This is a genomic window from Nodularia spumigena CCY9414, assembly GCF_000340565.2.
Classification (GTDB): domain Bacteria; phylum Cyanobacteriota; class Cyanobacteriia; order Cyanobacteriales; family Nostocaceae; genus Nodularia; species Nodularia spumigena.
The window spans coordinates 3,262,626-3,320,296 of the sequence record NZ_CP007203.1 but is presented as its reverse complement, the minus strand read 5'-3'; the positions used below and the strand labels follow the sequence as shown (position 1 = coordinate 3,320,296).

Sequence of the window (57,671 nt, the reverse complement as noted above, 5' to 3'; positions counted from 1 at the left end):
TTCTAAGAGTGATCAATTACAAATTAAATCTAAATTGTAAATCTTTATAGAGAATTTTGATTTATAATTGATAAGTGATATATAGGACTCCTATTTGATTTCTGTTGGCGTAGCCTGCGCTTTGCGCTTACAACTCAAAAAGCTGTTTCCCACTCCCCACTCCCCACTCCCTACCTACGCAAGTAAGTATGGCTACGCCACGCAAGCTATCAAAAATCAAAGCAGATTACTATATATTCATTATTTACAGGCACTACAGTTCCGAGACGGAACTAATCACACCTAATTACCCACTTGAATATGAGACAAGAACCTGTAATTGCCATAAAAAATCTCAACCACTACTATGGCAAAGGCGCACTAAAAAAACAGATTTTATTTGACATTAACCTAGAGGTTTATCCTGGGGAAATTGTGATTATGACTGGGCCTTCAGGTTCAGGTAAAACAACATTACTCAGCTTAATTGGTGGGTTGCGGTCTGTACAAGAGGGAAGTCTCCAATTTTTAGGTGTAGAAATGTTTGGCGCTAGTCAAAATAAACTAGTGCAAATTCGGCGTAATATTGGTTATATTTTTCAAGCTCACAATTTGTTGGGTTTCTTAAGTGCCACCCAAAATGTGCAGATGGCAGTAGAATTGAATGAGCATATCACCCAAAATGAAGCAATTTCTAAGTCACAAGCCATGTTGGGGGCGGTTGGTTTACAGGACAAAGTGACTTATTACCCAGACAGCCTTTCTGGGGGACAAAAACAAAGAATAGCGATCGCGCGCGCCCTAGTCAATAGTCCTCCACTGGTCTTAGCAGACGAACCAACGGCAGCTTTGGATAAACAATCAGGACGGGATGTTGTGGAAATCATGCAAGGTCTTGCGAAGGAACAAGGAACTTCGATCTTGCTAGTAACTCATGATAACCGCATCTTAGACATAGCTGATCGCATCGTTGAAATGGAAGATGGTCTTTTAACCCGTGATTCCTCTAGTACGGTGATCGGGGAAAAACCATAGCCATATTGCAGCACCCTGAAGTCAAAACCATTATTTAGCAGCACCGGATCTGTTCACTCCAGGATAATTATCCTGTGCGGAAATATTTTGTTGGCGACTTGTGCGAAAAGTTACATTTACGCCTTCATTAGTTTGTTCTATCACCAGTAGGGGTGTAGGTTTAGCCTTTTGATCCCAATGCATATAGATAATCCGTCCTTGAATTGTCGGTTGCCAATTATCCTCACCTTCAACGGGGCTGAGATAAGTTTCAATACAGTCAATAATTTGGCTAATGGTGGCAGAAGTTGCTTGGGTTGGTAACTTGATTAACCGCATTTGCACCCTAAACAGCACTCGTTTAGACAGTTTGGGACCAATACCAGTCTCATATTCCACATCAAAAGTTTCATCTACCTGCCTTCCACTGCTAGCAACGCCCACAATTCCTTGCTGGGCTTGATTTGGACGCAGTGCTTGAGATATTTTATCTTTGACCTGGACTTTAATTTGATTCAAGATCGCAAAGTGAAACACCTCTTCTGACATCCGCATTCGCAGATAATCTAAGTTAAAATCCCGTGAATTCACTAAGTCGGGATTAGTTTCCATTTTGCGAATGGTTTCCAGCGCTAGTTTAAACTTCTTTTCTAGTTCTCGCGCCCGAAATTTCTGAAATTTGATTTTTTTCTCCAACTTTTCTACCTGAATTTTGCCATAGACGAGCAAAGCAATCACTGCTAAACCCAGTCCAGCAGAGGTCATAGCTAAAAGTGGTGGTAGTTGCGGTTGAGTTGCTAGCACTTGTTGGGAGACCTTTGTCGTGTTTATTAGAGAAGATTGGGCAGTAAACATTGAATTTAGCATGATTTGTAAGTATTCAAACATCCTCTGAGATATTATTTTTATGATGCCCAAATTATGACCCATTTAGCTGTATGATGGTAAATTTTTCCAAATGATTTCAAAACCTATATGTAATCATATGTACAATAACCCAAACTTCTCTGTGGGAAATCCGCCAACTCTGCAACCACTGTCTGAGGCTTCATTAAGCAATATTCGCCTAATTGCCACAGATATGGATGGTACGCTCACTCAAAGAGGGAAATTTTCGGCGACAGTGCTGCAAGCTTTAGAAGATTTAGCTGCTGGTGGAATCAAAGTATTAATTGTCACTGGGCGTTCGGCTGGCTGGATAAGTGGATTGAGTCAGTTGATGCCTGTTGTTGGTGCGATCGCCGAAAACGGTGGTCTGTTCTATCCATCTGGGTATGATCAACCAGTAACTTTAACACCCATTCCTGACTTAGAAGCCCACCGACAGAGTTTAGGTGTGGCTTTTGCCGAATTAAAAACCAAATTTCCCCAAATCCAAGAATCAGCCGACAATCGTTTTCGTGTCACCGATTGGACATTTGATGTAGCGGCTTTAACTCTAAGTGAATTACAAATATTGAGTAATCTTTGTCAAGAAATGGGTTGGGGATTTACTTATAGTAACGTGCAGTGTCACATTAAACCCCAAGGGCAAGATAAAGCTGTAGGATTATTGCAAGTATTGCGAGAATACTTACCGGAATTTTCATCAGAACAAGTGCTGACTGTTGGTGATAGTCCCAATGATGAAAGTTTATTTGATCAACAGCATTTCTCTGTCTCTGTCGGTGTGGCGAATGTACTCAAATATGCAAATCAGTTGGAACATCAACCGACTTACATGACTAAGGCTGCTGAAGGTGAAGGATTTTGCGAGTTATGTAGTTATATTTTGCCAAGGGGGGAAATATAGCAAAAGTCAAAAGTCAAAAGTGAGCCAGCGCGGTCTTCTCCCAAAGGGAGAGGCTAACGCCAAGGGGGTTTCCCCCATGAGCGACTGGCGAAAGTGGTAATATCGGCTCTAGTAAGCGGATGGAATTTACGGCAATTGGTGATGGTGTTAACCTTGGTTCCCGATTAGAAAGCATTAGTAAACAGTACCGTTGTGACATTATTATCAGTGATAATACTTTTAAACCTTGCCAAGACAATGTAAACGCTATAAATTATATATTCTCCAAGAAACTTCATATTACTTATAAATTAATTTAAAAATTAAGAATCATTACTTTTTGAAGTTATACGTCTATTTGTAAAAAATAATTGTTATATGTTGTAAAGTATACGGTTTTCCCACTTCAATAGCTACTACAAGAATTATTCGACCACAGATGAACACAGATCATATAGTCGAAGTTCAGCCTAGTAAACGCTATAAATCAAATATTCCCAACTAAACTTAATATTACTTATAAATTAATTTAAAAATTAACAATCATTACTTTTTGAAGTTATACGTCTATTTGTAAAAGATAATTGTTATGTGTTTTGAAAGCTACTCTTTCAGTTAGACTCAAAACATAGAACACAAGCAATTATTTTTTTATGAATACTATTTCTACAGTTGAATTCAAGCGGCCAACTTGGCAAACAGCGATTATGTTGGCTTTGGGCTTTTGGTTGAGTGCTAGCCTAGTTTTAGATTGGGTAATTATGCCTAGTCTTTACCTTTCTGGCATGATGAGTCAAACAGATTTTACTACAGCAGGCTATGTGATTTTTTGGAATTTTAATCGCCTGGAATTGTTGTCTGCGGCTGTAGTCTTGACTGGTGTACTGGCTTTGAGCAAAACCAAATCTAGCTGGAATCCTCAAGTTATTCTGTTTGCAGTTATGCTGCTGGCTATTACTCTGTTGGATACCTTTTTCCTGACTCCGCAAATGTGCGCTGTCGGAACTCATCTGAACTTGTTTGAAATAGCATCTGCAATTCCAGCGCCGATGAATTTACTACACGGTAGTTACTTTGTACTGGAAGCAGTCAAACTATTAGCAGGTGGAACACTTTTAAGTTGGTGCTGGCGACAACAAGTTTAGTTATAATTTTCCTAGTCTTCAATTTCATCAAAAAACACAAGGAGGCCAAGTATGTTTGAGCTTTTTTGTGTTTTTTAGATTAATTATTCCGCGTCGGGTGAGCTATCCTAAGTTGACAATTAAATAGACATACTTATACACTTATAGACAAATATCTAAGTGTATTTATGTTTAAACCACATGAATTTGCCGAGAAAATTGGAGTTTCTGTTAAAACACTACAAAGATGGGACAATTCTGGAAAATTACCAGCAAAAAGAACACCATCGGGGCATCGGTTTTATACAGAGAACGACTTATTGATTATTCAGGGATTAAAACCCACAGAGCAACATCGTAAAAATATCGTTTATTGTCGCGTTTCTTCTAATGGACAGAAACCGGAATTGAGGAATCAAATCACCGCTATGGAAACATTTTGTTTAAATAGGGGTTTAGCTGTTGACGAATGGGTATCGGAAATTGGCGGAGGCTTGAACTTTAAAAGAAAGAAGTTCTTATCAATTATGATGTCTATGCTTCAAGGCGAAATCGCAATTATTGTCATAGCTCATAAGGATAGAATGTGTCGTTTTGCTTACGAAGGTTTACCGCATACCACTTGTAAATCAATCACTATATCTCGTACTGCTGACAGTTGGTTTATCGCCTTTGCTTATGAACAAGAGCATGAACCAACCCTTAAAAAGTATGAAGTTGTAGGTGTGGATATTGGGGTAAAAGAATTAGCTACTCTTTCTACAGGTGTAGTATTTCCTAACCCCAAACACTACAAAACTAACCTGAGAAAACTTAAAAGACTTTCTAGGAAACTCGCCAGAAAGATCAAGGGTTCCAACAATAGGTATAAAGCTAAAATTACATTAGCTAGACACCATGCCAAGATAGCTAACTTGAGAAAGAATACCCTTCACAAAATCACTACTTACTTATGCAAAAACCACGCAAAGATAGTCGTAGAGAATTTGAATGTTTCAGGGATGCTATCTAATCATAAATTAGCTCAAGTAATTGCTGATTGCGGATTTTATGAATTCAAGCGTCAGCTAGAATACAAAGCTAAGAAGTTTGGTTGTGAAATAATCATTGCTGACCGTTGGTTTCCATCGACCAAAACCTGTTCCAATTGTGGACATATTCAAGATATGCCACTTTCAGAAAGAGTTTACAATTGCCAAAATTGTGGGCATTCAATGGACAGAGATTTAAACGCAGCAATAGTTTTATCGAGGTTGGCTAAACCTTGAACGCTTACCGAGGGATAACCGCTCCCATGCTCCCTTTGACGTAAGAAGTAAATGTCTAGCTTTGTCTAGTATTTATCTAGCAGTGTATTAATCGGTCATCTGTTGAAGTGGGAATATCAACCAGAACAACGCTCTCGCAGTTGCTTTTTAACAATTCGAGAACAGCGTCGCGCTATCCATAGGCATTTGCGACAGAACCCCTGCTTAAAGTCTCCCATAGAAGCAGCCTTGTTAAATGGCTTTGAAGCGGGAGTTGATTTAGCACTCCGAGAAACTAACTTACCATTACGCACTTTTCCAGAGCGTTGTCTGTATTTATTTGATGATGTTATGGCAGAGAATTTTCTTTGTGATACTCGTCAGGACTGGGAAGGATAGAGAGCAAAGGATTAAGTTAAGGAACCAAACTTTTCAAAGTCAATTTTTTTAAGGAACCGCAGAGGCGCAGAGGACACAGAGAGAAGGAAGAAATACTTCAGTGAATGTATTAGACATCTGATGACAAAAAATGTAGAGACGTTGTATGCAATGTCTCTGCAAGGGTTAGGTCAGACGCATTTTTAAATTCGGTCGATGTCCATGAGGATAGTATAGAATTTGTACCATTTCTGTTGATTAATCTATAACATGGGAATTGCTAAAGGTACTTAGGGCAATTTCCAATTCAAAATGGCAGCAGCGACACCTGAAAGTCTGAATAAGTTTGTGAGTTTTTGTCAGATGAAAGATAGTAAATATTCCCTGCTAAAAAATCAAGAGGATTTAAATGAAGAGCAGATGAATAAACTTAATCAAGTACAAAATGTATCTCCGACCCTAAAAGCAATGTATGAACTAAAAGAAAAGATTAGAAATATTTTTAACCGGACTAAGGATTGGTATCCAGGAGGTTTTAAACTAGGCATTTGGTTATCAAAAGCTAAAAATCATTTCCCCACAAGCTACAATACTATTATTCGTTGGTTTGATAAAATTATTGCTTATTTTGATCATGGAACTAATAGTGGTATTGTAGAAGGAATTAACAACAAAATCAAACTAATTAAACGTTCTGCTTTTGGCTTTATAAATTTTGATATTTCCACATTAGATGTTTATTAAATTTGCATTTCAATTCTTAGCTTGGCATACTAACTACTAAAAAACCTGAATTTTTTTCAGGATAACTAAAACAAACAAAAACAAACAGCCCTGAGAATTGCCTGTTTATGATACTTCAATTTACCACTAAATTACCAATGATTAAATCATATTTCACAACATAATATTTTATAAGATAAATTTATGTTAATTTTCGTAACTTATATTCAAGATGAAATAAGTGGTAATAGTAGTATCTAAAAAACAAAAAGTCAGTTATTGACTTCATTATTTATCTAGTGCATATAACCGCCATGATTAATTCATTCCCATGCCTCCTGACCCAGAAAGGAAACGGATCACAAATTGAGGGTACATTGTCAAATGCAACCTTGGACAATGAAGGACCAGGGGGGAACACAGCAGTACACATTAACGGTTCAGACAATTCATTTGTTTCCTTTGGTACCCAAATCGGTCAATTTGGTACCAGCGATTTTACCCTAGCTTTTTGGTTGCAAACAAAAGAGTCCTATCGTTACTTTGACATAGCTGGAAACCGTGCCGCAGGGTCTCATGGCAACTTTTTCTGCATTCGCATGACCGGCAAACACGAATCTAGACCTGGTGGTATCATTGCATCTGAAGTAGATCAAGATCAGAATGGTACTAACTATATAGGTGTAGAAAGTAAAACAGCCGGATTCAATGATGGAAAATGGCATCACCTAGCAGTAGTACGCCAAGGGAAATCCCTGAAATTATATATTGACGGCGTAATCTTAGGAAATGCCACTGGAAATGGGGTAGCCAATATTGCGAATGGTCAAGCCTTTAAGCTAGGTCGCTCTCTTGTAGGGGTTGACAACAAATTCGCCCCCGATGCTCGTTATAGCGGACTGCGTGTTTACGACACAGCCTTGAATGACAGTGAGATATCCAGTTTATTTTCCACCGCCACCGCCACTAAACTACCAACAAATAGTAAAATCAAACTCAAGTCGTGGAAAGGAGATTATTTACATCGTCCTGACACAGCACAAGGTGTAACAACCTGGAATACTGGTATTGGTAATGAGTGGATAGTTGAATCAATCGGTGACAACAAAATCAAACTCAAGTCGTGGAAAGGAGATTATTTACATCGTCCTGACACAGCACAAGGTGTAACAACCTGGAATACTGGTATTGGTAATGAGTGGATAGTTGAATCAATAGGTGACAACAAAATCAAACTCAAGTCGTGGAAAGGAGATTATTTACATCGTCCTGACACAGCACAAGGTGTAACAACCTGGAATACTGGTATTGGTAACGAGTGGATAGTTGAATTGATTTCTACAGTTGAGCAAACAGTGGTAAACACTAAGAATATCCTAGTGGGTATTGGCATGAACAATCAACTATTTACTAGAAAAACCCTCACCAGTAATTGGGAGTATATCCCCAACAGTGGTTCGGTTTTAGGTATTACCGTCATGGCAGATGGTACCATTGTTGGTATTGGCATGAACAATCAACTATTTACTAGAAAAACCCTCACCAGTAATTGGGAGCATATCCCCAACAGTGGTTCGGTTTTAGGTATTACCGTCATGGCAGATGGTACCATTGTTGGTATTGGCATGAACAATCAACTATATACTAGAAAAACCCTCACCAGTAATTGGCAACATATCCCCAACAGTGGTTCAGTTTTAGGTATTACCGTCATGGCAGACGGTACCATTGTTGGTATTGGCATGAACAATCAACTATTTACTAGAAAAACCCTCACCAGTAATTGGGAGTATATCCCCAACAGTGGTTCGGTTTTAGGTATTACCGTCATGGCAGACGGTACCATTGTTGGTATTGGCATGAACAATCAACTATTTACTAGAAAAACCCTCACCAGTAATTGGGAGTATATCCCCAACAGTGGTTCGGTTTTAGGTGTTGCATCTGCTCAGGAATCTTCGACAGTAACCAACCCTCCCGCGCCCAAGTCAACAGTGGTAAACACTAAGAATATCCTAGTGGGTATTGGCATGAACAATCAACTATTTACTAGAAAAACCCTCACCAGTAATTGGGAGTATATCCCCAACAGTGGTTCGGTTTTAGGTATTACCGTCATGGCAGATGGTACCATTGTTGGTATTGGCATGAACAATCAACTATTTACTAGAAAAACCCTCACCAGTAATTGGGAGCATATCCCCAACAGTGGTTCGGTTTTAGGTATTACCGTCATGGCAGACGGTACCATTGTTGGTATTGGCATGAACAATCAACTATTTACTAGAAAAACCCTCACCAGTAATTGGGAGTATATCCCCAACAGTGGTTCAGTTTTAGGTATTACCGTCATGGCAGATGGTACCATTGTTGGTATTGGCATGAACAATCAACTATTTACTAGAAAAACCCTCACCAGTAATTGGGAGTATATCCCCAACAGTGGTTCGGTTTTAGGTATTACCGTCATGGCAGATGGTACCATTGTTGGTATTGGCATGAACAATCAACTATTTACTAGAAAAACCCTCACCAGTAATTGGGAGTATATCCCCAACAGTGGTTCGGTTTTAGGTGTTGCATCTGCTCAGGAATCTTCGACAGTAACCAACCCTCCCGCGCCCAAGTCATTGAATGGTCAAATTGTCATTAATGCAGACGAATGGACTTTAAGTGATCAAGGAATCAAAGCCGCTCCAGATGGGGCCACCTTTGCTCTCAATGTTGCTAAATACTTTGTAGGGGATAATAAAGGCAAATTTCATGTACTTTCCAACAATTTCGGTTTAACTGGAGCGTCCCTGGCTAACACTATGGCTAATGCTGGTCATACTTGGACTAAGGGGATAAATATCACGGTTAACTTAACAACTTTGCAACAATATGACGGGATTTTTATCGGTGGTGATCCTGTAGATAACCAAGTTTTAATTGAATATGTGAAGAATGGTGGTAAGGTTTACCTCTGTGCGGGTACTGGTCAAGGAGGAGCGCAGGTAGAGGCTAATAATTGGAATACTTTCCTAGCTGCTTTTGGTCTGCAATATCAAGGAATATACAACGGTATTAGCGCTAATGTGCCTGTTAATAACCCAAATCATCCTCTATTTACCGGAGTCAAAACCCTGTACCAGAATAATGGTAACTCCATTACTGATTTACAACCTAATTCACCACTTAATCATATCATCCTCGCTCATAGTAGTGGACAAGGGTTGATTGCTACTGCTGAATTTATTAAACCATCAGCAGAATCGGTAGCAGAAGTTACACCAGAACCATCAGCAGAATCGGTAGCAGAAGTTACACCAGAACCATCAGCAGAATCGGTAGCAGAAGTTACACCAGAACCATCAGCAGAATCGGTAGCAGAAGTTACACCAGAACCATCAGCAGAATCGGTAGCAGAAGTTACACCAGAACCATCAGCAGAATCGGTAGCAGAAGTTACACCAGAACCATCACCAGAATCGGTAGCAGAAACTTTAGTTAGTGACGCAGAAGAATTTACCATTACCGTGACTAAAGATGTCACTATTTCTAGACTGGTTTATAAAGGTGAAGTCAAACGCACTCAAGCTGATGAGTATATAGAGATTAGCAACCTGGGTAACAGTACAGCTGATATCTCTGGGTGGAAAATCACCTCGGCGGGTAGTGCTAAACAAGTATTCACTTTCCCTCAAGGAACTATTTTAGAAGGTGGTAAGAATTTCCGGGTTTATACAAATCAAGAACATTCGGAAACTGGTGGTTTTTCTTTTGGTAGTAAAACTGCTATTTGGAATGATGCTGGGGATGAAGCTAAACTCTTTGATGCAGAGGGAAGCAATGTTTCTACTTTGGCCTATGGAAAAAACACCATTGGAGGTATCAAAAAAGAATTAAAAGTTCCCCAGTTGCAGTTTATTGCTACTCATGCTGCAATTAACAAACAAATGTCTTTAGGTGGAAAGGTAACATTTACTCAAGCTTTATCCTCAGCGATTAAGAGTTTTATTGAGGATGACAGTGATGTTAACAGTCCTTTAGCACAGATTCTTAATCAACCTCATGCTTTTGGATTTGCTGATGGTGTTACTCAAGCAATAGCTGGGGAAAAAGTCCGTTCTCTTCTGAATGAAGGCGGAGTCTTGAGTTTATATCCTACTGCTGAAAATACTGCCCCAGCAAATGGAGAAACTGTAGACAAATATTGGATTTTTGCTCTATCACTAGGGCTGATGGGTGAAACCACCTTCTGGGCTATTGTACCCCGTTCTGGTGAGCAAGTCCTAGGTTGACAATTTCATAGACAAAACTATACTTATATTGACAAAAATCAATATATATTTTAGGAAAAAATCAACTACTTGATATATAATACGGTGATATCAAGTATTGAATTGAGACTATTGCCGACGCGAAAACCAAGCAATGATGGTGGTAGTCTTTTTCAGAAACTTAATTGGAACACAATCGCGTCTGGCTAAGGCGTGAAAGTCTACTGAGGGATAACTGCTCCCATGCTCCCGTTGAAGTAGAAAGTAAAGTCTAGTTTTGTCTAGGTTTTATATAGCAGCCGACAGCTTATAACTACAGTTTGCACAAATAGCGCCGCAGTCCCTATCCCGCTTCCCTGGGGATAGACTGCGGCGCTCAAAGCGTTGAGTGCTGAATGTGCAAGTCCGTTACCTTTTAAGCAACTTTGTCCAGAATATGGGATAAAATTGAGGATTAATCAAAGACGGAGCATTGCAAGTTAGAATCCCTTTGCTTCTAGCAAAGGGAGATGTCAAGAATCCCTACCCCGCTTTGCTGAGGGTAGGAACTTCCCCAGGTTTAGCCGTAGAACAAATAGCTGAAGCTGGAGACTTAAGTGGATAAGGTTGAGTTAATTATTGTTAATATTGAAAGCAGTGTTAGTACTTCGTCCTTAACTACCCATACCCTACCTGAGAGAAACTTGATGCTGCGACTAGAACATATCAGTAAAATTTATCCCACAGGCGAGGTTCTCAAAGATATCAACTGGGAAGTCAAACCAGGGGAGCGCATTGGCTTAGTCGGTGTCAACGGTGCGGGAAAATCCACCCAGCTAAAAATTATCACCGGGGAAATTGAACCCACCGCCGGCGAAATCATTCGTCCCAACAGTTTGCACATAGCATACCTCAACCAAGAGTTTGAAGTAGATCCGGGCCGCACAGTTAGAGAAGAATTTTGGATCGTCTTTGAAGAAGCCAACAAAGTACAAATGTCCCTGGCGCAAGTACAGCGCGATATGGAAACGGCTACCCCAGAAGAACTGGATAAACTGATTGATAAACTAGATCGCTTACAGCGTCAATTTGAGGCCCTTGATGGCTATAACTTAGACGCACGCATCGGGAAAATCTTACCAGAAATGGGGTTTGATTCCGAAGATGGCGATCGCCTCGTCAGTGCTTTCTCCGGTGGTTGGCAAATGCGGATGAGTTTAGGTAAAATCCTTCTGCAAAAACCCGACTTATTACTACTGGACGAACCGACTAACCATTTAGACTTAGAAACCATTGAGTGGCTAGAGAATTACCTCAAAAACCTGAATACTCCAATGGTGATAGTTTCCCATGACCGGGAATTTCTTGACCGCCTCTGCACCCACATCGTGGAAACTGAACGTGGTGTTTCTACTACCTACTTAGGTAACTATTCAGCATACTTAGAACAAAAAGCTGAAAATCAACTAGCACAATTGAGCGCCTACGAACGCCAGCAGAAAGAACTAGAGAAACAGCAAACATTTGTTGACCGATTTCGCGCCAGTGCGACTCGCAGCACCCAGGCGAAAAGCCGGGAAAAACAACTAGAAAAAATCGAGCGCATTGAAGCACCTGTGGCGGGTGTGAAAACCCTGCACTTCCGCTTTCCGCCAGCACCCCGCAGTGGACGAGAAGTAGTAGAAATTAAAGATTTAACTCATGTCTATGATGATAAAATCTTATTCTTAGCCACAAATTTATTAATTGAAAGAGGCGATCGCATTGCCTTTCTCGGTCCCAACGGTGCGGGAAAATCTACCCTGTTACGGGTAATCATGGGTATGGAACCACCCACAGAAGGAATTGCCAAATTAGGCGATCATAATGTACTTCCCGGCTACTTTGAGCAAAATCAAGCCGAAGCTTTAGATTTAAAGAAAACAGTCATGGAAACCATCCATGATGAAGTCCCCGACTGGACAAACGAAGAAGTCCGCAGACTTTTGGGACGGTTTTTGTTCACAGGAGAGACAGCATTTAAATCAGTCGGTGCATTAAGTGGAGGCGAAAAAGCGCGTTTAGCATTAGCGAAAATGCTGTTACGTCCAGCCAATCTGCTGATTTTAGATGAGCCGACAAACCACTTAGATATTCCAGCCAAAGAAATGTTGGAAGAATCGTTACAGAACTATGATGGCACTGCCATTGTAGTTTCCCACGACCGTTATTTTATCTCCCAAGTAGCTAACAAAATCGTCGAAATCCGCGACGGTGAATTTCGTGTCTACTTAGGAGACTATCATTACTACCTGGATAAAATTGCCGAAGAAAAGGAACAAGCTAAATTAGCTGCAATAGCTGCCGAAAAAGCTGCGAAAAAAGCTGCTAAAGCTACCAAATCTTCTGGAAAAGGCAAATGATCAACTGCCTAGTAGTGGCTTAGGGACTTACAAATAAAAAAATACGAAATCACCTAACCCAAAAAACCTCTCAAACCCTCATAACTCCGTGTTCTCTGTGTCTATGTGGTATGCGCTACGCGCACGCTACGCGAACGTTTATTTGGATAATTTATTTCTTGGAAGTCCCTTAAAAGGCCACTACTAACTATGAAAAAGAATGTAAATAAAATAAGTTAATCAGCATAAATTCACTTGCGCTGATGATTAGCAGTGGTATCATTCGGATATTACAAAAAGTAAAGGGCAATTTTACTATGACCAAAGCACCTGTTGCGCCTGTGGTGCTAGTCATTTTAGACGGGTGGGGCTACTGCGAACAGAAGCGAGGAAACGCAATTGTCGCTGCTAAAACTCCCATAGTGGAAAGCTTATGGACAGCTTACCCGCACACCCTCATTAGCACATCAGGAAAAGCCGTAGGGTTGCCAGAAGGTCAGATGGGCAACTCGGAAGTGGGTCATTTGAACATTGGCGCTGGGCGAGTAGTACCTCAAGAATTGGTACGCATCTCGGATGCCGTGGAAGATGGTTCTATTCTCAAAAACCCCGCACTTGTCAAAATTTGCCAGGAAGTTCGCTCTGGGAATGGCAAGCTGCATCTGGTGGGACTTTGTTCGGAGGGAGGGGTACACTCTCATCTCACCCATCTCTTCGGACTACTTGACTTAGCCAAGGAACAGGAAATTTCACAAGTGTGTATCCACGCCATCACTGATGGTCGTGATACTGCCCCCACTGAGGGTATAAAAGCAATCAAGCTATTGCAGGGTCAGATAGACCAGAAAGGCATTGGGCGCATTGTCACCCTGAGCGGTCGTTATTACGCGATGGATCGAGATCACCGTTGGGATCGGGTAAAACGTGCCTATGACGTGATGACACAAGATACTGCGGTTGATGGTCGTCAGGCGGGGGAAATCTTAGAAGCATCTTATGCTGAAGGTGTGAAGGATGAGTTTATCAATCCAGTCCGCATTGCCCCTGGCGCGATAGAACCAGGGGACGGTGTGATATTCTTTAACTTCCGCCCAGACCGCGCGAGACAGTTGACTCAAGCTTTTGTCAGCCCTCAATTTACAGGCTTTGAAAGAAAGCAAATTCAGCCGTTATCCTTTGCTACCTTTACTCAATACGATTCAGAACTACCAGTAGATGTAGCTTTTGAAGCCCAAAATTTGAGTAATATTTTAGGTGAAGTAATTGCCAATAATGGTTTGCAGCAATTCCGCACGGCTGAAACGGAGAAATACGCCCATGTCACTTATTTCTTTAATGGGGGACTAGAGGAACCTTTGGCTGGGGAAGACCGAGAACTCGTAAGTAGTCCAATGGTAGCAACTTACGACAAAGCCCCTACAATGTCAGCAGAAGCAGTTACAGATGTGGCGATCGCAGCGATCAAAAAGGGTGTGTATACTTTAGTAGTGATTAACTATGCTAACCCAGACATGGTAGGGCATACTGGTCAAATAGAAGCCACAGTGACAGCTATTGAAACAGTAGATCACTGTTTGGGTCGCTTACTCACCAGCATTAGCAAAGCCGGAGGTACAGCCATGATTACTGCTGACCACGGTAACGCTGAGTATATGCTAGATGAAGAAGGTAATCCCTGGACAGCTCACACGACTAATCCCGTCCCCTTCATTTTAGTGGAAGGAGAGGCGATAAAAATCCCTGGACATGGTACAAATGTGGAACTACGCAGCGATGGCAAGTTAGCCGACATTGCACCCACCATACTAGAGATTTTACAGCTGCCGCAACCGTCAGAAATGACAGGGCGATCGCTATTGACACCAGCCGGATATGAAGTGGAACGCACTCGGACTCCCGTGGAAGCTGGTATGTAAACAAGCTTAGGAGTGGAGAGTTTTTTCACTCCTAAGTTTCGACTTTTGATCCCAATTTGAAATTTGTTATAAGAGAGATTCTTAACCATGACAGCTACAACTATTGTGCAAATTGTTTGGGCGGTTTCTGCCTTTGGTGTCATTGTTTTAGTGCTGCTACATAGCCCCAAAGGCGATGGAATTGCCATTGGTGGACAAACCCAATTATTCAGCAGCACCAAGAGTGCAGAAGACACCTTAAACCGAGTTACCTGGGCGCTGACGGTCATCTTTATGGGCTTAACAGTGGTTTTGAGTGCAGGTTGGCTACCTAAGTAAAAATAAGGGCATAGGATAATGGGAAATAAAAATCCGCGTTCCTGATTTCGAGTATGAATATGTCTCACGCAAAGGCGCATTCGGCGAAGCCGTTCCCGAAGGGTAGGCGCAAAGGAACCAAGAAAAAGAAAGGTAATTTTGGCATTTCATACTGTGATTCAGCAACGCCTAAAAATCAATACCCAAAACCTAAAACCCGCCAAAGTTTATATACACGAAGATTACTAGCAGTTCTGTCCTTATTAATTGGTGCAGGACTGCTAGTTATTTTTACTAACCTGCCATCTCATGCTGTAATAGAAAGCACCTCTATCTCCCCATCTTCCCATCCCCTACCGCCCACACTGGCGCAATGGCAAGATGATACAAATAGTGGGGACTACTTTTCCCAAGTGGAAAAAACACAGGTAAGTTATTTAATCTGGTCGCAATTTCCGGTTAAAATCTATGTAGAGATACCACAAGCAGGGAATAAGACCCAGGCTCAAGCATGGTTTAGTAGTGTCTTAGAAACTGTGCAAGAGTGGAGTGCTTATTTACCTTTGGTGGTAGTAGAACAGCCAGATATTGCTGATATTACTATTCTGCGAAAAGCGCCGCCTTTGCAATTTTCCCGTGATGCTAATTTTCTCCGTGCGCGTTCTGCACAAGCTACTTATGAGTTATACAATAGCTATAATATTTTATCGCACCGCTTCACCATTTTATTGAGTCCTACTCAAACAGGTGTATTTCTTAAAGCAGCATCCCGCCACGAACTCGGTCATGCTTTAGGAATTTGGGGACATAGTGATTTACCAACTGATGCTTTATACTTTTCCCAAGTTCGCAACCCACCGCCTATTTCTCCCAGAGATGTGAATACTCTGAAGCGGGTTTATGAACAGCCTACCAATTTAGGATGGTCTGTAAACAAATCCGAAAAACTCAGATCCCCGACTTCTTCAAGAAGTCGGGGATCTTTGGACTTGTAATTTATCTTTTAGAAATATTTTAGTAGGATAGGCAAGTCCTACCCTGTTTGATTAAACGCGACGCAGATTTAACAGTTCTTCAGGAGAAGCCAGCATATCAATAGCTACGAAGAAAATTTTGCCTTCGGGATTAATTAAGAACCGCCAAGCAATATTCATACCCACAGTTACACCGAACCAGGGAGTTTGGACAACACCTGTAATTTTAAGTTGCTTAGAACCATCAGGCTGATCTTCACAGATACCTTGTTTGGGCATCATGTTTAGTCCTTGGGCTTCTTCGCGCATATATTTGGCGATCGCTTCATGCCCTACAATTGGTTTTTGGAATGGTGGTTGTAGCGCACCTTCGGGAGTAAACAGACTAATAGCTTTATCAAAGTTGTCAGCATTCATCGCTTCAATGTAGCTCAGTACAGCAGGTTCTGTAACGCCATCAATTTTGACTGAGGAGATAGATGGAGCAGTACGAGCAAATGCAGGTTCCTCAACGGCTTTGGGATAGCTACTTGGCCCCAAATCAGAAGTATCGAATCCCATGTTTACTACAGTGTTCCGCAGCACTGTAATTTGCTGACCTGGGTCAAGTTTCTTAGTTGCGTCTAGCACTACTTGTACACCAGGAGTCATTTGATAACCACTGGGGATAGGAGCAACTACACCCTGCTTCATCAATTCTCCCAACTCGTACCAGAAAGCCAGCTTGGTATTAACACTGAAGAAGCCATAGGAACGACTAATGGGAGCGTCAGCACGATTAGCAAGATCCCGCATTACTTGGGTTTGCTCTTCAGGAGACATTTTTTTAATTTGGTTGAGCAAACTTTCTGCTAGTTGCAGGCGTGCTGCGCCAGGGGCTGCGGGAGTAATGGTCTTACCCATTTCAGTGTAGGCGTACCAAAGATATGCCAGTTGGTCATCCACACCGAGTTGGTCGAACAAGGCGATGGTAGCGGGAATCGGGCTGGGAACTTGAGTATTAGAGAAGATATTCTGAGCGGACTGAATAGTTAAAGCCATATTCAAAATTAATCAGAGGTTTAGCTGCTATGTAAGAAATTGTAAATTAAATCTTAAATTTTGTAAAGTTATTTAGTTAAAACTTGACATACTCCTGTAAAAGTAACCTCTCGTACAGTATTACAGGCAAAAAAAGACAATAAATCTAGGCGATTAATGAGCGATCGCCTATATGGAGTATATCAATAACTGGTTAGTGAGAATTATTAAGGAATGCCCATAAATAAAATACAGAACCTCACCCCCAACCCCTCTCCTTATAAGAAAGACGCTGAAAAAACCTGAGAAACAGCAACATAGTTGTGTTTTTCGTATTAACAGTTCGGGTAATCAACCTGTATAAAAACCCGATGTTGCCTAACGGCTCTACGCTGCACCTTCTCCCAAAGGGAGAGGCTTCGCCAAGACAATTGAGAATATGGGGTTCTATTCCATAGTTCTAGCTCCTTTCCCCCGAAGATGTATACCTCGCCCCACGGCTACGCCACGCAAACTATCGTGAGTGTAGTTAACTAAGGACTAATGACTAAGGACTAATGACTCCGCGTAGCTGATTGATATTTTACGCTCTGCGACCCAGAGGTACAGGCCACTGTGCTAAAACTTCTTTGTATAATTCTTCTAACTGAGTAATATTTTTACTGAGAGTATAGCGGTCTAATACACGCTGTCTGGCTTTTTGTCCCAGTAAGGTAGTTAACTCAGGATGGTCTTGAAATAATGGTAACAGGGTTCTTAATTGCGATCGCGCCGTCTTAGTCTTCAATACTACACCCGCACCTTGCTCTAACACTTCACCATCGGCACCCACATCTGTAGCTAAACAAGCTATTCCACAAGACATGGCTTCTAACAAAGACAAAGACAAACCCTCAACCAACGAAGGCAAAATAAATACATCTGCACCCCGTAAAATTTCGATGCGGCGCTGTTCGTCTGCCACAAATCCCAACCAAATAATGCCAGATTCTGAACCATAAAATGGTTCCAAAGAAGACTTCAAAGAACCATCACCCACAATCAGCAGCTTACTACCAGCCCCCATCTGTGATTGCTTCCAAGCCCGCAGAAGAGATTCTACGTTTTTTTCTGGGGCGATGCGACCTTGATAAACAAACAAACGTTCGGCTTTGAATTCCGCTTTGACTGTAGACTCTCCCGGAGAAAACTTGGTAGTATCCACTCCATTGGGAATCACAGCAATTTTCTGCTTCTTCACACCCAGACTTGCTAATAAATCGCGCTGAATTTGGGAAAACACAATTACGCGATCGTAGTTCCCCAAACAAGGCGCGTAAAGTTGATAAGCTAACATCTGTGTTCCCGATACAAATTTTGCCCCTTTCCCCGCAAATGCTGTGTGAAAAGTGGCAATCAGAGGCAAATTCAATTGCTCGCAGATTTCCGGTAGCATAAAGTCCAGGGGCGATAAACTCAGAGAAGCATGGACTATATCCGGCTTAATTTTCCGTAGCGAATCAGTTAATACCTTAGTCGCTTTAAAACTGGGAATTGTGTAAACCTGTGATTTATAAATGAAGGGTAAGGAAACTTCTTGAAAATTTGGCCAATTGTCAGTTTCAGATTCTTCTTGGGCGAAGTGGAGAAAACTAACTTCGTGTTCCCGGTGCAAGGCATTTGTAACTTCTCGACTGTAGGTGACGTTACCACAAAAGGGTGATTTCTTTCCAATCCAGGCTATACGCATTCTTTGTTAGCTATTTTGAAAATCGGGTTTGTTACATCAATTTTTTAGTTGCTTGTCTTTTATCCTGTGGCAATTTTTGGCTGTTTAGGTTGTATATATAGCAGGGGAGTGGTCCGTGGTCCGTGGTCCGTGGGGTAAAAGCCTTTCGTTGTCTAACTTTTATGTTCAGTTTATGTCCTAACGTCCTTGGCGGTTGTATATAACTCCACACTACCCCAGTCAATAAGCCAAGCTTTATTACTATTAAACCAGTGCATTGCCGAATTTAACCTATAAATATTAAGATTAAGTTGTGAATAACTATATTTTAATAAAGAGTTGGTCTTGCTAATATCAAATTGATACTCAGCAAGTCTATGATTGATTTTTGCTGGATTTAGTTTAGCACAAAAGCACAATTTTTCATTAAATTGCTGTTGCTAGGAATGTATTGAATTATATCTCCTTTAAGTCTGATCACTACTAATGGGAATTATACAAAGTTAATATACCTCCTGAGAACACAGTCACAGCTAATACTAAGAAAACAGCTTGTAATCCTACAAAGGTTTCCGCTACGCCTGCTAATGCCAAGGGTAGAGTTAAAGCAATATTAATCACATTATTTTGCAGACCAAAGACCTTACCCCGCATTTCTGGAGGGGTTTCTGTTTGAATAGCGGTTTGCATAGGGATACCGACTAGCGCCCCAAACACACCCAACAAGGCTATCAACAGCAGTATAATCCAGAGTTGTGTGGTGAATATCGACAGACCAATTAGACATCCTGCCATACCTAAGCAACCGCACAGACTAAGTTCAGAGTAGGAGAAGCGCTGACCAAACTGACCGAGAATTGTCGCCCCAGCTGCCATACCAATCCCACCAAATGCTAGTAAAAAACCAAACTGAGATGCTTTTAAATTGGGAATGATTTCTGCCATCCGCACAGCTAGAACAGTTAAAGCCGCAAACACAGAAAACAAAATAGTCAGTTGTAGTAAGGCATTGCGGACACGAGAATTAGCTTTGAGGTAAGAGAAACCATCGCGCAAGTCAGAGAAGACGTGAGGAAATTCAGTGTCCGGGTGGTGGGGTATTTCTTTAGTCGCCAACAGCAGTAAAATGAATCCAGCGATCGCATAACTACCACCCACCAAAAGTTCCTTACCTAAGCCATCATTACCACCAATCTGTAGCCAAAGTGTATCAGCGATCGCTAACAGTGGTTCCCCAATCGCAAACCCCACAATCACCGAAGCCATCATGGTTGTTGTGTACAGAGAATTAGCCGACAGTAAATGCTGTTCTTCCACCACCAAAGGAATTGCTGTTTGTTCAGCTGGGGCAAAAAACTGAGTCAGAGTAGAGACTAAAAAAGTCACACCCAGAATAATGGCAAAACCCACAGGTAACATCCCAATAGGTTGCCAATCATTAGTTAACCACAGCAAAAACGGAATTGACAAAACCAGGATACCGCGCCAAGCATTAGTTGTGACTAGTACAGTTTTTTTCGACCAGCGATCCACAAACACACCAGCCACAGAACCAAACAGTACAGCCGGAATCGTAAAAGCCATCATTAGAGCTGATACCCAACCGCTAATGCTTTGATCACTTCCTTGAAACTGAGTATTAATCAAGCCAATCATCAGCACCAAATATACTTTATCTGCCATCTGGCAGAAAACTTGACCACCCCAAAGAGCCAGAAAATTAGGATTTCTTAATACAGGTAAAAATCCCTGCTCTCCCCCATTTTCTGATTCTGTGTCACCATTGACACCAGACTCATCTAATTGTGCTGATTCTGTTTCCGAAGCAGTGGCTACAGACAAACTGCGTCCATTACCGTTGCTCCCGGTTTCAGATTCTGGGGAAACCTCAGTTTTTGGGCTTGAAGATGTATTTGTTTGAACATTTTCACAAACATCTTGTGTCTGTTCTGGACAATTTGTAGACTTAGGAACAGCACTCAAGTGATTCTTGACTGTAGGATCTGATGCCCTATTCTGTTTTTTGGTGTTTGGTGATAAAGGTAGGATTTTTCTATCCAAATCAGACGGTTGCATCATGGTTAGCGGCAAAATAAGAGTCAATCAAGGTAGCAGAAAGAATTGGGCGACCTAAATGATATTGAGCATACTGGCGCAAAATCTTCTCAACAGATAACCAGCCATAATTTTTGGCAGCATCCATTCGCATTATCTCTGGTTGTGACAGATTTTGGAGCATGGTTAGTTCTGTAGCATCCAAGCGACAAGAAATTACTGGTATATCTTGGTGATGAACAACTGTTTGGTAAGCTAGGTTTCGGTCATCGGCTGATGGAGCCAGACGGGGCTGAACTCTATCTTTACGCAAATTTTCCCAAGCCTGTAAACAGACTGTACCACCGGCGGTAACACTAAATCCCACGCGCCAATTAGGGTTGGTAAAGTCTGGTCTTAAAATCTTCTGAGTTAAGCAACAGACTTGTACTTGAGGTGACAACCCTGCTAGAGCAAAAAAATGAAACACTCCCTGAGCTAATTGAGCATAAATAGCAGATGTATCAGTTTTGGGAAGTAATTCCAATTGATGAAGATATTCATTGAGTAACTGATAAAGTTCCTCTTGGGGTTGTTCACTCAAAGCTTGACACAGCACTATTTCGGCTAAATACTGACCAGCAGCAAGCTTCCCCAAATCTTTAGCCAAATCTGGATAAGTTTTGACAGTTTGTGCTTGTGTAATTCTATCGAGCGATCGCCCTTTGGCAATCAGTAATTCATTCACCACAAACATCCCACTCCTACCACCCAGGCTAGAGTTTTGTTTGCGCGCCCCTGGTGCAACTGCTTGAATCAAACCGAACTCCCGTGTCAAAATTGTGACTATCCTGTCTGATTCTCCCAGCACTTGGGCTTTGAGATTAATTCCAGTGGCTTTATAGGTTTTACTCATTAGTCATTAGTCATTAGTCATTAGTCATTAGTCATTAGTCATTAGTCATTGGCTATTCTTTAAGGAAAAACAACCCACGACTAAAGACGAAAAAAGCCATGACTATTCACCCTTATTCAGGTTATCGCGCTGGCGGAGCAAATCAATACTCCGAGACGTACCTAATCTAGTAGCACCGGCTAGGATTAGCTCTATAGCTTCATTGTAGGTGCGAATACCACCAGAAGCTTTAATTCCCAAGCTGTCTTTAGTAATTTCCTTCAACAGCCGCACATCCGCCAAAGTAGCACCACCATTCCAACCTGTACTGGTTTTTAAGAAAGCCGCCCCAGCTTCCATAGATACTTCCGCAGCCAACTTTTTTTCAGCATCAGTCAGTAGGTTAGTTTCCAGAATCACCTTGACAGTTTGCCCAGTTTCTTCACAAATTTCCGCAATTTCGCGATGAACAGCTTCAGTTTTGCCCGCCTTTAACCAACCTAAGTTAATTACCACATCTAGCTCAGTCGCTCCATTTTCCGCAGCTTCCTGAGCCTCATAGAGCTTAACGGCTGAAGTTGTCGCCCCCATAGGAAAGCCGATGACTGTACAAACTTGAGGCTTTCTACCGTGGAGGAGTTCTGCTGCTTGCTTCACATAGGAGGGATGAAGACAAACCGCCGCAAAATTAAATCTGTCTGCTTCTGCACACCATTGCTCAACCTGCTCTGGAGTAGCCGTCGGCATCAGCAGAGAATGATCGATAAATGGCGCAATATCAATATAGTCTGCTGCCATCGTGTGTTTTACCAGTAATTGATTCTTAAAGTTTATAAAAAATTAAGACATTTCTTAATACATATATTAAAACACATATCTTCTGGGTTGAACCTCAAAATAACCTGCTGACATGGTTTTCCCTGCCAACGTATAAATATTTGTCAGGAATATAAATTTAACACCCCGCCCGTCAAACTCTCCCCTCTCCTTAGCAAGGAGAGGGGCTGGGGGTGAGGTTCTATATTTTATTAAATCACCATTGCTAAGTATTAAACTTGACATTAGACAGTTGTCAGGTTAGGAAGGTGAACATCTTTGTCTGACAAAATTCCCCTTTTAGCCTGATCAGGAAAAATAATAAAATGTTTAATAATACAGAATGGTTGACAGAAAATTCAAATGGTAAATTTCGTATTAATAGCAGAGCTATCTACAGAGATTTATCTTCTAAGATAGTGAATAAACTAGATCAAAACCTATCTGTTAGTGAAATTTTAGACTGGATGAGAAACGAAACAAGTAAAGCTTTTAGAGAAAAGTATTCGCAAAATCCTCAAGTTGGCGCTCTCAACAAGGCGACAGGAGGATGGAATGAGTTAATGGCAACTAGCTTGCTGTCTGAGATTGTCTTAAATATTAATCAGGAAAATGAAGTGTGCATTGCTGTCTTTTCCATGCCAAATTCAAGACCACAAATAGAAGGAGTAGATCAATCATATTCAAGTTTTTTAAATTTATTCAAAAATGAATATTTTGCCAATATAAATAATGCTTCAGCAAAAATTAAACCTTTTAAAGATAATATTTTTATGCCTAGCCCCGACGATATTATTGCTGTGATTGAAGATGAAAAAAATTCAAAAATTGTAAACTCACTTTTAGAACAACAAGCAAGAGATCCAGATACTTTGGCACTGTACAATTCTTTTAAAGGAAAGCTAGGTATAAAAGAAGTCAAGGCAGCAATTTCTCTAAAAACTTCAAACCGTCCAGATCGTCGCTATCAGCCTTTGTTTGAGGCAGCTATGGTTAAAGCAATGGGGTATGTATTGCAGCAAATTTGGAAATATTTTATGGTTGTCAGCGAGTTAACTCCAGCTGATAGAACTATATTTAGTACAGCAATTGCTCCTCATGGTGTTGCACTTGAAAAAAATTTAAAGCTAGTGGATGGAACATATTTATATTCTAGAAAAGCAGATTTATTACCATTAGTAAACGATGCTATTAAAAAATAGACCCTATTCCGATAATTTAACTAAACTTTAATGATAAAGGCAACTCTAATTGATTATTCAATCTCTCTAGAGAATGCCAATTTTTAGTTATTAAAAAATCGAGAATAGTTTGAGCTAAAGCCTTTGATGCCAAATAAGGTACACCATTCCCAATAGTTTTAAACATATTAGTGAGTGACATATCCTCTGGAAGTGCAAAATTTGCAGGTAAAGATTGAATAGCTAAAGCTTCTGCTACAGAAATCCGCCGGACTTTGTAGGGATGTAAATGTACTTCATTATTACCATAGCAAGCTGTCGGTGAATAACGCCATCTGTGCAGACGTTTAAAAGATTTCTTAGAAACATCTCCTTCATCAACAGCCGCAAATCTGACAATACCTGCCCTTGGTTTAAAATAATGTTGAGTATTGGGATGACGCAAAACATGATTGTTTCTAAACCAGTATTCAACGGTTAATTCTTGAGGTATGTTTTCAGGACAAGATATTATAGAATTTTCTTTGAATATTTCGCACTTTTGCCAAGGATAATTAAAAACCTGTTTTTGAGGATATAAAACCTGGCTTTCCCAAGGAAATGCCCCTTCTGGTAGTAAATTATCACTACTGAGTTCTATTCCCATATTATTGATTAAATTATTTCTAAAACCCACAAGAATAATTCTTTCTCTATCCTGGGGTACACCGTATTCAATAGCATTAATTAACCTTTCTGTTAATATATAACCAGCTTGGCTTAATTTCTGCTTTAATGATTCAAAGAATAAACGGTGTTTTGTCGTCCGCCACAAACCTTTTACATTCTCGAATAAAAAGAAGTCTGGCAGATTTTGACAAATTAATTCTACATAGTCAGCCGAAAGTTTCCCATTATCTCCTAATTTTCCTTTATTTTTTCCCCCAACCGAAAAGTCAGGACAGGGGGGACCACCAATAAAGCCAATTATATGATCAGACTTGCGGCAGTCTTTGACTAATTCATGGAGGCGTTGTCCTTCTGTACCTGTAATGAGTTTGCTTACGTCTGCGGCTTCCCCTTCGTGATATCCATACTCTGGCTGTGGGAGTTTAAGGATTTCCCGTGAATAGCGATATGCTTTCATAAATGGTTTAAATATTTCATTGACGTAGACAATATTAAAACCGCTATTTTCAAAGCCTAAATCGAGAAAACCTGAGCCAGAAAAAAAGGAAAAAATACAAGGGGAAATACTCATTAAAAAATTTAATATATTAGGAATATATAACTTAAATTATATAGGACATTTACAATTAATAATTGCAGGAGATAAGGGCAGGCAAGATGCCCACCCCACAAAATTTATAATATTAAGATGTTTACTTTATTCACTTGCACAGTGCTGTAAAACTTTCTAACGATTATTCTCACGCAAAGCCGCTAAAACGCTCAGAAAAACTTTGCGCCTTTGCGCCTTTGCGTTAAATTATCCTACAGTTTCAGGCTGTGGTTGTGGCGATAAACGCTTGACACCTTGCTGAACAAAGGCTGACAAAAAACCCATCTGCTGGTTTTGCTGGAAGACGTTTTGCACAGTTTGGCGCAATTTGTCTAAATTCAAGGCGTTTCCTGAATCTAGGGCTATTTCTTGCTGTGCAAAATATTCCACTAAGCTTAACCCGGCTACTCTGGTAAGATAAGCTGCACTGACACCCTGGACTACACCACCAGCAACGAAGGTGACAGCGTTAGTTTTGAGAACTATACTTACAGCTTTTGTGGAAAGTTCTACTAAACCTAGTTTCAGCATCAAACTTCCCATGGTTCCAGCTACGGTTTGCGCTTGTTCCCAAGAAAACTTCTGCTGATAGATATTACCTAAATCCATCACCATCTGAGCATTAATTGCCGCAGTAGCGAGAATATCCAACGCTGGGACTGGGTTAGCAAAGGCAGCAGCCGCAGTTATCCATTGATATTGTTCAATAATTGGGGTGGCGCGATCGCATCTAGTTTCATTTAGCCACTTTTTCGCTTCAACTTTCAACAACTTGGCTGTTCTCAAAGTGGTTTTCCACACCAATTGTTGTCTTTGCTGTGTCAGCGCTTCACTCAATTGCTGTGTTAACTGCTGGATATCTGGCTTTGGTTGTTCCATCCACTCTTCCACAGTACCATCAGCTTCATGCTTCCTGACTTTAATCGCAATGGGAGAAGCCGCCGTTGCAACTACATTTTCCGCCATTCGCTGTTTTAATGACAGCAAAATACTAGCACGTTCATCTGCTAAATACTGATCTTGTTTATTGAAAACTAGAATAGCAGGTTGATTTGCGGCTTTTAACTGCTGTAAACTTTGAAATTCTGAGTCTGTCAAATCACCGTTGGTTAGGAACAGCACAAAATCAGATTGTTGAATTTCTGCTAAAACAGCTGCATCTGAATTGTCACCGGCTTCTCTAAACAAAGGTGGAGTTTCCCAGAAACTTACCTTTTGCTGTGTTGCTTCCCAACTGTTAGACTCCAGCACTTGAATTAAAGTGCTTTTACCCACAGATTTACCACCTGTAACAGCTACTTTAATTTCTTGTCTGTCTAATTCGGGCAGCAATTGGGCAACTTTTGCTCGTAATGTCTCTAAGGCTATGTGGTTTTCTGCTTCTATTGCCAGTTGGTTAATTACGGTTTGTGTTGTAGCGATCGCACTTTCGGCCATTGCCCGATCTACAACCATACCATCTAGCGACTCTAAACTATTTTTTGGGCGATTTTTCTGGAATAACCACAAACCACCACCCACAGCTAAAGCACCAACTAAACCAAACTCACTCAGCTGCACTATAGAATCATGCCAGCTTTGTAATATCCACAGGGAAAAGGATAGTCCCAATCCTCCCACTAAAATCGGTCGCTGCAACTTCACAACCATGATTCTCCGAGCTTTTTGTCAAGTTTCTCTTTCAGAATAGATCAAAATAAAACAAAACCCCGAACTTTTAACAGTTTAGGGTTTTGCTTTATCTTTTATTTGGTGGCGGGAAGTGGATTTGAACCACTGACCTTCGGGTTATGAGCCCGACGAGCTACCAGACTGCTCTATCCCGCGTCGCCTCTTGACTTCTATAGTATAACCACAAAGTCTCGGATTTGGCAACTATAAAAAAGATAATTCTCCAATTACTTCTAAACGCTTGTATTTTCCTATAGACATAAACTTCTCACAGAGGCTGTCGGCGGCACTGGGACTGATCCAACCCATCTGCTGAAGTAAGTGGATGGCCACGGCATATTTTGCACGTTTGGCTCCATCCATGACTTTAATCGTTAATCCCATACCTTCACCCAGTCGCCCAATACATTGCACTCCTTCAGCACCGGATTTACTTACCAGTTCCCCTGGAGCTAAACGCATCAGTTCTGTGTCAAATTCGCCAACTCCTGCCACCATAGCGGCATGATGAGTCATAGCGCGGACAATTCGCTCCATATCAACATTGCTACTAGAGGCTAATAGCGCATACAAAGATGCCATTTGACTGATTTGCATCAGATAGGTGGGTGCGCCGCAGTCGTCGTGAGCGCTGAGAAACTCCTCGGCTGGCATTCGCAACAATTCTGCGACTTTGCCCAAAATTAACTGCTGTACTGGGTGTTTGCGTTCCAAGTAGTTATTTAAAGGCCAATGTCGTTGTTGACAAACAGCTAACATTCCGGCGTGTTTACCGGAGCAATTATATTCCAGGGGGCTTTTTTTACCTTCAGGAATCGGACATTGGAGTGCTGTCGGGTCAAGGTCGGCCCGCCAAATAATATTAAATACCTGTCTGACCTGTTCGATTGTGCCTTTGTGGGAACTGCTAATAATGGCTAAATCGCGATCGCTCAAATTATAGCGTTCCAGCGTGCCTGTGGTGGTGACTGCGAGTGCCTGAAATGGTTTGAGTGCTGAACGGACAAATGCAGTAGTTTCAGAGTTGCCGGCAACGGATAGAACCCGTCCCCGTTCGTCGCAAACAACAGCCTCGACTATATGCCTCGATTCAGTAATCCCTTCCCGCAGTAGCCGGACTTCTAGGGGTTTGGCTTGAGTTCGTTTTCCCATTGTCATGGGTTAATATTTATCACCTTTTTTATGAATTAGTACAGCACGGCGGCTATAAAACAACCGTGCAGAACCGCAATCGGGCCGAAAACACAAATTTTTTGAGTTTTGACGGACGCGGTAGCGGTATGATTTCCTCTTGATTGGTGATTAGTCGTTGATTACTAAACACCAATGAGGATTTATGACAATTGCCAAACTATAGTACCAATAAGAAACATTCCCGCCAAGGCAGCAGAGGTAAATTTTAACCTCTGGAGAATCGGTTTGATTTCGTATGACACAATTAGGCGATCGCGCATGATCACTTCCTCCGGCTTCGTCCAAGTTTGGCCGTCGTACCAACCTGACTCTTCATAAAATACGGTCGGATTGTAGAGGCGATCGCGTACATAGAGCCAGCCCAAGAACAACCGCACTAGTACCAAAATCACCCCTACACTCGCTCCAGCCGCACCACAGAGGATGAAATGGGCAAGTTGCTTATGTGGGGGGAAGCTAGCTGCTGCTATTGGCCCGGCTACCAGCCACGATAAACTCCAAATCCAAAGTATTTTCGTGATGTAGTCGCGCCAATTTAAGATGCAATCACAAAAGAGCCAAGACGTTTTTAACTCTTCGTATTCATTGAGCGGTTGTTGCTCTGTTGGAACTGGACAATGGTCAACCGAAGGCCTAATCATTGTGGCTTACCCCCGCCCTCATCAGAATTTGCCAGCGAAATGCGTTCTGCATGAACCCAGAATGCTTCTAAATTATAAAATTCTCTCTCTGTGGGCATCATGATGTGAACAATCACTTCGCCGTAATCTAGCAGCACCCAACTACTATCAGCTTTGCCTTCTGTTTGCAAAGGTCGTCGTTGCCAATCAGTTTGTACCTTAGCTTCAATTGATTCAGCGATCGCCCTGACTTGTACTCTAGAGTAGCCGGTCATGATCACAAAATAGTCTGCCAGATAAGATACCTCTGCTACCCTAAGAACTAAAATATCATCCGCTTTGCGGTCTAAAGCTGCTTCGGCGACAGTCAAAGCTAAATTATCACTCACCTCTTTGGTTTGAGCCTCTAATCCTCTGGGTGCATTCTTGATCTTTGAGACAGACTGTAATGGGAAATTTCCTTGGAAATAATCAGACATTAAACCTCAGGTGTTTTATCCCTTGTGTTACAATTTTCTCCAACCACTGACTTCCAAACAAAAAAATTGAATCGCAAGTGTATGTGTTGGTTTTTTTGAATACTAACAAAAAAACAGGTGTCTATGGGGTTGAATCAAAAGTAATAGCGAGTCTATCTTGTGCTGAAAAAAATCAAGCAATGACTTTCTAGCCAAGATTCTAGGTAATCATCTTCATCTAGCCAAGCAGGCTCATCCTCAATATTTATATATAATTCTAGGCATTTCTCTACAGACGGGCAGAAGCCAAACAACAGCAAAGACAGCGAGGGAGCAGGGTAGAACAAATGTTAGGTAGGGGTTGAGGAACAAATTGGAGCAGTGGAACCAAGTATGTTTTAATTTTTGGCAAAAATCAGCGTAGCGGCATTTTTACACGCACTCAATTGTCATACTTCCTGCTTTCTGACTACTTGAGACTCAATTCCTGGACTATTGGCGATTACTGAGTAAAATAAATCTTCATATTGATTTAAGGCTTGCTCAAAGGCATATTGTTCCATAGCATATTGACGACTGTTAACACCTAATTCTTTAACTTTTTCCGGGTGCTTGTACAAGTCTAAAATTGCTGTTGCTAAAGCCTTGGGGTCTTCTGGTGGTACAATTACTCCCCCACCACTTTGTCTAACAGCTTTTGCAGCTGTGCCACTTTCGGGTACAGATGCCACCAATGCCCGACCACTGGCCAGTAGCAATTGAATTTTCGATGGCATATTGAAAGACACCACATTTTGCTTCTGCACTATCAAACCAACATCGGCAGCTGCTAACATTTGTGGTAACTGTTTGCGGGGTTGAAGCGGTAGCAGCAAAACGTTATCTGCACCGCACTTTAAACAATACTTTTGTAATCGCTGCAATCCTTTAGACTCACCCACAATCACAAAGGCGATATCTTGAATGTGACGCAACCCAGAAGCCGCTTTAATCACAGTTTCTAAACCTTGTGTCAGTCCAATATTCCCAGAATATAGCACTACAAATTTGCCATTCAGGTTATGTGCCGCACGAAAAGAATTATTTTTTTGGGACGAGGGGCGAATAAAATTCACATCAACCCAGTTAGGAATTTGCTCGATTTTGTCAGGTGCTACCCCCTTAGAGAGCAAATTTTCGACAAATTCATCCGCAATCACGCTAATTTTTGAGGCTGTGTGATAAGCAAATTGTTCTAATGCAGTAAATACCTTGATCAGTAATTTATTTTTTAGCAGTCCCACATGAATCGCGGCTTCGGGTAAGATATCTTGAAGATTTAACACCACAGGGCAGGCGCGTAACCATCCTAAAAGGGCTGCTGGGACACAAACAGGTAGTGATGGCGAGGTGGAGAGAATTACATCTGGTCGCCAGCCGAACAGAGCAGGTAAAAAGCTTGTCACCACAAAACTAGCATCTAACAATACTCGATCTAACAGATTGGGTTGCGGACGAATCCAGATATAACTGCGTTGGATTTGAACATTATTTTTATATTCATTCAAATACCATTTACCCCGGTAAGCTTCGTAAATTTCACGCTCAGGATAGTTGGGCATAGCAGTGATTACGCGAACTTGATGCCCACGTTTAGACAGTCCTTCTGCTAATTCTGTCATCAGTGGGGCTATGCCAATTGGTTCTGGATAGTAGTTGTAGGAGTAAATTAAAATCCGCATAAAAATTTATTGATAAATCTCCTGGCTTTTGTGGTTCATGAGAATATTTTGAGAGGATGTCTGATTCTCACTTTGATGCTGCTACTTTGATGCTGCTACATTTTATTCTCTCTTCAGAGTTTCTTGAATAACAGGGGTTTTAATTGAAGATTCAGTAAATTTTGTATCAGATACTTAAGTACAATAAATAGTTGTATGTTTTGTTACTTTAAACATTGTATAGATTGTATAGTTTCGCGTTTTGCCTAAGTATTATACCAGGACTTACGCAAAATCATGAAAAAACGAACCACATTCGCGTAGCGTCTCCCCTTGGGAGAAGAACGCGAAGGACACGAAGGAAAGAGGGTTGCAGAGAGTTATTGCGTAAGTCCTATATACTTGTTAATGATGTGTCGAATACATTTGAAGCAATAATTAATAGAAATTTATGAAGAGTATAAAAATCTAGCTTAAACTTTTAGCCTGACTTTTATTGGTATGTTGAACATCAAAAAAAACTTGTAATGAGTGTTTTACTAAGATGAATGCTCTATAAACTTGAGATTTTACAGGTTAATTTTAGATATAGTAAGTATATACGTAGGTACTTAGCTAGGCTTGTATAGATTTACGACTTGAGCAGAAGTATAATAACTGCTGCGGCGAGACTACGGCAGTTTCTATTAATGGTGTATTTTCCTGTGATGCACAATAGATGGCACAGACCTATGAAGATTTTGTAAACTAGATGAATGACATCAAACAAAGCTGCTGCGATCGCGCCACTAAAAGCACCTCATAGGACTATAATCACCGAAGAGGAAAGGTTATTCAGCAACTGGGAGTGTAAAGTAACCAAGTCCCCCCAGCACCCCTGCCTGTTTTCTGACCTTGAGTTTCCAAAAGGAAGTTTTCACCAGGAGTGAGGCGAATCATCACTGAAATAGCTATACTCCAAAGTGATACCCTCACTATATACTGAAGTTTTCTAGGGCTGGATTTTATGACATCCTACGCAACCTCCTTTGCCAAGGCGGAAATGAGTGAACTCCGGCGGTTAAAAGGCTTACTACCGCCCGAATTGCAAAGCTGGGTCACGGTTGAAGGTACGACCGAAGTTAATCCACCGATGATCCGTTGCGAAGAAATTGGTAAAGACCAAGTAGAAATTCAAATTGACTTGGTGAAATGGGATGCGCTGGCAATGGATCAGCGTAATCTGCTGTTCTGGCATGAAGTTGCTCGCATTCAAAATGATACTATTCCCAAAGATGGCTGGGAAATGGCAGCATTGGCTATTGGTTTAGGCGGTGCTGTGGGCGAATTGTGGGTGCAGGATGGATTATTGCTGGTATTAGCTTTGGCACTATGTGGTGTCTCTGGCTGGCGATTGTATCAAAAGAATAATGGGGAAAAGCAAATCAGAGAATTGCTAGTTGCAGACGAGAAAGCGATCGCTCTCGCAACACGCTTTGGTTATAGTCTCCCTAACGCCTACAAGAGTCTGGGTAGTGCGTTAAAAACCATGATTGATAATACACCTAGCAAGCGCCAACGGTCTCGCTACGAAGCACGACTTTCGGCTCTCAAACGCAGTGCCAACAAAGCCAAAGCTAAATCTAAGACTACAGATGAAGCTTGATTGTAGAATGCAGTCAGGAGGTGGGGTGGGAGATACCCACCCCCAACAAGTATTTAATACTACAGTTGATTTAACATTTTGTGAGTTTGAGGTATAACCCGGACTTGTGGGACAAACTGCTTCATTAAAGCTTGCCACATCAAAACTTTTTCTGGAGCAGGTGCTAGTACAGGTGTTTCGGTAAGTTGTTCTGAGGCGGCTAAAGGTGTCACAGGTTGTAAAAATATGGGGATATCTGGGCTAACATCAGCCACCATGGCCGCAGAACGTTCCAACTCGGCTGGATCTGTATTGTCAGAAATAATTATCTTGACAAAAACTTCTAAATGTGTATTGAAACATAATTGTAAAAAGTTTGTATGTTCTGTCCAGAGACTTTCGCCACTCACACTGGGCAGTTTTAAATCCATGCCTACAGAGTCGAGGTAGGGTAAAACCATTGCCAACTGTTCTGGGCGATGTCCGCCTGACTCTAGATATATGGGTAAGTTGGTAAGCGATCGCACTTGGGGCAAAAATTCCTTTAAGAAAGCTGCATGAAGAAGGGGTTCCCCGCCTGTTAAGCTAATGCTATCGTGTAGACAAGGTAGATTTTGCCTTTCAACCCATTGAATTAAAATGGGTAATGAGACAGGATTAGAGTGGATTTCAAAGTCGCGCAATCCAGGCGTAAGCTCTATTCGACAAGTAGCGGGTGCATTCCAAGTGTGGGCGCTATCGCAAAAGTGGCAGCGCAAGTCACATAAAGCAAAGCGAATAAAAAGTTGACGTGTCCCGACATTCAGTCCTTCCCCTTGAATAGCAGAAAAGACCTCAATCAGGCGTGCTGTAGGTTGAACCGTAGTTTTGACAGTCATGGGATAGTAGCAACGCGATCGCGCTGCATCGGCACAAAAGATCAGATGTTTTTTTACTTCTGATTCTATTGTGAATCGTCGCTGGCAATCTCTGCTTCCATCCTGCGTAACTAACTATTAGTGTTTATGCCTACTCATTAACTGTCACCTCAGCACGAGGTTAAGTAAATTCCCAGGATAAAATAATTTTTGGCAGTTTAAATTTATATGGCAACGAAAGTGCAGAGCTTCATGACTAGCCAACCCACACAGGAAGTCTTTCCAGTTACTTCCTTCCAGGAAACTGTAATAGTAAAGGTATCAGCACGGTTAAGCGTGCTTGAGGCAGTAAGCTTTAAGCAAACCTGCCAAGATTTAACTCAAGAAAATACACCTCCCAAGCAAATTATTGTTGATTTTAACCAAACTACTTTTATGGATAGTAGTGGTTTGGGTGCGCTAGTGAGTAATTTCAAAAATGCCCAGAAAAAAGGGGTAGCCTTGACTTTGCGGAATGTCACCCCTCAAGTCATGGCAGTGCTAAACCTGACAGGATTAGATGAAGTTTTTCCTATTGAGTCTAGCAGCGAAAGGTTGCCAAGACAAACCCACACACCCACAGATACCCACAAGAGTAACTTTCGCAAAGTAGAGCAACTACCCACCACTCATCGTTCTGTGGCATCTTGGATGAAACGGGTCATAGATGTTGTGGGCGCAATAGTGGGTTTGGTAATTACAGGATTCTTGTTTATTCCCATTATAGTAGCTATCCAAATGGATGATCCTGGCCCCATTTTCTTTGGTCAAATTCGCTGTGGTTGGATGGGCAAACGGTTTAAAATTTGGAAATTCCGCTCCATGTGTGTAGATGCTGAAGCGAAGAAATGTCAAGTAAAAAATCAAGTCCAAGGTGCATTTTTCAAGAACGAAAAAGATCCCAGAGTGACACGGGTAGGGCGGTTTTTGCGCCGAACCAGCTTGGATGAATTACCGCAATTTTGGAACGTTCTCAAAGGAGATATGAGCTTAGTGGGTACTAGACCACCCACACCTGATGAAGTAGAGCGCTATGAAGTACCGGAATGGCAACGTTTAGATGTTAAACCCGGTATGACTGGAGAATGGCAAGTTAATGGACGATCTACAGTACGCTGTTTTGAGGATGTAATTCGCCTAGATTTAGGATATCAAAAAAATTGGAGTTTATTCTACGATTTGAAATTAATTTGCAAAACTGTAGCAATTCTATTTCATAAAAATAGTGGTGCTGTTTAGTTCATTAGTTTAATTTCTAATTTGTTAGTAAACTGCAGTACAATTTCCTATTTCGCTATGCCCAAGCTTTTTATAAGTTTGGGTATTGCTTTTTTCAGCTTAATTCACGAAGGCATGATTTTGATAACAAAACCACTACCATAAGTATAACATTTATTAGTCAGAATGATATTTACATTACAAAATAATTAATAAATCTTCTTCCACTTTGTAAACTAATCGATGTTCATCTGAAATACGCCTTGACCAGTAACCTTGTAGTTGATATTTCAGGGCTTCTGGCTTACCTATTCCTGAAAAAGCATCTCTTTGTATATCTTTAATTAGTGCCAATATTTTTTTAAAAGTTTTTTTATCTTCTGTAGCCCATTCACCTAGTTGTTCAAAGGCTTCTGGTTCAAATGCCACCTTTTTCATATTCGTCTAAATCAACATATATTAAATTTCCTTTTTCTACATTCTCTAAAGCTTTAAGTAAATGTGTTTTGTTAGCTTCTGATTTCATCAGATAGGTAGTTTCATCTTCTTCAGTGGGTTGTTCAAATAGCACAATGACTTCTACAACTGTTCCTTCTGGTAGTTCGGTGGTAGACAGTTCAATTTTGCCATCTTTACCGACAACAGCCTTTTGTTTAATTCCACTAAGCATAATTATTCTGAATTTTCATTTTTTCTGTAATTTAACTATATCTGATTGGTCTAATGTTTGAGCGATGCCTTTGTCTCTCTTTTTAACGTAGACGTGCTAGCGCTACCACAGAGGCGCAGAGAACACAGAGAAAGACCAAAGGAATTGATAATAGTGCCAAAGTGAAGCTAAACAGTAACGTATAATTAATTTTTGATTTAACTTCCTCAACCCTACCTACATCTCAAACAATTCGCCCTGTTCTGCTAGATCCTGATTTTCCCTTTGTGCTTTCTTAAAAGTCGATTCACCCTGTTTCAAATCAAAAAATTCTGGTCTTTTTTCGCCATTTAATAATTCTTCAATAGTTAAAATTTGAACTTTTGCGTAATCTCTACCATTTCCGGCTTTATAAAAATCAGATAATGCTGCTTCCTTAATCATTGGTTTCGTGGGAGGAGTGAAAGTAACAAATAATCCAATTTCTGCTTTATTTGTTGCCATTGTTCCTCGTAAATCTCTAATCATAGAGGCGTTAATATTTTTACCTCCTTTAACGCTAACAATAATTTTTTTTACTGCTGTCTTATTTGATTTTTTGATATCAATTACATCTTCAAAAAAAATCAATCCATCTATACCACCATCTGCACCTTTCTTTTTATCTTTGTATGGTTGAGCATTAACCAAAGAACAAGCCCACCATTCAAATTGATAGGGGTCACGTAAAAATAAATCTTCTGCTGCGGCTAAATCTTTAGGTGTACCTTCTACTTCAAATTCAATCCCTGGAACTAATTTTTGAGTTTTATTTTCATCCTCAATAAATTTGCTAGGAAAAGCGTCTCTTAATCGTTTTTCTATGAGTGCAATGGCTAAATGAGTAATATCAATTCCTATCCAATTTCGCCCTAATTTTTCGGCTGCGTGTATTGCTGTACCACATCCACAAAAAGGGTCAAGGACAATATCATCTTTATTACTACTCACTTGAATGATACGTTCAAGCAATGATTGTGGTTTTTGTGTAGGATATCCTAAAGCTTCTTTAGCTTGAGAGTTTACTGGAGGTATATCATCCCAAATATCAGAGATTCCTTTACCGGCGACCTCATCTAAATAACGTTTATAACGTGGTGTTTTGCCTGTTGGTGGTATAGCTATCCGTCCTTCACTCAGCCATTGTTGGGCGCGAGATTCAGGCATTCTCCAACCGTTATCAGGAGGATCGCAATCTAAAAGTTTATAAAAATAACCTCTACTCGTTTTTGTATTTGTTAAATCACCAAATTGAAATCTTCTACCATCGCTATCAATATTACAGTAATATTGCTTGATATATTCATCTGTATAAGGTAATTTCAGAGGATTCCATGTAAATTGATTAGATTTTACATAGTAGAAAATAATATCTGTAACTCTTGCATACTTTTTAGCATCACTATGGCTGCTTGTCCGTTTCCAAGTAATCTGGTTACGATAATTTCTAGCATCGAAAATCAAATCTAAAATCATTTTTAGGTAATGGCTGGCTGTAGTATCGCAATGTAAATATAAACTACCTGTAGATTTGAGAACTCGATGTAACTCTATTAATCTAATTGCCATCATTACCAAATAAGCTGATAAGGAATTTTTCCCCAGAGTCCTCACTAATAAATCTAATAATTGATATAATTCTCCTTTTTTATGTTTAATTTGGTCTAAAAATCTCTCAGATTCAATACTCCATGTCCAAGTATCTTCAAAAGCTGTAATTTGAGCTTCTGAACGTTCACCGGTGGTATTCTTAAATAAAATATTATAATTAGATTTAGAGTTAAATGGCGGATCAAGATAAATTAAATCAATATATTCATCAGGAATGTGATCTCTGAGAACATTTAAGTTATCACCATAGTAAAGACGCTTCATATATTCTATAACCTTTAATTAATTCAAAATAGATTAAATCAGTAAAAATATAACATTAATCCAGCAATGAAAACACCCTGATTTTTCTTTAAAAAAAGACGAACAATTGTTCGCCTAATCATCATCCTGTTATGGTATTAATCGATTCAAAGCCAAACTTTAATAAACCTCATCGTGGCTACCGATATCAACCAACACAATTATCTCCTCTTGTGCATCCTCAGCTTGTTTTAATGTATAGATAATTCGACAGTCATAAGCCACTGAACAAGCCCATAAACCTTCTAACTGACCACTCAATTTATGAGATTTCAAAACAGGGTTAAATATATCAGACGCTAGTAATTCTAATATTTCAAATATTTTCCCCTCTAATTGGGGATTTTTACGAATAACTCGCTTAAAAGCTCTTTTAAAACTGGTATCCCAAACTAAAAGTTTCATTCATCTCCAGTCAAATCAGCCCATAAATCTCCTACAGTACCTTTTTTAGCTGTTCCTGCTTCAACTGCTGCTAAAGTTTGCACCGCATGATTAGCTATTTCTGAGCGTCGTTTTTCAACTCTTCTTTTTTGAATTAGTTCTAATAATAAATCTTGGTCTTCCTGAGAAAGAGCTTCAACGTATCCAATTATTTCTTGAAAAGATATAGTATTGCTCATAGAAAACCTCACTTATACCCAAATAACATAGAGTGGGGTTAGCATCATTCACCCCACTCCATATTACTAAATCTTCGCTTCTTCCTTCACCAACTTATCCCAACCCATATCCTGCAAATTAGTATTCCGACGCAGTGGACGAGTCACTAACTCCAGAATGTCACGGGTATTAGTAAAACCGTGAATTTGAGCAAAAGTGAACTCCACAGACCACTTCGTATTAATACCTCTAGCTTCCAAAGGATTAGCATGAGCCATACCAGTAATTACCAAATCTGGTTTAGATTCATAAATCCGTTGCAATTGATTGTAATTATCCGGCTTTTCCACAATTCTGGGCAAAGGTACACCCATCTCGTGACAAGTCTTCTCTAACAGCGCCAACTCAGCAGCTTGATAGCGCTTATCCATGTAAGGAATACCGATTTCTTGCACTGTCATCCCACAACGTACCAAGAACCGCGCTTGGGAGATTTCCAGCAAGTTATCACCCATGAAGAATACAGACTTACCGCGAATCAGTTTGACGTAATCTTCCACGCTTTCCCAAATTTGAGCTTCGCGTTCATCCAAACCTTTGGGAGTAATACCGAACACAGAGCAGATTTTCTCCACCCAGGCGCGAGTTCCATCAGGGCCAATGGGGAAAGGTGCGCCTATCAGTTTACACTTGCGGCGACGCATTAAAGTAGTCGCAGTCCGACTGAGAAAGGGGTTGACACCAGCGACATAATACCCTTCTTCAATTACTGGCAATTCAGTGAAGCGTTTTGCAGGTAGCCAGCCGGAAACTCTAATTCCTTGTTTCTTCAGTTCCAAGGTTAACTGAGTCACCACAGGGTCAGGAAGAGAACCGAAGAGAACTAGAGGTGGATGATCCACATACTCAGATTCCTCTTGGATAACTTCTTCTTTCTTCTTGCCGAAGTTTAGCAGCTTTTGGATAGCGTTGCGATCGCTCTTTTCCGTTTCAGTTTCCGCCGCAGGAGCCACACTAGGACAACGATGAGCCATTGCCGCCAAAACAGTGTCTTCCCCCTGTGTAAAGGCGTAATCTAGACCATTTGCACGAGCAACAACAATAGGAATACCAATATCTGATTCTAGCTTCGGTGCTAAACCTTCCAAATCAGTTTTAATAATTTCCGTAGTGCAAGTACCAATCCAGACAATAACACTAGGATTGCGATCGCGCTTAATTTGCAAACACAACCGCTTCAACTCCTCATAATCATTCAACTGCGCCGAAATATCACCCTCTTCCAACTCTGCCATTGCATAGCGAGGTTCAGCAAAAATCATTACCCCCATCGCATTTTGCAGGAAATACCCACAAGTCTTAGTACCAATTACGAGAAAGAAGCTATCTTCAATTTTTTGATACAACCACGCCACGCAGCTAATCGGGCAGAAGGTGTGGTAATTCCCAGTTTCGCATTCAAAGTTTAAAGCTTCTGGTTGTTGAGCGATCGTCATTTTAATTTTTCTCCCCTGGATATTTTATAGCAGGTGAATATAGGGCAGGCATGAGGGGGAGATGATGTGTCCCCCTGAATACCGTAGCTTGTGGCACATAGTGCCAGTGAGCAGTCCCTATATTCAACAGGAACGGCAATAATTAAGCGTTGGGGAAGAGACGGGCAATTTCTGACTCATCAAAAACTCCTGATGGCAGTTCTTCCCCTAATAAATCGTTATTTTCTTCACTGTTTTCCGACGCTGTTTCATTACCCCAGACATCTGACAACACGTCTTTAAAGGCGTTCTCGTCTGGTGTATTTAATTCCTCCAGCATTTGGTCATCCAGCGTTTCTTCCGACGCAGTGGGTGCATCAAAAGAAATCTCGCCAAAATCATCTGCGTCCATACTGAGTGTTTCTTTGAACTCATCACCCAGTTCATTTTCACGGGAATCGGACTCTTCGACCACTAGATTTTGCAGATCAGAATCCATCTCAAAGCCATTTGCATAAGACATGGCCAGAGTTTCATCTTCAGTATTTTCATCTACGGTCTCAGCTGACTCGTATTGATTGATCTCTTCTGCATCTTCTGTTTCGGCTGGAGGAATGAAACGGTTACCGAGAGCAATATCTGGGTCAAAATGCAAATCCAGCACTTCAATCAAAGTATCAGCGTCAGCATTCAGCCGGGAAAAGGGCATCATTAACTGTGCCAGTTTTGGTTCCAGCGCGTTGACAACGCCCAGGATGAGGTATGAAGGTGGTCTTTTTCCGCCATCAGGAGTGTAAACCGACTCTGCTTTCATGTGCAGAGTAATCCATTCACGGTTTGCCTGAAAGAATTGCAACCACTTCTGTCTGATTGAATCTGTAAAGCTACTAAAGAAAGCCATATTTTTTCCTCATCCTGAATATTGATGTTGTTATACAATCATCAAGTCTAGTGCCTCTTCTGAATTAGGAACCTGGTGTTTACCCGGATTTAGGTAAAAATCAGACAACAAAGAGAATAATTCCCGGTCTGGAGTATCATTTGGTACTACACCTTCTGGACGCGCCAGAATTTGGTCAGCAATATTCAGGTAGTAATCGCAAACGTAGCTCAGAGAAGGATCATGTTCTGCCATTTCAAACAAAGTTTTACCCTTGACGCGGGAAATACGGATATCTTCAATTAAAGGTAAAACTTCCAGAACTGGCATAGGAACAGTTTCTATATATTTATCTATCAAATCCCGTTTAGCGGTGCGGTTGCCAATTAGACCAGCTAAACGCAGTGGGTGAGTTCTGGCTTTCTCCCGTACTGATGCCGCAATCCGATTGGCTGCAAACAAGGCATCAAAGCCATTGTCAGTCACAATCATGCAGTAATCAGCATAGTTGAGTGGAGCTGCGAAACCACCACAAACAACGTCACCTAGTACATCAAACAGAATCACATCATACTCATCAAAAGCGTTGAGTTCTTTCAGTAATTTTACGGTTTCGCCAACTACGTAGCCCCCACAGCCTGCGCCTGCCGGTGGACCACCTGCTTCTACACAATCTACACCGCCATAGCCTTTATAAATTACATCTTCTGGCCAAACATCTTCGTAGTGGTAGTCTTTTTCTTGGAGAGTGTCAATAATTGTGGGAATCAAAAACCCTGTGAGAGTGAAGGTGCTGTCGTGTTTGGGGTCACAACCAATTTGCAGAACTTTCTTGCCGCGTTTGGCTAGGGCGACGGAGATATTACAGCTAGTTGTGGATTTACCAATACCACCTTTTCCGTAAACTGCTAGTTTCACTGTTGTTTGCCTCTGATAATTGTTTGTCAAACTCGTGGCTCAAGCTTTTGCCTTCACCTAGCCGCGCATAGCGATGTCTGATCTGTGTGATTGTCATTATTGTCCAAATTACACAGAAAGGAAAGGGGGTTGAAAGTTGAAAAACGTCTAAATTCGTTTTCTTAAGGTTTTAAAAAGATTATGTTTAATTTTTTAACCACAAAATACTATTAATTGGCTTAAAAAAGCAATTAATTAAATTTTTAGTTTAATTTTTTTATAAAAAAGTTACAAAAGACAAAATAACTGTATATACTTTTGTATATAGTTTTCATGGATTTAAACTACCTTTAAATAGGCTGATAACCAGCAAAATGGGCTGAGTGGGAAAGTTGAAGACCGAGATTCGTCATTCAGTGCTAAAAATATCACTGTGAATTGCCATAGCAGGCATATTGGCAAAATTCAGTCATTGCCAAGACTCTCTGGGCTATACTTTTTGACTGTTGGTAATTTGTTTGTAATAAATTATTAATTTTACAAAATTGCCTCATATTTCCGATTCTATAGCTTCAATTTCTTGTAGAGATTGCCAGCCAGCTTGCCACTGAGAGTTATCTTGTAACAATTTGGCATTTAACCAAAAGCGGACATTGGGGTCACAAGCCGCAACCATTTCGGCATATACCCACTTACTCTGATTTTTCCGGTTAACGACTTGGAAGTGCCGCCAGCCATCTATTTTTTGGTGTGTTGTCCACTTAGAACCGACTAGGTGAGGAAATTTTTGTTTTTTAGGCATTGAACATAGAGAAGTAGGCATGGAAAAGGGGACATAGGGCATTAATTTCTCCCTATTGCCCAATAAACCTGGAAATCCCGGTAAAATATGATTGTCTCAATTACGAATTACCTAGCTTGCTTCTCGCCTTTGGCGAGTATTACGAATTATTGTCAGGTGTTACCAAATCGCCGTTACGGGTGTACTTATGGCAACAGACTTTACCATCTTCCTCCAGACATAGTGAGAACCATCGGATATGGCTCCAACAACCGTTGAGACTGTTGGTAATTTTGCGTTTTTTTCTGTATAAGCGTTGTCTGATGACTTCATTAGGGCAAAGAATCTCTAATGTGCCTTTACCATCTTCGTCCTCGGTGATCCGAAATAGGCATTGTTGCAACAAAGCACGACTACTGCTGTCGAAATATCGCTTAAAGCGCTGTAACTTCTCCCCTTCGGTCATTTGGCTAACGCGTTTGACTTGAAATGTCTCTTCGTCCTCAAAGTCAAAGTCATCATCATCAAAGTCATTAGGGTTAGTCATAGTTCTACCTGGGGAGTGTCAACCCAATTGTAATTTATTTTAATTCCTCGGTTGTGCATAGCTGGGATAAATAAATCTGTGGATAATGCTGCTTCTACAGGTGAAACACCGGGTTTTGTCAATTTACCCTCTAATAACAGTTGGGCAATGCTACCTGTACCACAGCCAGAGGCTACGGCTGTATTTTCATGTACTAATGTAGAACAGTAAACGGCTGTTTGACCATTTTTTTTACCTGTAACTTCTGAACGCACCGCTACCCCAATTCCACTGAAATTATTGGTGAAATCGGTCATCAAGTGACTGAGGCGCGACAAAAATTCAATCATGTAACGACGCTGCATTAACCACTTCGGAAATATATGGGCGGCCATCCAAGTGAGGTGGTTATAAAAGTCGGGAATAGAGCCAAACTTGGTAACTACAGTTTGAACTGATGGGAAGGCGTGGGGTATTGTAAAGGTTTCTGGCATATCAAACCAGTAAACGCCACTGCGTCCATAGGGAGAGGGAAAATCAACAACTTCTCTTTGACTATAAGGCTGGATTTTTTGCCACTTTCTATCTATCCAAGCTGCAAAAGGATATTGTAATCCTAAAAAGGTTGTCCGCATGACTGTAATTCCCGCACCACCAGAACCAGATACTAAATAACTTAAATGTATTTTTTCTGGTTCGTCAAATTGCTCGACACACTGACGCACCATGCTGTTAGAAATTCCGGGAAAAATGCCAGTATTAATAATTGCGGTTACGCCAGCAGCAACAGCTTGTTCATGGTAATTTAGAGCTTTGCTAGTATAAGAACGATGGTCACTGACATCTAGATAGTTGACACCTTGTTCAATGCAAATTTTGAGAACATTAGCATCTCGGTAGTGAAATGGTCCAGCACAATGGATAACTAAATTGGAGTGAGCGATCGCCTCTCTCAATTTATCAACTTCTGCCAAGTCCAACACCAAAAAATCAACTTTCTTGCCCAAAGACGAGCTGACGCTCCTTTGTGCCTCTGGAGAGCGTCCAGTAATCGTAATTTGTGCCTGCGTGTGGGTGGCGATATCCGCCGCAACATTGCTACCAATCCGCCCTCTTCCACCAAGTATCAAAACGCGATCTGTCATTACTCCAGTATAGGCAACACCAACCTTTATTTGAGCAGGTTTTTGTACTATTTGCCATCGGTTACAGGTATGACTTACCTAAAAATACTGTCACAAGTAGTATTTGAGGTGATTTGCTGATATATTCTTCAGTAGTAAAAATTTTCTATGTACTGAGGCAAAAATGGAAGATAAAAAGGCTTATCAGGACTCATAAGTCGGCACTAATATTTCCAGCTATATTAAGAACTTTTAATGTAGGGTGTGTTGTCGCGCAGCGCAACGCACCGTCAAAACTTCGGCTTTTTGTGTCAACAATTCAAGGTGCGTTAGCCTTCGGCATAACACACCCTACGAACAATTTATATTTCTTCATGTACATTGAATTTTTCTCGCCGACTTAATTAGAACTATTTAGAGAAACCAAATTTAATCATCAAACTTGTTGGTGTTGGTCATCACTTCTGTGTTTAACATTATCTTATGCTTTAGACAGACGTTCTGGGAGTTTAACAGCATTAATCTTGAAAAATAAAGGCAAAATTCAAGTTTAGTATTTCTGACTGAACAAGAGTTAATCGCAGTGGGAAATACGTCAAGATTTTGGACAAATTTCATCAAATTACTTGGCAATTTAAAAGTTTTGCTGTTGTAATCTCAGGATATACCAATGAAAGCAAACAAAAATACAAGTTTCTTCAAAATGCTTGCTAGCCTTGTGGGAGTCGCTGGTGTGAGTGCTTTGATCAATGTCCCAGCATTCGCATTAACTCATTTGAGCGAATCTACAACTGGCACTATACATTCCCAAACAGTACCACCTAGAGATGATACTGCTCCGGGAACACAGCCAGGTGAGCCAGGTAAACCAGGTGAGCCAGACAGACCAGGTGAACCAAGTGAGCCAGACCAACCAGGTCAACCAAGTGAGCCAGGTCAGCCAGGTTCTGAACAAGATTAAAGCATTCAGAGCCACAGTATGTATTTTTTATGAGTATATGCTGTGGCTCGTAAACAAGAATTTTGTTGGCTTGAGGAAATATGGTTAATAAAAATCATAAATATGCAGTAGGAGTATTTTCCAGACATCAAGAAGTAGATTGAACCTCCCCACGTCTAAAGCCAGGGGATTCTTGCCTACCTGAAAAAGGCGACAACGGGACATTCAAGTATCCCTCTACTCACTCAAAGAGCTTTTGCTCTCATTCGCGCATACTTTCTGAGTCCTTCATATTTTAAAGATGAACGCTCCATATCCTGCCATTATTCGCCCTTTAACTATTCCGAATCGAGTCGGATATGTCCGTTGCCGGGATTGCTCCGTACTAGGATACTTCAATGCGCTGAAGGTTATTCCTACTTGTTTTCTCGCTAATCTATTTTAACACTGTGGCTAAAGCCACGCAATCGTTTGACGGAACTTAAAAGTTCTTACCGCCTTCTCCCCATGCCTAAAGTCAGGGGCTTGCGTCTCGTTTTTCGGTCAGCAATTAATGAATTGAAAGCGTTAGGCTTTCCTATGGAGCAAGTTTCAATCATTGCTAAAGATGTAGAACCAGAGGATTTGGGTGAGGCGCAGATGAGCGATGGGCAAAGCCCCACCGTGAGCGATCGCATTGGTGAGCAAAGTGTTAATGCTACCAGGGCAGTAGGTGATACACTTACAGCTACTACCTGGGGTAGTGTGTTAGTTGGTTTGAGTAGTTTAGCAATTCCCGGTTTAGGAATTTTGCTTGCAGCAGGTTCTGTGGGTGTGGCGCTAGTCGCTAGTATGGCGGGTGTTGCTGTGGGAACAGTCGCAAATCAGAATTTAGTCAAAGTGCTGTCTGATTTAGGTATACCCGAAAACCAAGCCAGAGTTTATAGCGATCGCCTCCAGCAGAGTTATTATTTACTCATCCTCAATGGCACAGATGAAGAGATTCATCGTGTCCAACCCATATTACACAATCAAGGGATTAAAAATTGGGGCATTTATGATTCTTCTCAGACTTGGGAACTTGGCGCAAAAATTGACTCATCTGATGGGAATTGTGGGAGTTAGTAGTGCGATGCCAATGGCCGGCGCAGCTATCGCCATTATTGGCTATACCCAGATTAATCCCAGAGCGATCGCCCACACAATACCCAATAGTTCTATCACTCTGGAAACTAAAATTGCCCAAGCTAGGCTGAGTGAAATTGACAGGGTGTATGTGCAAGAAGCAGCGCAAGCCGGAATGGCAGAAGTTGAACTAGCAAAACTCGCACTGGAAACATCAGAGGACGAAAATATCAAAAAATATGCCCAGCAAATGATTCAGGATCATACGCCTTTGAATCAAGAATTAATGCAATTATCTCAACAAAAGGGAATTACTTTACCAACAAATCTTAGCCCCAAGTATCAAGCCTTAGAAGCGCAACTATCAGAACTTTCTGGCGCAAATTTTGACCTAGCATATATCAATGAAGCTGGCATTAACGGACACATGGAAAATTTAATCATCCATACCCGTCAGATTCAGCTAGGTCAAGACCCAGACCTACAAGCCTTTGCTGCCAAAACTATCCCCGTTGTAGAGTCACACTTGCAATTACTTGATCTCTTGTTCATGTCACCAACTCAGCAATAAAAAATAGTTTGAGGATGATGGAACAAATAAATGAAAAAGAATGATTTAGAATACTACGATTTAAACGCAGATAATTGGTGGACAGAAGGTAAAGTTTTAAATTTATCTAACCATCTGAATAAGTATAGAATTGATTTTTTTTCCAGTTATATCCCCACATGGCAAGGAATTAAAGTTTTAGATATTGGTTGTGGGGGTGGATTAGCATCTGAAACTTTAGCCAAACAAGAGGCTTGTGTAACTGGTATTGACTTATCTTTAGAATCAATTAAAGTAGCTCAAGCCCATGCGAGAAAAAACCACTTAAACATTGATTATTATTGGGGATTTGCTGAAAATCTGCCTTTTGCTGCCAAAAAATTTGATGCGGTTTTGTGTTGTGATGTTTTGGAACACGTTACAGATTGGCAGAAAGTTATTTCGGAAGCTCATAGAGTGTTAAAAACAAATGGTTTGTTTTTCTTTGACACAATTAATAGAAGTTTTAAATCCAAATTGATCATGATTTGGCTTTTAGAGGATATTGTCAAGCAAATACCGCCTGGACTTCATGATTGGCATAAGTTTATTAAACCCGAAGAATTAACTTATACAATGGAAAATAATGGTTTAAATAATGTTGTTATTAAAGGATTTGACTTAACAGGAGGGATGAATTGGCAAACATTGACAAACATCCTATTTAAAGGTTTAAATCCTAAAAATAAAGACAACAAACCCGAACCATTTCCCATTAAAATCAATGAAGATAGTTCGGTTTGGTATCTTGGTAAAGCTGTAAAGGGTTAAATCAGTGAAGAGTTATCAAGACCTATAGCGGGCGATTTAGACCCAATTAAGTCTCTTGACTGATAACTGATAACTGATAACTGATAACTGATAACTGTTAAAGTCTACATATATCTTGTTAATTGAACTCGGTAACGTTCTTTTTTAGTAACGGCAATTTCTCCTACTTCTAAACGTCCTTTACTACGGATAGCGATTAAGTCGCCTGATTTCACCTGAGAACTAGCTTGAGTAACGTCTTTCCAATTGACGCGCACATCACCACTTTCGATATAATTAACCATTTTACTGCGGGACATCCCAAAACCTGCCGATGCGATCGCATCTAACCGCAATGAAGCTTCGACTGTAGTTAATTCCTTCTTCTTGGGTTCCCGAACCTTTAACTCATTGATATCAATGCGCTGAGTTTTCACCGGCACAGAACGCACCTGTTGCAGACTCATTTCTAAAAATTCTGCCAATTCCGGGGCGACAATTGCTTGCGCTCCCCGTTCGCCCAGAACAAGAATATCTCCTGTCTTCTCACGGACGATTCCTGTCCCCAGCATTGCGCCCAAAAAGTCACGATGAGAGGCGGTATCAAACAGGAAATTACCAGCAAATTCCAGGGCTACGAGGTCAACTTGAGACGGTTCTAGGGGAAGTTCCGAACGAGCGATCGCCATTCTTTGGCGTTCAGCTTGGGGATAACCGCCCCAGGCGACTAATTGCACATCTGTTAACCGACTAAAAACCCGGTTAATTTCTGCCAATTCTGGCGGAGACAAAAAATCAGTCAAAACAACTTCCCAAGTTTTAATCGCTTGTTCAGCCTGATCAATTACACGAGCGACACTATCTCGATTTTCAACACCCTTTAAAAGTTCTTCTCTAGGTAACATTATCCCAATTTTGAATTTCTATGTGTTAGTTGTATCAGCATAACCCTGGATATTTTCCGGCTCAAATTTACGTAATATGCGGGTTGCTTGCCGACTTATGGCTTCAGAAACCTGAGCCACAACTATGTATTTACCCATATCTAAACGATTGCGGTAGGGTAAAGCATCACCACCGCCCAGGACTAAACCAACACCACCACCAACAAACACACTACCCATAGCGCCACCACCAGCGCCCAGCAGTCCCCCAACGATGTGATTCCCAATTTCCCCAGCCCAAGCAAAGGTATTTAAACCTGTAGCCAGACTGAAAGCACAACCTGCAAAAAAGCCGAATGGTATCAGCCAATATGACATCAGCTTTGCTTGCTTTTTGGCTTGTTCTTTGGGGTCAACCAAACCAAACTCATCAGCAGTTTTATAACCCCTACCCAGGATAGTGCTTTTAATGCCCTCAGCTTCTAAAGCTAAGTAAGCGCCTTCGGCTTGGATACGGTCTGGTAAGACAGCGACAACGTAATTCATTGATTAAATAATAATTGTGTGATAAAAGTTCTTAATTAACAGGGTATCAGTGCTAGTGGAATTAAACTTGTGTCTAATTTCAGAGATTGAGAATTGACAGGGTAGACCAGACAAAGGTAGCTGGTGTGGTACGGGAAATGTGGAATTTTTTCTGGCATCTCCCTATTATCTCATTTTCTGGAAGCAGATATCACTTGAGCAAATCCATTGGCTCACAAAAATCGTTTACCCCTTGCTTGAGAATATATATAAGAACTGGTGTGGCGAGAATCTGAGGGAATGATGGCATTTTTTTGAGCCGTTCCATGATGCTGACCAAAGAGTTATTGAGCAAATCTGCGCGGTATTCTTGTTCACAAATAACCGCACGCCATTTTCTGGCCATAGCATCCAACCATTCGGAATTAGTCATACCTGGTTCTTGTCCGGCGCGAATAGCCAGACTCATGGCTGCATCTTCCAAATCTCCATCACAATCTTCAATCAAATCCAGAGCTTCCATAGCTATAGAGTCATCAGCTAATTGAGAACGAAATAGGGCAATTTCTTGAGATGTAACTTTAGTCATAGAGTTTTTACAATCGAAATATTTGAATACTCAGCTATGGTAGTCCAATTTTGATGCTAGACTTGGCGATTAAAAATCGCGACTATACAAACTAAGTCCGCCTGCGCGGACTCAGATCATCGGCGTTTATCGGGCGTTAACAATTAATTTGGGACAGTTTTGCCATTCGTCTAAACGCTTCTGTTTTCCTGACGTGCTTTGAGTTTCATCATAATTTCTGCGTGCATTTCACGGGTAATGGGGTAAAAATACGTGAGAAATAAACCACAAATTAAGAAAATTGTGGGTAGTGGACCAACGGCGATGCGGATAGCTAGCAGCGCTGAGTCGGGTTGTATAGGTAGGGTAGTTTGTCCTGGTATGGCTGCTTGGAAACCGGCAGATTGTAAGGCGTTTCCTACTAAAAATATTCCTAGAGCTAAACCTAACTTTTGCAGCAAAACCATGAAACCATAAAAAATCCCTTCTCGGCGTTGTCCGGTTTGGACTTCATCTAAGTCAATCACATCTGGAATTAGTGACCAAGGAACTAGATAAGCAGTGGATACGCCAAAACCTGCCATAATAGCCATGAGATACATCAAACCGATTTGGCCAGGCTGTAAGAAAAACAGTCCTCCTGCGGCGATAATCCAGAGACTCATTCCCAGAAAATAAACAATTTTTTTGCCGATTTTCTTGCTCAAAGCACTCCAAACAAATAACATGAGTAAGGCTGTTCCTTGGACTGCAATCATGACTGAGGGAACATCAGAGTCATTAAGTCGCATATAGTTGACGACAAAATAAGGAATAGTGGTGGCTGTTACCTGTACGCCTAACCAAGAAAAAAGATATATACCAATCACAAATAGATAAGGGCGATTGCTAAAGACGATTTTTAGTTGTTCAAAGAAGGGTATGGATGCAGGTTGTTCGCCTTGGGTACGTTTGGCTTCAAAAGCCAAGACGCGATCGCGCACTCCAAAAATACACACATATAAAGCCAAAACCGAAATTATCGCACAAACTGCCGCTAAAAGGAGATATTGCTGTTCGCGATCGCTAATCTTAGAAAAAATAATTTGCGCTAAAATCAACGAGAAAATACTGCCACCAATAGAAAAAGCAAAGCGAAAGCTATTTAAGGTAGTCCGTTCATCATAATTTTGAGTTAGCTCTGGAGTCATGGCCGCATAAGGCAAACTCACAACAGTGTAAAACACCTGAGATAGTAACCCAATAACCACATAATACCAAAACAATGGCCAAATATTACTACTCTGGTCAGCACCAAAACGCGGTACAATCCACTGCAAGAAAAAGATGATGCCAAAAGGAATTGCTCCGTAAAGCATCCAAGGCAAACGACGACCCCAGCGACGAGATTTAGTTCTATCCGACAACACGCCAATAATCGGATCGTTGATAGCATCCCAAACTTTCCCAATCATTAAAACGCTACCAGCTAAACCAGCCGGAATCCCAGCCACATTAGTAAAAAAAACCAGCAGAAAAAATATGGAAATATTGCCAGTAATCGCCGGTCCTAAATCTCCAGCACCATAAGCTAGTTTCGTTTTCAAATCCAGTTTTTGATTTTCTGGATTAATTCGGTAAAACTCATCAACAGAATCGTTCATGCTCATACTAAAATAAAAAGCTGGTAGTTGAATTCAGTATTACTTAAAAAGTACCTGCTTTATGCCAGACCTTTACGTTTCTTGGTCAGATTATCACCAAAAAATTGAACAGCTGGCTGCTCAGATATATGAATCAGGCTGGGAGTTCAACCAGATTGTTTGTCTCGCCAGAGGGGGACTGCGAGTGGGAGATATAATTTCCCGGATATATCAGCAGCCGTTGGCAATTTTAGCAACATCGTCTTACAGTGGTCCCGGTAAACAAGACAGAGGAAATTTAACCTTGTCCCGTCACTTAACAATGACTTCAGAAAAATTAGGTTCGCATATACTCCTAGTTGATGACTTAGTAGATTCTGGAATCACACTTGAGCAAACTATACCTTGGCTCAAGGAAAATAGTAATTCTGCCGTTGCAGAAATTCGCACAGGTGTACTTTGGTACAAAGCCTGTTCTAGCATCAAACCCGATTATTATGTCGATTATTTGCCCGATAACCCCTGGATACATCAACCCTTTGAACACTACGAAAACATGAACCCCGCCGAACTCATAGGAAAAGTAAGTCAACCGTGTGGTTAAATCAGTGAACAGTGAACAGTGAACAGTGAACAAGCCGATATAGGAGGAGATTTCAACCCAATTATGTTTCTTGACTGATAACTGATAACTGATAACTGATAACTGATAACTGTTAAATACTGCCGGCAATTAAGCCTATAATCGCACCAGCAGGGACTAATTGCCATGTGGGGCGTTTGAAGCGGATGAGAGCAACTAAAGCCAGAATGCTGATCATGGCTGCTAAGATGGAGCGCCCCAGAGTATCTTGGATGATAGCAGTTTGTGCTAGGGGAATGGCCGCAGCTGCGATCGCACCCAAAACCGCCGGAGTAACGCCTTTCAAAAAGCTGCGAATCCAGGGGTTTTGACGAATGCGAATTAAAAGCGGTGCAGCCCCCATAATGAATAAAAATGATGGGGTAAAAATGGCGATCGCCGCAGTTAAAGCCCCCATTGCACCAGCCACCTTATAACCGACAAAAGCAGCCGTAATCACCACAGGCCCAGGAGTAAATTCACCAATAGCCACACCGTCAATAAATTCGCTGCGGGTTAACCAATGAAATTGATTGACTACTTCAAACTCCAGTAAGGGGATAATTACTAGCCCACCCCCAAAGATAAAACTACCGACTTTCAAAAAAAATAACGTTAAAGTTAAATAATATTCCTGAATGCGTTCTAGTCCCCAAAAGCTAGAAACTGCCAATGTGTCACTAGATACAGTTGCCAGTGTTTTCGGCAGCACCTGCATCATGGGTAAAAGCGGAAATAGCCAAGCACTGGTACGATTTGATGGAGTGGTTGGTGGTCGATAGAGAATTAACCCGACAATACCAGCTAAGAGGAATTGCAATAGAATATTAACTTGAAATAGCAAAGTAACAAGTAGGACAATTAAAGCGATCGCTACACCTTTCCCATCCGTAATAGCCCGTTTTGCTAACTTCCAGCAAAAGCCAAAGATAATCGCAATCACCACAGGCGTAACCCCCAGAAACAAATCTTCAATCTGCGGTAAACCCTGAAAACGAAAATAAGCCCAAGATAAAGTCAGCACAATCAAAAAAGCGGGCAAAATAAAACAAATACCCGCCACCAAAGCACCCAACTGTCCCGCCCGCACATACCCAGTATAAATTCCCATCTGGGTAGAAGCCGGTCCAGGTAACATCTCGCAAACCGCGACTCCTTCCAAAAATTGTTCCTGGGTAAACCAGCCTCGCCGCACTACCGCTTCATCATTAATCATCGCCATGTGAGCTTGAGGGCCACCAAAACCAATTAAGCCTAACTTGAGAAAAAGTTGAGCCAGTTCTAGCAAGCGAGCAGATAAACCATGCATCAAATAAACCCCCGATAAACTAAATCAGTGAACAGTGAACAGTGAACAGTTATCACGCCGATTGAATCAGGGACTTCGATCCAATAATGCCGTTTAACTGATAACTGATAACTGATAACTGTTAAAATAGCCAAAGCCAAAGGGGGAGAGTAAGTAGTAATCCCATAGAGCCAACTGCTAAAGAAGTAACAGCCAAGTCACGGTCAAGATTAAAGGTTTCGGCAATTACCAATGTAGCAAATGCTGGAGGCATAGCCATTTGTAGCACAATCACCAGTGCTGGTTCTCCAGTTACGCCAAAAAGTGGTAATGTGCTGCCGATAATTAAAGGAACTACCAACATTTTAATTGTTAAGCTGATTCCTGCTTCCGGTAGCCTATGCCAAGAATTAAGCTGAGAAAGTCGCATCCCAATTAAGGCTAAAGTTAAAGCAATCACGCCCCAACCTAATTTTTCTAGGCTAGATTCCCAGACAGTGGGGAGGGTCACTTGGCGAAATAGCAAGCCGAAGCCGAAACTCCACAGGGCAGGATTAATTAAAATAGATTTGGTAATTTGCCAATAATTCCGGACATTACTGCCAAAATGAGATGCCAATACTATCCCGAAGCCATAAGCTCCGAAAAGTGATCCCAACATATCGTAGAATAAAGCCCAGGCAAAGTATTCTTGCCCGACTAATGCTAGGGTGATGGGATAACCCAGATAACCTGTGTTACCCACCATTGCCCCTAGAAGCAAACTACCTTGAGTGGATTTTTGGTGAATGGTGTTTGTGAAATAGGCTTGTCCTTTCATTCCCCACCAAGCCAAAAATGCCCCTAGTAAAATGGCTAAATAGGCGATCGCCGGAGCAATCCAAATCTGTCCCGACAAGTCAGTGTTACGTAAAAAAGCGACAATGCTTATAGGTACTCCTACCCAAAATAGCCCTTGACCCACAAGGGTAGGAACTGTGTGAGGTAGTTTGCGTCCCAGAATAAAGCCTACTAGGACTAATCCCACCAGTTTGACGTATAGTTCTAGGAGGTTAGCCAAGATTGTGCTGAAAAATAATAGATGTCAATACTACCGAAGATTCTCACTGTCCAGTCTACAATCTTTGAAGAATATTGCACAAAAGCAGGAGTTGATCCTTGAATAAAGCCCGGTTTTCTGGACAACCGCATAACTTATCAGGTGACTCTAGTGAAGATATTCCAGTGGCTTTACGCGATAGCCCTGAAGCAGCACCTAAGCGCCTTTCGTCAAGTCTAATTTTACTGATCACAGGAGTATCCGGGTTGATCGTCCTGGGTTTAATTGCTAGTTTTTGGTTTTTTGTCATCACACCCAGAAACACAGTTGCTCCTCAACCTGCATCTAACGGCACAGCTACCACAGATACACAATCTGGTAATTCTGTCAATAGTCAAGATAATAATCTGGATGCGCTATTGGGTCATTTGACATACCCAGAAGCGCCAGAATCAGAACTATTACCAATTACCGCAGATGGGCGAATTAGACTGCGAAAAGCCGCAGCCGAAAAGTATCAGGCGATGGAGCAAGCAGCGCGGCGTGAGGGTGTAATTTTAGCGGCAATTTCGGGTTTTCGCTCAGTAAAACAGCAAGAACAGCTATTTTTTGGTGTTGGTGCTAGACGCAATCAAACCCCAGCCGAAAGAGCTACTGTCAGCGCGCCCCCTGGACATAGTGAACATCATACAGGTTACGCTGTGGATATAGGAGATGGTGCAGTCCCAGCAACTAATCTGCAAACCAACTTTGAAAATACTAAAGCTTTTCGGTGGTTAGAAGGAAATGCGGCGCGTTTTGGCTTTGAAATCTCCTTTCCTGAAAATAATTCTCAAGGTGTGAGTTATGAACCTTGGCACTGGCGTTTTGTAGGCGATCGCCATAGTTTAGAATTATTCTACAAAGCCAGAAATTTAAACCCCACACAACCATGATCTAAATTACCCCTAGAGTGGATATTTGCGTAATTCCTAGAGATATAGCTCAACTATGACAGCCCGTCTTTTGACAGACAGCAAAATATGAATACTAATTATCACAAGTAGCGACAAAACCACCCCAAAAACTTGAGTTAATTCAATTAACCTAAATTTCCGACAAAATACAGCCAGGGGCAAATAAATCTAGTCCACATCTTAACATGACAACTCTTGTGGGGTGGGCATCTTAACATGACAACTCTTGTGGGGTGGGCATCTTAACATGACAACTCTTGTGGGGAGGGCAAGGATTGCCCGCCCTTATGTACGCATAGATTAAAAAAAATTATCTGACAACTTTCTACTCTCTTGACAAAAACTAGCAACTTGCCTGAAGATTCTACTCATCTGGCTGTGTATTACTTATTTGTGACGAGGCATTAAATGGGAATTAATAATCTGTTTACGGCTGGCGGAGTGGTGATGTGGCCGCTATTCGGGTTTTCAGTGTTAGCAGTAGCGCTAATTATTGAACGTATCCGATTTTGGGTGAGAATCAATAACCGTCAAAGCCGTGTAATTAGAGATGTGTTAAATCTTTATCGGCTAGATAACGTAGTTGGCGCAATGGATAAACTCCGGAAAAACGCAGATTTGCCTTTAGCGCGCATTTTTCTTTCGCCTCTGGAATTAGAAGAACCGAACCCCGAAGAATTTCGTTTAGCACTAGAAAGTGAAGCCCAAGCAGAAATACCCTTACTCAAACGCTTTCAAAACATCTTTGAGACAATTATCGGTTTAGCACCATTATTAGGACTACTGGGGACAGTCTTAGGATTAATTGCTTCCTTTGCATCCTTAGATATAGGTGATGTCGGAGGTACAAAAACCGCAGGTGTCACAGCTGGTATTAGTGAAGCCTTAGTTTCCACCGCCACAGGATTAGTAGTTGCTATATTTACACTATTATTTGCCAACTCTTTCCGGGGTCTATATATCCGTCAAATAGCACTCATTCAAGAATACGGAGGACAATTAGAGTTACTTTACCGCCGACGCTACGAACGAGGAGAGAAAAGTTATGCGCCTACCAGATGAAGCAGATTTACCAGCACAGATCAACATCTTACCGATGATTGACGTGATATTTGCAATTCTAACATTTTTTATCATGTCAACGCTGTTTTTAACTAGGTCTGAAGGTTTGCCCGTTAATTTACCTACAGCCACCACAGCCACACAACAGCAAATTCCCATGAAAATTACCGTAACGGTAGATCAAACCGGAACAATTAGCGTCAATCGTCAACCAAGTACAGTTAATTCATTAGCAGAACAACTGCGGAATATAATTGGTGCTAACTCGGAAGCCTTGGTAATTATTAATGCTGATGAAAAAGTAGGTCATGGTCAAGTAGTCGCCATAATGGATCGAGTGCGTCAGGTAAAGGGGGCGAAGTTAGCGATTTCCACTCAAAAACCCTAAGCACCCCTTAGCGCAGTATATTTCCTGATACCCCTAGATGAAGAGACGTAGCAGTGCTATGTCTCTTCAAATTTTTGAGCCAAGGATATTTTGCACTTTTTCCTGCTATATAAAACCTAGACAAAACTAGACTTTACTTTCTACTTCAACGGGAGCATGGGAGCAGTTATCCCTCAGTAGACTTTCACGCCTTAGCCAGACGCGATTGTGTTCCAATTAAGTTTCTGAAAAAGACTACCACCATCATTGCTTGGTTTTCGCGTCGGCAATAGTCTCAATTCAATACTTGATATCACCGTATTATATATCAAGTAGTTGATTTTTTCCTAAAATATATATTGATTTTTGTCAATATAAGTATAGCTTTGTCTATTAATTGTCAACTTAGGACTTGCTCTTTATTTCCGAAAAGTGTAATGCCTGTATGTAGTTTCAGGTAATTAGGCTTGTTAAAAATATTTATTGACTTATGAATTATAGGGGGTTATTATAGTGGCGAACCAGAATTATAGTTGTTAAAACGACTACTAATTATGGTAAAACTTCTTCATACCAAGAGATCACAATCATGTCAAACCCATTATTTACCGAAGTCTCCTCAGAGCAACAAGAAATTGTAGCTGGTGGATTTAACTTTGGTTCCACTTTCTTTTCTGGCTTGCAAGAAACCAGTTTCACACAAACAATTTCTACCCCAGATGGTGGTAGCCAATCAACCAGCGAAACTGGAAACGTAATTGTTCTCACCTTTGCTGAAACCTTTAACGGAATCAATCTACCTGCCAACTTCTTCAGCGCTCCCGCTCCCCAGCCATAACCGATCCCTTAATTTAGTTATCCGTCCCTGAGTTAATTGCCTACACAGACAAGCAACTTAGGTAAACTTTCTCACTTGCAATAATAGTCCTCAATTTTCATAAATTATCATCATGTTGAACCAATTGTTTACCGAAGTATCCTCAGAGCAACAAGAAACCGTTGTTGGTGGATTTACCATCAATTCTAGTCAAACCGGCTTTTTTGGCAGTCAACAGTTCACTTCAACTGTAACCACCTCTACCCCAGATGGTGGTAGCGAATCAACTTCACAAACTATCAACATAGAAATTATCACTGAAGCCTTCACCGCAAACGGATTGAATCTACCTGAAGGCCTGACTTTTGCGGCTATTTTCGGTTAAGTTTAGTAGTCAAAAATACTACTAACTTAAGTAAATTTTGTTAACACCAAGAGATAAAAACCATGACCAACCCATTGTTTAACGAACTATCCGCAAGCCAACAAGAAACCCTAGTTGGTGGATTATCAATAGGCAGCTTGAACTTTAGTGGTACTACTTTCGTAGGACTACAAACAGCTTCAATAACTAATGCTGCGTCTAATGCAGACGGTAGCATCGCAACTGGTGAAAATGCTTCCGTTGGAGTTAATACATCAGGTGCAAATTTAAACGGACTAGATATACCAGCAGATTTCAACCTAGCAAGTCTGTTCGCTCAATTCGGTTTCTAAATAGCTGATGAATCGTACCAGAGTTGATGGAAAAACATCTAGCAACTCTGGTAAATTTTGTTACCACCAAGAGGTAAAACTATTTCTGATCAATTGTTTACCCAGGTATCTCTTGATCAGGAAAAATCTGATCTGGTGAATTTAAATTAAATTTCAACAGATGAATTTCATTTAGTTTCCCTCTGTCAAATATAGCTCAGTATTACCTGAGTTTTCCTACAGGGCTACGTAAACCTGATAGGGAAAAGGCTTTCTAGTAAAGATTCCTAATAACCAGAAATAAACACAATGTTTGACCAATTATTTACAGAAGTATCTGTTGCAGAGCAAGAAACCATAAGTGGTGGCTTACTTGAAAATGGGACTTTAAATCTGAATGGAGCATCGACTTCATTTTTTGCCCAACAAACTAACTCTACTTCATTCGCTCAATCTGGTCCGGGCGGTAGTATAGCAGGCGGTGGTAATTCTTCAAACACAGTTTCAACAACTGGTTTGACTGTGAATATTTTGACTATGATGCCTCCTATGCCTCCTATGCCACCAGAGCCAGAGCCAGAGCCAAATCCAAATCCCCCCAACCCAGGACCTG

The 57,671-nt window shown here is 41.0% G+C and carries 56 protein-coding genes, 1 tRNA gene and 1 pseudogene (2 of these 58 cut by a window edge); 27 read left to right on the top strand and 31 right to left on the bottom strand.

The annotated features are described in order from the left end of the window. Together devC and NSP_RS14400 are read left to right on the top strand one after the other, a co-directional pair. On the top strand, positions 1-6 hold the 3' end of the coding sequence (gene devC / locus NSP_RS14405) for an ABC transporter permease DevC (RefSeq protein ID WP_042202536.1). 1,149 nt of this gene lie to the left of the window's left edge; 6 of the gene's 1,155 nt are visible here — the last part of the coding sequence; its start codon lies beyond the left edge, outside the window; its stop codon occupies positions 4-6. A gap of 294 nt (positions 7-300) precedes the next feature. Further along, positions 301-1,014, top strand: a complete 714-nt coding sequence (locus NSP_RS14400) for a DevA family ABC transporter ATP-binding protein (protein WP_006197535.1) — start codon at positions 301-303, stop codon at positions 1,012-1,014. Positions 1,015-1,044: 30 nt separating this feature from the next. Here the strand turns inward: NSP_RS14400 and NSP_RS14395 are convergent, their stop codons facing one another. After that, positions 1,045-1,860: a hypothetical protein gene (locus NSP_RS14395; RefSeq protein WP_042202534.1), complete on the bottom strand. Its 816-nt coding sequence runs from the start codon at positions 1,858-1,860 to the stop codon at positions 1,045-1,047. A gap of 118 nt (positions 1,861-1,978) precedes the next feature. Here NSP_RS14395 and NSP_RS14390 point away from each other — a divergent pair, with 118 nt between their 5' ends. The 10 genes and pseudogenes from NSP_RS14390 (at position 1,979) to NSP_RS14335 (ending at position 16,066) form a co-directional block, all read left to right on the top strand. Beyond that, positions 1,979-2,785 carry an HAD family hydrolase gene (locus NSP_RS14390; RefSeq protein WP_006197533.1) on the top strand — a complete coding sequence of 269 codons (807 nt, stop codon included), beginning with the start codon at positions 1,979-1,981 and terminating at the stop codon, positions 2,783-2,785. Between the two features lie 632 nt (positions 2,786-3,417). Then, positions 3,418-3,909 carry a DUF4149 domain-containing protein gene (locus tag NSP_RS14385; RefSeq protein WP_006197531.1) on the top strand — a complete coding sequence of 164 codons (492 nt, stop codon included), beginning with the start codon at positions 3,418-3,420 and terminating at the stop codon, positions 3,907-3,909. Positions 3,910-4,076: 167 nt separating this feature from the next. Beyond that, entirely contained in the window at positions 4,077-5,156 is a 1,080-nt protein-coding gene (locus tag NSP_RS26940) for an IS607 family transposase (protein ID WP_006198623.1), read from the top strand. A gap of 90 nt (positions 5,157-5,246) precedes the next feature. Next, positions 5,247-5,534: a DUF29 domain-containing protein gene (locus NSP_RS14370; protein WP_269454142.1), complete on the top strand. Its 288-nt coding sequence runs from the start codon at positions 5,247-5,249 to the stop codon at positions 5,532-5,534. 345 nt (positions 5,535-5,879) lie between these two features. Beyond that, positions 5,880-6,277: pseudogene (locus NSP_RS14365) on the top strand (ISL3 family transposase); the annotation flags it as partial. 336 nt (positions 6,278-6,613) lie between these two features. Continuing rightward, entirely contained in the window at positions 6,614-10,519 is a 3,906-nt protein-coding gene (locus tag NSP_RS23705; protein ID WP_231859474.1) for a tectonin domain-containing protein, read from the top strand. Between the two features lie 665 nt (positions 10,520-11,184). Next, positions 11,185-12,879 carry an ABC-F family ATP-binding cassette domain-containing protein gene (locus NSP_RS14350; RefSeq protein ID WP_044482832.1) on the top strand — a complete coding sequence of 565 codons (1,695 nt, stop codon included), beginning with the start codon at positions 11,185-11,187 and terminating at the stop codon, positions 12,877-12,879. 296 nt (positions 12,880-13,175) lie between these two features. Continuing rightward, positions 13,176-14,774, top strand: coding sequence for a 2,3-bisphosphoglycerate-independent phosphoglycerate mutase (gene gpmI / locus NSP_RS14345; protein ID WP_006199010.1), 1,599 nt, complete (start codon positions 13,176-13,178; stop codon positions 14,772-14,774). 87 nt (positions 14,775-14,861) lie between these two features. After that, complete coding sequence (gene secG, locus NSP_RS14340; protein WP_006199009.1) at positions 14,862-15,092, top strand: preprotein translocase subunit SecG; 231 nt, start codon at positions 14,862-14,864, stop codon at positions 15,090-15,092. A 59-nt stretch (positions 15,093-15,151) separates the two neighbouring features. Beyond that, on the top strand, positions 15,152-16,066 hold the full coding sequence (locus NSP_RS14335; RefSeq protein WP_006199007.1) for a hypothetical protein: 915 nt from the start codon (positions 15,152-15,154) through the stop codon (positions 16,064-16,066). 51 nt (positions 16,067-16,117) lie between these two features. Here the strand turns inward: NSP_RS14335 and NSP_RS14330 are convergent, their stop codons facing one another. The 5 genes from NSP_RS14330 to deoC all read right to left on the bottom strand — a co-directional run bounded on the left by NSP_RS14330 (position 16,118) and on the right by deoC (position 22,500). Continuing rightward, a complete protein-coding gene (locus NSP_RS14330) occupies positions 16,118-17,086 on the bottom strand; it encodes an orange carotenoid protein N-terminal domain-containing protein (protein WP_006199005.1) in 969 nt (322 codons plus the stop codon). A 562-nt stretch (positions 17,087-17,648) separates the two neighbouring features. Further along, the gene (locus tag NSP_RS14325) at positions 17,649-18,794 is read right to left on the bottom strand and encodes a glycosyltransferase family 4 protein (RefSeq protein ID WP_017804171.1); all 1,146 of its coding nucleotides are present in this window, start codon (positions 18,792-18,794) and stop codon (positions 17,649-17,651) included. Between the two features lie 462 nt (positions 18,795-19,256). Then, positions 19,257-20,849 (bottom strand): MFS transporter, encoded by a 1,593-nt coding sequence (locus NSP_RS14320; RefSeq protein WP_006198990.1) that lies wholly within the window; start codon positions 20,847-20,849, stop codon positions 19,257-19,259. Further along, complete coding sequence (recO, locus tag NSP_RS14315) at positions 20,836-21,723, bottom strand: DNA repair protein RecO (protein ID WP_006198988.1); 888 nt, start codon at positions 21,721-21,723, stop codon at positions 20,836-20,838. The genes NSP_RS14320 and recO overlap by 14 nt, the downstream gene beginning before the upstream one ends. Before the next feature lie 102 nt (positions 21,724-21,825). Then, on the bottom strand, positions 21,826-22,500 hold the full coding sequence (gene deoC / locus NSP_RS14310) for a deoxyribose-phosphate aldolase (RefSeq protein WP_006198987.1): 675 nt from the start codon (positions 22,498-22,500) through the stop codon (positions 21,826-21,828). 344 nt (positions 22,501-22,844) lie between these two features. Between deoC and NSP_RS14305 the strand changes: the two genes are divergently transcribed. After that, a complete protein-coding gene (locus NSP_RS14305) occupies positions 22,845-23,720 on the top strand; it encodes a Cfr10I/Bse634I family restriction endonuclease (protein WP_006198986.1) in 876 nt (291 codons plus the stop codon). 16 nt (positions 23,721-23,736) lie between these two features. Here the strand turns inward: NSP_RS14305 and NSP_RS14300 are convergent, their stop codons facing one another. The 7 genes from NSP_RS14300 to NSP_RS14270 form a co-directional block, all read right to left on the bottom strand. Continuing rightward, entirely contained in the window at positions 23,737-24,939 is a 1,203-nt protein-coding gene (locus NSP_RS14300; protein ID WP_006198985.1) for a DNA cytosine methyltransferase, read from the bottom strand. A gap of 228 nt (positions 24,940-25,167) precedes the next feature. Beyond that, positions 25,168-26,610, bottom strand: coding sequence for a YcjF family protein (locus tag NSP_RS14295; protein ID WP_006198984.1), 1,443 nt, complete (start codon positions 26,608-26,610; stop codon positions 25,168-25,170). A 100-nt stretch (positions 26,611-26,710) separates the two neighbouring features. Further along, positions 26,711-26,787: transfer RNA gene (locus NSP_RS14290), tRNA-Met, on the bottom strand. Between the two features lie 48 nt (positions 26,788-26,835). Continuing rightward, complete coding sequence (locus NSP_RS14285; RefSeq protein WP_042203071.1) at positions 26,836-27,789, bottom strand: asparaginase; 954 nt, start codon at positions 27,787-27,789, stop codon at positions 26,836-26,838. Positions 27,790-27,965: 176 nt separating this feature from the next. Further along, complete coding sequence (locus NSP_RS14280) at positions 27,966-28,466, bottom strand: CGLD27 family protein (protein WP_017804170.1); 501 nt, start codon at positions 28,464-28,466, stop codon at positions 27,966-27,968. Next, the gene (rsfS, locus tag NSP_RS14275; protein ID WP_006198699.1) at positions 28,463-28,924 is read right to left on the bottom strand and encodes a ribosome silencing factor; all 462 of its coding nucleotides are present in this window, start codon (positions 28,922-28,924) and stop codon (positions 28,463-28,465) included. Before rsfS ends, NSP_RS14280 begins: the two co-directional genes overlap by 4 nt. 428 nt (positions 28,925-29,352) lie before the next feature. Next, positions 29,353-30,624, bottom strand: a complete 1,272-nt coding sequence (locus NSP_RS14270; protein WP_006198698.1) for a glycosyltransferase family 4 protein — start codon at positions 30,622-30,624, stop codon at positions 29,353-29,355. A 985-nt stretch (positions 30,625-31,609) separates the two neighbouring features. Between NSP_RS14270 and NSP_RS14265 the strand changes: the two genes are divergently transcribed. After that, complete coding sequence (locus tag NSP_RS14265) at positions 31,610-32,248, top strand: DUF3318 domain-containing protein (RefSeq protein ID WP_006198697.1); 639 nt, start codon at positions 31,610-31,612, stop codon at positions 32,246-32,248. A 59-nt stretch (positions 32,249-32,307) separates the two neighbouring features. On the opposite strand, the gene NSP_RS14260 is transcribed toward NSP_RS14265, so the two are convergent. Continuing rightward, on the bottom strand, positions 32,308-33,105 hold the full coding sequence (locus tag NSP_RS14260; RefSeq protein ID WP_006198696.1) for a 7-carboxy-7-deazaguanine synthase QueE: 798 nt from the start codon (positions 33,103-33,105) through the stop codon (positions 32,308-32,310). 207 nt (positions 33,106-33,312) lie between these two features. Between NSP_RS14260 and NSP_RS14255 the strand changes: the two genes are divergently transcribed. Beyond that, positions 33,313-34,362: an anti-sigma factor antagonist gene (locus tag NSP_RS14255; protein WP_006198695.1), complete on the top strand. Its 1,050-nt coding sequence runs from the start codon at positions 33,313-33,315 to the stop codon at positions 34,360-34,362. A gap of 177 nt (positions 34,363-34,539) precedes the next feature. Here NSP_RS14255 and NSP_RS14250 read toward each other — a convergent pair whose 3' ends face one another. From NSP_RS14250 to NSP_RS14200, 11 genes are all read right to left on the bottom strand, one after another. Further along, on the bottom strand, positions 34,540-34,779 hold the full coding sequence (locus NSP_RS14250; RefSeq protein ID WP_006198694.1) for a Txe/YoeB family addiction module toxin: 240 nt from the start codon (positions 34,777-34,779) through the stop codon (positions 34,540-34,542). Next, positions 34,760-35,011, bottom strand: a complete 252-nt coding sequence (locus NSP_RS14245; RefSeq protein WP_006198693.1) for a type II toxin-antitoxin system Phd/YefM family antitoxin — start codon at positions 35,009-35,011, stop codon at positions 34,760-34,762. The genes NSP_RS14250 and NSP_RS14245 overlap by 20 nt, the downstream gene beginning before the upstream one ends. Before the next feature lie 216 nt (positions 35,012-35,227). Further along, positions 35,228-36,904 (bottom strand): DNA methyltransferase, encoded by a 1,677-nt coding sequence (locus NSP_RS14240; RefSeq protein ID WP_006198692.1) that lies wholly within the window; start codon positions 36,902-36,904, stop codon positions 35,228-35,230. Between the two features lie 159 nt (positions 36,905-37,063). Further along, on the bottom strand, positions 37,064-37,348 hold the full coding sequence (locus NSP_RS14235) for a type II toxin-antitoxin system RelE/ParE family toxin (RefSeq protein ID WP_006198691.1): 285 nt from the start codon (positions 37,346-37,348) through the stop codon (positions 37,064-37,066). Next, positions 37,345-37,566 (bottom strand): hypothetical protein, encoded by a 222-nt coding sequence (locus NSP_RS14230; RefSeq protein ID WP_006198690.1) that lies wholly within the window; start codon positions 37,564-37,566, stop codon positions 37,345-37,347. The genes NSP_RS14235 and NSP_RS14230 overlap by 4 nt, the downstream gene beginning before the upstream one ends. A gap of 66 nt (positions 37,567-37,632) precedes the next feature. Beyond that, positions 37,633-39,042, bottom strand: coding sequence for a ferredoxin:protochlorophyllide reductase (ATP-dependent) subunit N (locus tag NSP_RS14225; protein WP_006198689.1), 1,410 nt, complete (start codon positions 39,040-39,042; stop codon positions 37,633-37,635). A gap of 142 nt (positions 39,043-39,184) precedes the next feature. Beyond that, the gene (locus tag NSP_RS14220; RefSeq protein ID WP_006198688.1) at positions 39,185-39,922 is read right to left on the bottom strand and encodes a DUF5331 domain-containing protein; all 738 of its coding nucleotides are present in this window, start codon (positions 39,920-39,922) and stop codon (positions 39,185-39,187) included. Between the two features lie 30 nt (positions 39,923-39,952). Further along, entirely contained in the window at positions 39,953-40,819 is an 867-nt protein-coding gene (bchL, locus tag NSP_RS14215) for a ferredoxin:protochlorophyllide reductase (ATP-dependent) iron-sulfur ATP-binding protein (RefSeq protein ID WP_006198686.1), read from the bottom strand. Between the two features lie 529 nt (positions 40,820-41,348). Next, entirely contained in the window at positions 41,349-41,600 is a 252-nt protein-coding gene (locus NSP_RS14210; protein ID WP_042202973.1) for a TIGR02450 family Trp-rich protein, read from the bottom strand. 139 nt (positions 41,601-41,739) lie between these two features. Next, entirely contained in the window at positions 41,740-42,126 is a 387-nt protein-coding gene (locus NSP_RS14205) for a hypothetical protein (protein ID WP_006198684.1), read from the bottom strand. Continuing rightward, positions 42,123-43,250: a saccharopine dehydrogenase family protein gene (locus tag NSP_RS14200; RefSeq protein WP_006198683.1), complete on the bottom strand. Its 1,128-nt coding sequence runs from the start codon at positions 43,248-43,250 to the stop codon at positions 42,123-42,125. The genes NSP_RS14205 and NSP_RS14200 overlap by 4 nt, the downstream gene beginning before the upstream one ends. Positions 43,251-43,899: 649 nt before the next feature. Between NSP_RS14200 and NSP_RS14195 the strand changes: the two genes are divergently transcribed. The 4 genes from NSP_RS14195 to ubiG all read left to right on the top strand — a co-directional run bounded on the left by NSP_RS14195 (position 43,900) and on the right by ubiG (position 46,633). Then, entirely contained in the window at positions 43,900-44,190 is a 291-nt protein-coding gene (locus tag NSP_RS14195) for a hypothetical protein (RefSeq protein WP_006198682.1), read from the top strand. 486 nt (positions 44,191-44,676) lie between these two features. Next, positions 44,677-45,273 carry a hypothetical protein gene (locus NSP_RS14190; protein WP_017804168.1) on the top strand — a complete coding sequence of 199 codons (597 nt, stop codon included), beginning with the start codon at positions 44,677-44,679 and terminating at the stop codon, positions 45,271-45,273. Continuing rightward, positions 45,206-45,844 carry a DUF4142 domain-containing protein gene (locus tag NSP_RS14185; RefSeq protein ID WP_231859473.1) on the top strand — a complete coding sequence of 213 codons (639 nt, stop codon included), beginning with the start codon at positions 45,206-45,208 and terminating at the stop codon, positions 45,842-45,844. The genes NSP_RS14190 and NSP_RS14185 overlap by 68 nt, the downstream gene beginning before the upstream one ends. 30 nt (positions 45,845-45,874) lie before the next feature. After that, complete coding sequence (gene ubiG, locus NSP_RS14180) at positions 45,875-46,633, top strand: bifunctional 2-polyprenyl-6-hydroxyphenol methylase/3-demethylubiquinol 3-O-methyltransferase UbiG (protein ID WP_006198896.1); 759 nt, start codon at positions 45,875-45,877, stop codon at positions 46,631-46,633. Positions 46,634-46,737: 104 nt separating this feature from the next. Here ubiG and NSP_RS14175 read toward each other — a convergent pair whose 3' ends face one another. The 4 genes from NSP_RS14175 to NSP_RS14160 all read right to left on the bottom strand — a co-directional run bounded on the left by NSP_RS14175 (position 46,738) and on the right by NSP_RS14160 (position 50,232). Continuing rightward, entirely contained in the window at positions 46,738-47,517 is a 780-nt protein-coding gene (locus NSP_RS14175) for a photosystem II electron transport protein, Sll1252 family (protein ID WP_006198895.1), read from the bottom strand. Positions 47,518-47,535: 18 nt separating this feature from the next. Continuing rightward, entirely contained in the window at positions 47,536-48,042 is a 507-nt protein-coding gene (locus NSP_RS14170; protein WP_006198894.1) for a hypothetical protein, read from the bottom strand. A 190-nt stretch (positions 48,043-48,232) separates the two neighbouring features. Further along, positions 48,233-48,610 (bottom strand): hypothetical protein, encoded by a 378-nt coding sequence (locus tag NSP_RS14165; RefSeq protein WP_006198893.1) that lies wholly within the window; start codon positions 48,608-48,610, stop codon positions 48,233-48,235. A 170-nt stretch (positions 48,611-48,780) separates the two neighbouring features. Continuing rightward, positions 48,781-50,232 carry an MFS transporter gene (locus NSP_RS14160; protein ID WP_006198892.1) on the bottom strand — a complete coding sequence of 484 codons (1,452 nt, stop codon included), beginning with the start codon at positions 50,230-50,232 and terminating at the stop codon, positions 48,781-48,783. Positions 50,233-50,293: 61 nt separating this feature from the next. Between NSP_RS14160 and NSP_RS14155 the strand changes: the two genes are divergently transcribed. After that, positions 50,294-50,815 (top strand): phosphoribosyltransferase, encoded by a 522-nt coding sequence (locus tag NSP_RS14155; protein ID WP_006198891.1) that lies wholly within the window; start codon positions 50,294-50,296, stop codon positions 50,813-50,815. 112 nt (positions 50,816-50,927) lie between these two features. Here NSP_RS14155 and chrA read toward each other — a convergent pair whose 3' ends face one another. Together chrA and NSP_RS14145 are read right to left on the bottom strand one after the other, a co-directional pair. Beyond that, positions 50,928-52,142: a chromate efflux transporter gene (gene chrA, locus NSP_RS14150; RefSeq protein WP_017804167.1), complete on the bottom strand. Its 1,215-nt coding sequence runs from the start codon at positions 52,140-52,142 to the stop codon at positions 50,928-50,930. Between the two features lie 121 nt (positions 52,143-52,263). Continuing rightward, the gene (locus NSP_RS14145; protein WP_006198888.1) at positions 52,264-53,181 is read right to left on the bottom strand and encodes an AEC family transporter; all 918 of its coding nucleotides are present in this window, start codon (positions 53,179-53,181) and stop codon (positions 52,264-52,266) included. 98 nt (positions 53,182-53,279) lie between these two features. On the opposite strand from NSP_RS14145, the gene NSP_RS14140 reads away from it, so the two are divergent. The 7 genes from NSP_RS14140 to NSP_RS14110 all read left to right on the top strand — a co-directional run. After that, positions 53,280-54,095: a M15 family metallopeptidase gene (locus tag NSP_RS14140; RefSeq protein WP_006198887.1), complete on the top strand. Its 816-nt coding sequence runs from the start codon at positions 53,280-53,282 to the stop codon at positions 54,093-54,095. A gap of 429 nt (positions 54,096-54,524) precedes the next feature. Next, entirely contained in the window at positions 54,525-55,178 is a 654-nt protein-coding gene (locus NSP_RS14135) for a MotA/TolQ/ExbB proton channel family protein (RefSeq protein ID WP_006198886.1), read from the top strand. Beyond that, positions 55,162-55,566, top strand: a complete 405-nt coding sequence (locus tag NSP_RS14130) for an ExbD/TolR family protein (RefSeq protein ID WP_006198885.1) — start codon at positions 55,162-55,164, stop codon at positions 55,564-55,566. Before NSP_RS14135 ends, NSP_RS14130 begins: the two co-directional genes overlap by 17 nt. A 568-nt stretch (positions 55,567-56,134) precedes the next feature. Beyond that, a complete protein-coding gene (locus tag NSP_RS14125) occupies positions 56,135-56,383 on the top strand; it encodes a CTB family bacteriocin (RefSeq protein ID WP_006198884.1) in 249 nt (82 codons plus the stop codon). 112 nt (positions 56,384-56,495) lie between these two features. Then, a complete protein-coding gene (locus tag NSP_RS14120; RefSeq protein WP_006198883.1) occupies positions 56,496-56,747 on the top strand; it encodes a CTB family bacteriocin in 252 nt (83 codons plus the stop codon). Between the two features lie 62 nt (positions 56,748-56,809). Continuing rightward, complete coding sequence (locus tag NSP_RS14115; RefSeq protein WP_017804166.1) at positions 56,810-57,079, top strand: CTB family bacteriocin; 270 nt, start codon at positions 56,810-56,812, stop codon at positions 57,077-57,079. 288 nt (positions 57,080-57,367) lie between these two features. Continuing rightward, positions 57,368-57,671, top strand: partial view of a CTB family bacteriocin gene (locus NSP_RS14110; RefSeq protein WP_006199103.1) — the 5' portion only. It continues 11 nt past the right edge of the window; the window shows 304 of its 315 coding nt (coding positions 1-304); the start codon lies at positions 57,368-57,370; its stop codon lies off the right edge, out of view.

Coding starts and splice junctions, on each gene's coding strand:
- NSP_RS14400 (WP_006197535.1), top strand. CDS start 301: ATGAGACAAGAACCTGTAATTGCCATAAAAAATCTCAACCACTACTAT.
- NSP_RS14395 (WP_042202534.1), bottom strand. CDS start 1,860: ATGCTAAATTCAATGTTTACTGCCCAATCTTCTCTAATAAACACGACA.
- NSP_RS14390 (WP_006197533.1), top strand. CDS start 1,979: ATGTACAATAACCCAAACTTCTCTGTGGGAAATCCGCCAACTCTGCAA.
- NSP_RS14385 (WP_006197531.1), top strand. CDS start 3,418: ATGAATACTATTTCTACAGTTGAATTCAAGCGGCCAACTTGGCAAACA.
- NSP_RS26940 (WP_006198623.1), top strand. CDS start 4,077: ATGTTTAAACCACATGAATTTGCCGAGAAAATTGGAGTTTCTGTTAAA.
- NSP_RS14350 (WP_044482832.1), top strand. CDS start 11,185: ATGCTGCGACTAGAACATATCAGTAAAATTTATCCCACAGGCGAGGTT.
- gpmI (WP_006199010.1), top strand. CDS start 13,176: ATGACCAAAGCACCTGTTGCGCCTGTGGTGCTAGTCATTTTAGACGGG.
- secG (WP_006199009.1), top strand. CDS start 14,862: ATGACAGCTACAACTATTGTGCAAATTGTTTGGGCGGTTTCTGCCTTT.
- NSP_RS14335 (WP_006199007.1), top strand. CDS start 15,152: ATGTCTCACGCAAAGGCGCATTCGGCGAAGCCGTTCCCGAAGGGTAGG.
- NSP_RS14330 (WP_006199005.1), bottom strand. CDS start 17,086: ATGGCTTTAACTATTCAGTCCGCTCAGAATATCTTCTCTAATACTCAA.
- NSP_RS14325 (WP_017804171.1), bottom strand. CDS start 18,794: ATGCGTATAGCCTGGATTGGAAAGAAATCACCCTTTTGTGGTAACGTC.
- NSP_RS14320 (WP_006198990.1), bottom strand. CDS start 20,849: ATGCAACCGTCTGATTTGGATAGAAAAATCCTACCTTTATCACCAAAC.
- recO (WP_006198988.1), bottom strand. CDS start 21,723: ATGAGTAAAACCTATAAAGCCACTGGAATTAATCTCAAAGCCCAAGTG.
- deoC (WP_006198987.1), bottom strand. CDS start 22,500: ATGGCAGCAGACTATATTGATATTGCGCCATTTATCGATCATTCTCTG.
- NSP_RS14305 (WP_006198986.1), top strand. CDS start 22,845: ATGTTTAATAATACAGAATGGTTGACAGAAAATTCAAATGGTAAATTT.
- NSP_RS14300 (WP_006198985.1), bottom strand. CDS start 24,939: ATGAGTATTTCCCCTTGTATTTTTTCCTTTTTTTCTGGCTCAGGTTTT.
- NSP_RS14295 (WP_006198984.1), bottom strand. CDS start 26,610: ATGGTTGTGAAGTTGCAGCGACCGATTTTAGTGGGAGGATTGGGACTA.
- NSP_RS14285 (WP_042203071.1), bottom strand. CDS start 27,789: ATGACAATGGGAAAACGAACTCAAGCCAAACCCCTAGAAGTCCGGCTA.
- NSP_RS14280 (WP_017804170.1), bottom strand. CDS start 28,466: ATGATTAGGCCTTCGGTTGACCATTGTCCAGTTCCAACAGAGCAACAA.
- rsfS (WP_006198699.1), bottom strand. CDS start 28,924: ATGTCTGATTATTTCCAAGGAAATTTCCCATTACAGTCTGTCTCAAAG.
- NSP_RS14270 (WP_006198698.1), bottom strand. CDS start 30,624: ATGCGGATTTTAATTTACTCCTACAACTACTATCCAGAACCAATTGGC.
- NSP_RS14265 (WP_006198697.1), top strand. CDS start 31,610: ATGACATCCTACGCAACCTCCTTTGCCAAGGCGGAAATGAGTGAACTC.
- NSP_RS14260 (WP_006198696.1), bottom strand. CDS start 33,105: ATGACTGTCAAAACTACGGTTCAACCTACAGCACGCCTGATTGAGGTC.
- NSP_RS14255 (WP_006198695.1), top strand. CDS start 33,313: ATGGCAACGAAAGTGCAGAGCTTCATGACTAGCCAACCCACACAGGAA.
- NSP_RS14250 (WP_006198694.1), bottom strand. CDS start 34,779: ATGAAAAAGGTGGCATTTGAACCAGAAGCCTTTGAACAACTAGGTGAA.
- NSP_RS14245 (WP_006198693.1), bottom strand. CDS start 35,011: ATGCTTAGTGGAATTAAACAAAAGGCTGTTGTCGGTAAAGATGGCAAA.
- NSP_RS14240 (WP_006198692.1), bottom strand. CDS start 36,904: ATGAAGCGTCTTTACTATGGTGATAACTTAAATGTTCTCAGAGATCAC.
- NSP_RS14235 (WP_006198691.1), bottom strand. CDS start 37,348: ATGAAACTTTTAGTTTGGGATACCAGTTTTAAAAGAGCTTTTAAGCGA.
- NSP_RS14230 (WP_006198690.1), bottom strand. CDS start 37,566: ATGAGCAATACTATATCTTTTCAAGAAATAATTGGATACGTTGAAGCT.
- NSP_RS14225 (WP_006198689.1), bottom strand. CDS start 39,042: ATGACGATCGCTCAACAACCAGAAGCTTTAAACTTTGAATGCGAAACT.
- NSP_RS14220 (WP_006198688.1), bottom strand. CDS start 39,922: ATGGCTTTCTTTAGTAGCTTTACAGATTCAATCAGACAGAAGTGGTTG.
- NSP_RS14210 (WP_042202973.1), bottom strand. CDS start 41,600: ATGCCTAAAAAACAAAAATTTCCTCACCTAGTCGGTTCTAAGTGGACA.
- NSP_RS14205 (WP_006198684.1), bottom strand. CDS start 42,126: ATGACTAACCCTAATGACTTTGATGATGATGACTTTGACTTTGAGGAC.
- NSP_RS14200 (WP_006198683.1), bottom strand. CDS start 43,250: ATGACAGATCGCGTTTTGATACTTGGTGGAAGAGGGCGGATTGGTAGC.
- NSP_RS14195 (WP_006198682.1), top strand. CDS start 43,900: ATGAAAGCAAACAAAAATACAAGTTTCTTCAAAATGCTTGCTAGCCTT.
- NSP_RS14190 (WP_017804168.1), top strand. CDS start 44,677: ATGCCTAAAGTCAGGGGCTTGCGTCTCGTTTTTCGGTCAGCAATTAAT.
- NSP_RS14185 (WP_231859473.1), top strand. CDS start 45,206: ATGATTCTTCTCAGACTTGGGAACTTGGCGCAAAAATTGACTCATCTG.
- ubiG (WP_006198896.1), top strand. CDS start 45,875: ATGAAAAAGAATGATTTAGAATACTACGATTTAAACGCAGATAATTGG.
- NSP_RS14175 (WP_006198895.1), bottom strand. CDS start 47,517: ATGTTACCTAGAGAAGAACTTTTAAAGGGTGTTGAAAATCGAGATAGT.
- NSP_RS14170 (WP_006198894.1), bottom strand. CDS start 48,042: ATGAATTACGTTGTCGCTGTCTTACCAGACCGTATCCAAGCCGAAGGC.
- NSP_RS14165 (WP_006198893.1), bottom strand. CDS start 48,610: ATGACTAAAGTTACATCTCAAGAAATTGCCCTATTTCGTTCTCAATTA.
- NSP_RS14160 (WP_006198892.1), bottom strand. CDS start 50,232: ATGAACGATTCTGTTGATGAGTTTTACCGAATTAATCCAGAAAATCAA.
- NSP_RS14155 (WP_006198891.1), top strand. CDS start 50,294: ATGCCAGACCTTTACGTTTCTTGGTCAGATTATCACCAAAAAATTGAA.
- chrA (WP_017804167.1), bottom strand. CDS start 52,142: ATGCATGGTTTATCTGCTCGCTTGCTAGAACTGGCTCAACTTTTTCTC.
- NSP_RS14135 (WP_006198886.1), top strand. CDS start 54,525: ATGGGAATTAATAATCTGTTTACGGCTGGCGGAGTGGTGATGTGGCCG.
- NSP_RS14130 (WP_006198885.1), top strand. CDS start 55,162: ATGCGCCTACCAGATGAAGCAGATTTACCAGCACAGATCAACATCTTA.
- NSP_RS14125 (WP_006198884.1), top strand. CDS start 56,135: ATGTCAAACCCATTATTTACCGAAGTCTCCTCAGAGCAACAAGAAATT.
- NSP_RS14120 (WP_006198883.1), top strand. CDS start 56,496: ATGTTGAACCAATTGTTTACCGAAGTATCCTCAGAGCAACAAGAAACC.
- NSP_RS14115 (WP_017804166.1), top strand. CDS start 56,810: ATGACCAACCCATTGTTTAACGAACTATCCGCAAGCCAACAAGAAACC.